Here is a 57,671-nt window from a genome sequence, read left to right on the forward strand (position 1 = left end):
ATTCCAAATGAAATTCCATCGCAACATCTATAGGATGCGGTGCATTTTTTTTATTTCCTTTAATAGCATCAATGGAGGCATTGGTTTTATCTAAAAGTTTATGAATTCTATTGGGTACTTCTTCTGGAGTAACAAATAAATATTTTTCTCCTTTAGAATTGATGATTTCGTTAGCTTGCTCTTTCCATTGTCCAATTTTGTTTTGAAATTCTGGATTTTCTTCATGCATAATGCCAGAATGGATTTCTTTAATCCTTTTTTCGGAAAGTCTTAATTCGCCTTTACCAATTTTTAAGATTTCAGTAATCACTTTATCATGACCCTGCATTTCAAAAATGTCTTTTAAGGGTTTATCATTAACCGTAACATTTCCTACCATCACGCTACGTGTCTCTTCGATGGTAAGTGTATTGCCCTCCATACTATTGGAATTATAATTCCATTCTAGCCTGAATTTATAATTAATTTTCTTTTTTTGTTCAATAGTCAGTTCTCCAAAAGCAGCAACCTGTGATTTTATAGAATCAATTGTAGCTTTTTTGTTTTCGTAGCTCATAATTTCATTTTTTAGCTGGATAAAGAAATTAATTTATTCAAAGCTACTAATCCTTTTCCGGATAATAAACTTTCTTTTGCTAATTCAAATCCTTCCAATGGTGAACATTTTGTTACTGTTGAAATTGCCATTGCAGCATTGGCCAAAACCACATTATTCTGTGCTTCAGTACCTTTTCCTGAAATAATGCTGGTGAATATTTCTGCTGACTCTTCGATGGTTTTTCCGCCTTCGATTTCACTTTGTGATAAAAGGCGCACACCAAAATCATCAGGGTTTAGCATTCCCTCCATGTGATTTGAAATCGTTTTGGTTGGACCCGTTAAAGAAATTTCATCATAACCGTCAAGTGAATGTAAAATTGTAAAATTTACATTGGTACTTTGGTATAAATAAGCATAAATTCTAGCCAGTTCTAAATTAAAAACTCCAACTAGTTGATTTTGTGGAAACGCCGGATTTACCATTGGCCCCAACATATTAAAGAATGTTTTTACAGCCAGTTCTTTACGGATTGGCCCAACGTTTTTCATTGCCGGGTGAAATAACGGTGCGTGTAAAACACAAATTCCCGCCTGATCGATACATTTTTCTAAAAAGGAAGGTTCGTTGCTAAATTTAATTCCCATTTTTTCCATTACGTTGCTTGATCCTGAAATCGATGAAACCCCATAATTCCCATGTTTGGCTACTTTTATTCCGGCTCCTGCAGCGACAAATGAAGCTAAAGTTGAAATGTTGAAAGTGTCTTTTCCGTCACCGCCCGTTCCGCATAAATCGATGGTGTTGTAAGCTGATAAATCAACGCGAATGCATAATTCCAATAAAGCTTCACGAAAGCCGGAAAGCTCATCAATTGTGATGCTACGCATCATGAAGACAGTTAGAAAAGCAGAAATCTGACTTGGGTTATAGTTTCCGCTTGAAATATTAATCAAAACGTCTTTAGCTTCCTGCTTGGTAAGTATTTCGTGATTGATTAATTTATTTAATATAGTTTTCATTTTTTTAAATTCCTTAAAATTCTGTTCAAAATAGAATTTATTTTTATTTTTTGATAAATTTTCCTGAATCAATAATTGAATTTCCATTCATAATTACATACATGTATACACCTTTGTTAAAATGATTTGATACTTTCCACTGATAATCTGATCTAGATTCGTTTAATTGAATTTGATCAATATTTTTACCATTTATATCGAAAAATTTGATAGAATCAAATGTGTGATTTTTATCTGTTTCAAATGATAAATAATCACTTGTTGGATTAGGGAAAACTTTTACGTTTATTAGTTTAGTTTTTGTAAATTCTCCAATAGATAAATTTCCGCCTAATTCTTTTGCACCAATATCTGGGAGTGTACCATTCAATACAATTATCGATGGATCACCAGCATTAACAGCAGGAGAATCGTTTTTTAAAACGCAGAAACTACTATTTGTTGAAACAGTCGATTCAAATTTAGGATCAACAAATATATTGTAATAAGCATCTGCAGGTGTATTATTATTATTTACTGAAATTACAGGACCAACACCTACAGGTAATAAATTACCAATACCAGAGCCATTATTATAAAATAAATTATATGCAACGGAATCTGGTTTGTTTACGCCTTGTGAATGTATCCCGTAGTATAAATTATTTATTATTATATTAGAATTAATAATAGGATTTGTTATCATATAAGTCTCATTAACATATAAACCAATACCATTTTCATTAGACATTATTGTGTTGTTTACAATTGTAGGTTTACTATAAGAAACAAATATTCCATAAAATTTATTATTGAAAACAATATTTCGTTCAGCCTTTATATTCGCTCCAATACCTAATCCAATATAATTACAATTGTAAATAATGTTTTCTTTTACAATTGTTGAATTACCACCCATACCAACGCTTATTCCATAAAATGTATTATTGTATACCTCATTATTATGTATATTTATCGCTCCAGGTGCACTTGTTCCAATTCCATGTAAACAGTTATAAATTTTATTGTTATTAATGTCAGCTTTACCAGAGCCCTGAATTCCTATACCTGTTGCATCAGAGTATCTTATTATACTATTAGATAAATTAAAGTTCCCTCTTATATCTAAAAAGCTTTCACTATTATCATTCTGCATTTTGCCATATTCAATAATGCAGTAATCCATTTTTGAACCTTCATTACTATAAATTAATATTTGATTCCAATCTTTATTTGTTGGGGAAGTTTTATTTGAAGTAAATTTAATATAGTTATTTGGAGATCCATTGGCTAATAATTTACCATTCACAGTCAATGAATAATAACCGTCAAATTTTATTTCAACCCCTTCCTCAATTGTTAAAGTTTGACCTGATGGTACAGTAATATTGCCAGTAACGCGATATGTATTGCCCTTTGTCCATGATCCGCTAACATCACCATTAATCAAGACTAAGTTATTAGATGATAAAGTAACATTATCCAGAATCATTGTTCCGTTTATGAAAACATTTAATAACTCGTAAGTTTGAAAACCATTTTTTTCATATTTAATGTTATAAACTCCATTGGTGGTATTTATTGTAAAATCACCATTTATTTGCGATGTAGTTTGACCAAAAACGGCACTTGGAGATACGGGGGTAAATGTTATAGTGCAGTTTTCAAAATTTGTTGTATTGTCTAAATAGACTTTTCCAGATACATCAGCGGCAAATGTATAAGAGGATATAAGGATAAATAATAATAGTAATTGTTTTTTCATTTTTATGATTTTATATTTTAAAAATTATTTTTTTTAATGTTCATTTCCCTGATAAATCCACATGGGTTCTGTTTTTCCGGCTCTTTCAAATCCGTTTTTCTTATAGAAATCAACTGATCTTCCGTCAGCAGTTAACATCTGCATGTGAAAATGTTTATATTTCTCCTGCATTTTGTCCATAATCAATTTTCCGATTCCTTTTCCCTGATATTCCGGTAACACCAATAAATGCGGATAGTAAACGGTTAAATATCCATCAGAAATCGCATTTCCAAGTCCAACCAATTTTTTTCCTTCCCAGGCTGTAATCAAAGTTTCAGAATTTAGAAGTCCGTTGTACAACTCGTTTGGTTTACTGGCTGAACTCCAATCGTTTTCTGTATATAGAACTAATATGTCTTCAAGGCTGACTTGTTTTGTGTCTAAAATTTCTATGTTCATTTTTTCAAGATGCTAATGTTCTGAGATACTGAGGTTCTAATTTTCAAATCCCGGTCACAGTATGCGGTCTTAGCTGTTGACTGAAAACCGCAACTGAATACTAAAAACTAATCCTTAATCCAGTTCTCCAGAATCTTTTTTCCGTTAGGAGTTAAAACACTTTCCGGGTGAAATTGTACTCCGCGTACATCATAAGTTCTATGACGTAAAGACATTACCTGACCGTGTTCTTCAAACGAAGTAGCTTCTAAAACATCCGGTAGATCAGCATCAACAACCCATGAATGGTATCGGCCTACTTCAAATTCATCTTCAAGACCTTCAAATAAGGATTCGTCTGTAACCGCTTTTTTTACATTGGTGGCAACACCGTGATATACCTTGTCAAGGTTGGAAAGTGTTCCTCCAAAAACTTCTCCAATAGCTTGTTGTCCTAAACAAACGCCTAAAATACTTTTTGTTGGGGCATATTTGCGGATGACATCTTTCAGTAAGCCTGCTTCATCAGGAATTCCGGGTCCGGGTGAAAGTAAGATTTTATCGAATGAAGCGATTTCGTCGATATCGAATTCATCGTTTCTGTATACCGTAACTTCACAATTTAAATCTTCTAAATAGTGCACTAAATTATAAGTAAAACTATCGTAATTGTCTATAACTAATATTTTTTTCATTTTTTTTAATACTAAGTTGCTAAGGTTTTGAGTTGCTAAGTTCTTAATCTGTGACTGAAAACTGCGACTGAAAACTGATTTTTTATTTTTCCCGAACGTATTTTTCAACTATAATGTGATCTACGCCTAATTTTTCTATTCTTTCGATTCCTTTTTGAATGAGTGTATCGTTTTGAATTTTTACCACAAATTCAAATTTATTGTTTTCCCACTGACGGTTATTGAAATATTCCAGATTCTCGGTGTAAACACTGTCTTTCAAAGTATATTTTCCGCCTCCGCCAAAGAATACGGCTGCAGTGCTGTCTTTTCCATTATTCAAATCATGATTGAAAAAAGCAAAATGGGTATTATTTATAATTTTAATCATTTTTGTTTTTGGATTGAAAGTCGAGAAAGTCGAATCTTTTTCTGTCGTTTCAGCTGATATCAGACGCCAGGTTCCGATTAACGGAAGTACTGTTGGTTCTTTCTTAGTTTCACAAGAAGCAAAAAGTAAAATTGCAATAACAAAAGGAATAATATTTTTCATTGGTTTTTTGATTAATTTATTTTTTTCAAGTTTAAAGTTCTGTCACTGAAAACTGAAAACTGTGACTGCGACTGAAAACTATATTTTCTCAGCCATTTCCAAAGCCGTATTCAATGCTCTTAATTTATTGTACACTTCCTGCATTTCACTTTCTTCATCAGAACTGGCGACTATTCCGGCTCCGGCCTGATAATGTAATTGATGGTTTTTGCTTAGGAAAGTTCGAATCATAATCGCGTGATTAAAATTGCCTTCAAAATCCATGAAGCCAATTGCTCCTCCATAAAAGTTACGATTTGTTTTTTCGTAATCCTCAATTAACTGCATGGCTCTGTGTTTTGGAGCACCGCTTAAAGTTCCTGCCGGAAAAGTATCGGCAACAACCTGCATAGTCGTTGCTTTATCGTGTAAATGCCCGGTAACTTTAGAAACCAGGTGAATTACATGAGAGAAAAACTGAACTTCTCTATATTTTTCGACATTTACATCATGCCCGTTTCTGCTTAAATCGTTTCTGGCCAAATCAACAAGCATCACATGTTCGCTGTTTTCTTTTTGATCCTCTGAAAGTTGTTTTGCTAAAACAGCATCACGTTCGTCATTTCCGGTTCTTTTAAAAGTTCCGGCAATTGGGTGAATTTCGGCTTTTCTGTCTTTTACGATAATTTGTGCTTCGGGAGAAGACCCGAATATTTTAAAATCCCCATAATCAAAAAAGAATAAATACGGAGATGGGTTGATGCTGCGTAAAGCACGATATACATTAAACTCGTCGCCTTTGAAACCCTGCGTAAAACGTCGTGATAAAACCAGTTGAAACACATCTCCACGGAAACAATGTTTTTTAGCCAAAGCCACATTATGTTTAAATTCATCATCGGTTAAGTTAGAAAAACCTTCGCCTTCTTTTGTAAATTTGTACGAAGCAATATTTCTGGATTGCAATAATTGTTCGATTTCAGAAATGTTGTTTCTTCCATCTAAACTATGGCAAAAAATATACGCTTCGTTTTTGAAGTGGTTGATTGCAATAATATTTTGATAAACCGCATAAAAAACATCCGGAATTAAGGTTGCAGTATCTTTTTTGGAAATCGAAACTTTTTCGAAATAACGAACGGCATCGTAAGAAATGTAGCCAAACAAACCATTATTGATGAATTTAAAATCATTTTTCTCTGATTTGAACTGACCTGAAAATTCCTGAATTACTTCCGGAATATTGGTTTTTGACTCAATTGCTATTTGCTCTGTTGTGCCGTCAGGGAAAGTTTTCGAGATAATTTCATTTTCGATTTTAATCGTAGCAATCGGATTGCAGCAGATATAGGAGAAACTGTTGTCATTTCCGTGATAGTCACTGCTTTCAAGCAATAAACTGTTCGGAAACTTATCTCTTATTTTAAAATAAATACTTACCGGCGTAATGGTATCTGCCAGAATTTGTTTGTAATGTGTGTTGAGTATAAAAGGTTTCAATGTTTTTTCTTTTTAATTTTAATATTTCAGTTGATTCAATTTTGACCAAAAAAAAAGGCCTGTCGTGATGACAAGCCTTTTATATTTATAGTTTTTTACAATACTACAGGAAGCTTTGTTCACGACGTTTGACGTAAATTCTTCCACCACCAAGTATTGTTCATTGTTGTTTTCATAATTTATTTTGATACGGCAAATATATAAATGTAATTTGAATTACATTACATAAAAATTCAAAAAAAACTTTTCTATATATATAAATTTGTTAAATTTCAAAAAAACTACACGTTTTAGCAATTTATTTACCACTTGCAACGGTGTTATTAAGTTTTATCCTGAAATCGGGATTCCCTTTTATATTTGGCATTTCAAACAATTCGCTGTTCTTTATTTTTGTAAATTCTATTCCGAATTCGGCTTTACTGTACCAATTTTTAATTATACTATCATTGCTTGAAGCTTCACTTAAAATTCCACCATTACAATTGTTCACCATTACGTTTTTCAATGAAATTTTAGACAAGTTAACCTCACCATTACCGATATTTCCTTCCAAAAGCACGAAAGGAGTAAAGCCTGAAACAACACTGTTGGTTAAATTAAAAAAAGTATTTTCTGTTACATGAATTGATTCACGAACCAATCCCTGATTGTTTTCTTCCAAATTTATCAAAGTAATAGTATTGGCGTTTATTTTTGTCATTTTTTTTGTCATATCGGTATTTTCGATTTTATCGTACGAATCAACTTCAAAACATCTTGATCCTGAAATATCAGATGAAAAAGGATGACGTATGGCAATACTGTTGCTGATATTGATTTGGGCACCTTGAGTAAAGTCGAAATCATCATCTGTAGTGCGATAAGAAATTAGGTTGTTCATATTTAAATCCCCACCATAACATTCAAAAGAATCATCATTGGAATAGCTGATCTGAATGTTGCTTAAAATAGTTTTTTTACCAACTCCTGCTAGTGAAAGTCCGTTTAATTCTTTTAAAGCACTCAATTTTCTGCCTGAATATTCGATTCGAACATATTTTATTATTCCTGAGTTATCCTCTGCATCCTGACCACCGTAATGATTCAGCATAGGCTCTAAATTAAAAGGCAAAGTTGCAATACCTCCTAATTTATTAATTGGAGCTTTTCCCAAAATAACAATCCCTCCCCAATCTCCTGGTCTTCTCTCTGTATTTTCTTTATTTGAAGTAAAAACTATTGGATCTGTTTCTAAACCTTCGGCCATAATTTTAGAACCATTTGTAATAACTAATGTTCCACAGGTTTTATCATCTCCTCTAATTACGGTTCCTGGTTCAATTGTCAGGACAGCATTGTTGGTTACATAAACAATTCCAACCAGCTGATAGGTATTGCGTTTATAAAGTTTGGTGTCTTTGTCGATTATTCCGGCGATAATGTTGGTTGCTTCATTATATTCTACTGCGGCTGGTTTAAAATTGGTCCAGTTGGTCATCCAGTTTGAGGTTCCAATAATTCCTTTAGGTTGTTGTTGAGCATGTAGAAAAAAAGTGCTTAGGAAAGTAATAATGGCAATATTAATTTTTGTTTTCATAACTATGATTTTGATTTCTAGTTTTTGATTTTATATTGGATCAAAATTAGAAGCCGAATGTTAATCAAACTCCGGGTATATATTATGAAAGCGTTACTTTAGTATTATGAATGTTATGTTTTTGGAAATAAATAAAGAACAAGAAACCCCAATAGTTTTGAACTATTGGGGTTTTATAATACTTAAAAATTAGTAAGCTTAAAATACTAGAATTTTATAGCTACCGTTAATTCAAAATCATCATTGATAGTTTTGTCTCCTAAGTTTTCGAAGAAGTTACCAGAGTTGTATTTAATATCATATTTTGTTCTGTCAACTTTGAATGCTGTTGTAGCACTGTTTGGATTTACAGTAAGGTCAAAAGTTACCGGTTTAGTGATTCCTTTAATAGTTAAATCAGCCGTTACTGCGTAAACATTAGCAGTTTTAGTAGTACCAATTTTTTTGAAAACTAATTTTGCAGTTGGATATTTGTCAGTTCCAAAGAAATCATCAGCTTTTAGGTGACCGTTTAATTTTTCTTGGTATTCTCCGGTTAAATCAGTTGCAGTTAATGAAGTCATATCAACTGTAAAACTACCGCCAGCTAATTTTTTTCCTTTGAAAATTACAGCTCCGTCTTTAAAGTTTACAGTTCCAGAGTGTTCTCCGGTTACTTTTTTTGCTAACCATTTAATAGAACTTGACTTTACGTCAATAGTTTTAGTTTGTGCGTTTACTGAAACTGACGCTACTGCTACAAATAATGCTATTGCAATTGTTTTTAAATTTTTCATGTTGTAAAATTGATTTTGATTGTTATTAATAATTATAGTGTGATAAATAATTCTTCCTGAGATTTTCTAACCTTAATATAATGTTGTGTATCATCATCGCCATGTCTGTAACCTACAGTGGCAATAACAGCAGCATTCAAACCTAGTTTATCGAAGCCTAAAATTTCATTGAATGCAGCAGCATTAAATCCTTCCATTGGTGTTGCATCAATTTTTAATTCGGCAGCTACATTTAATAAATTTCCTAAAGCTAAATAAGTCTGTTTTGCAGTCCAGGTATTTTTTGCATCATTTGGTAAATTTTCAATCATGCCTTTCATCATATCACTGAATCCAGCCAAAGCATTAACAGGAACGCCTCTTATTGCACTTATATTGCTAATATATTGGTCAACGGAGGTTGTATCAAGATTTAAATCATTTGCAAAAATGAATAAGTGCGAAGCATCAGTAATTTGAGTCTGTCCGTATGCAGCAGCTTTCAATTTCTCTCTTAATTCCGGATTTTCAACTACTACAATTTTGTATGGTTGTAATCCGTATGATGAAGCACTCAGTCTAACGGCCTCTTTAATAGTATTTAAATCTTCAGTAGAGATTTTTTTTGTTGCATCAAATTGTTTTGTTGCATATCTCCAATTTTGATTCTCTAAGAATGTACTCATAAATATTAATTTTGTTGGGTTCGGTATTTTTCTAATAACTGATTTAATAATTCTAATTCTTCGGGGCTTATATTCTGGGCAAATGCACGCTCATGCGCATCTACTTTCGGATCTAATTCTTTTAAAACGTCTAATCCTTTTTGGGTAATTAAAACCTCAATTTTTCGTCGGTTTTCAGGACAAACATTTCGTGTAACGAATTCTTTCAATAACAATTTGTCTACTAATCGTGTCGTATTACTTGTTTTTGCGAGCATACGCTCCTGTATCACACACATATTGGCAGGATTTCCTTTTTGTCCTCTTAATATACGCAGCACATTATATTGTTCTCCGGACAAATCATACGGTTTAATCAACTCGTTGAAATGATCCTGAATCACATTTTGTGTATACATGATGTTCAGAATAACTTTTTTCGCATTATCCATCTTAACTGTACTTTTTATAACCTCTTCAATCGTCATAGTCGTAAGTGTATAATTTGTATATACAAATGTATAGCTTTTAATATTTGTATATACAAGTGTTGTGTTAATTTTTTGTTAATTGAAGTAAACTAACAGTCTACGCTTATAATAATTATAAAAGCACTAATAAAAATACTGCATTTTTAAATGTAAATCATTGTTTTTTAGTGGTTTAATAATGATTTGAAATTGAATTTCTATTTTTTTTTAACTCAAAAAGTAACCTGCAAACCATTTAAAGAAAACATGAAATTTTACATTTGGGTGTGCCACCATTAAAAAAGGCCTAATCAACTTTGTAGTCATTAGGCTTTTTCTTAAATGCTATCGGGCTATTTGCACTGTTTTGGCAGTTTGTTGCAAATGAAATTCATTGAACTCTTATAAAAACAATTATTTACTGAAGTAATCCCTCATGCGGCGGGTAAACGGTTTGATACGTATATATATTAATGAGGCAATTTATCCTTAAAAAGACCATAAACCCAGGTTCCCAGAATAGCACTGATTAAAGTGACCACAATTACTGTAACTCCGGTTCCTATCTGAGCAAATAAAGGCCCGGGACAAGCTCCGGTAATAGCCCATCCAAATCCGAAAAGCAATCCTCCATAAATTTGACCTTTATTAAAAGTTTTTGGCTGAATCTCGATTTTCTCGCCCTGAATGGTTTTGATGTTAAATTTTTTAATTATCTGAATAGAAATTATTCCAACCACAACAGCGCTGCCAATTACGCCATACATAAAAAACGATTGTAACTGAAACATTTCCTGAATACGAAACCAGCTGATAATTTCAGCTTTAACGAATATTATTCCAAAAAAGATTCCAACAACAAGATATTTTAGATGGGACAATGTGGAATCCTTTAATTGACTTCCATTGATACCTTCCGTATCTGTATTTTTATTTTCTGAATTTGAATTTGACATTTTCTAAATTTTAAAGTGAAAGAATATGTGGCAAAATCAAATTCGCCATAATAAAACCGCCAATCATAAAACAGATGGTGGCTACCAATGAAGGCCATTGCAAGTTTGAAATTCCCATAATCGCATGACCGCTCGTACATCCTCCGGCATAACGGGTTCCAAAACCAACTAAAAACCCACCCACCACAATCATGATAAATCCACGGAATGTAAATAAACTTTCCCATGAAAAAAGTTGTGCGGGCAATAATCCTGAATGATCTGTAATGCCATAAGTTGCCAACTGTTCTGAAAGCTGTGGCGTAATTTTAACTGCACTTGGATTTGATAAAAAGTAAGCAGCAATAATACCGCCAAGGAAAATTCCGAAAACGAAGAATAAATTCCAGCTTTCTCTTTTCCAGTCATATTTAAAAAAAGAAATATTGGCAGGAATACAAGACGCACAAATATGACGCAACGATGAACTGATCCCGAAAGATTTATTTCCGATAATCAACAAAATAGGGACGGTTAATCCAATCAACGGACCTGCAACGTACCAGGGCCAAGGTTCTTTTAAAATTTCTAGTATACTCATGTTATTAAAATTTAAAGTGTTTTTCCACCATATAAGTGATGTAAGTAATTATAAAGTTGAAGTTTAATCGCGCTGAACTTATATGAGCTCATATAAGTTATAAGGTAAAAGAATATGTTTTTATATTCAACTTCTACTTTAAATAATTACAAGTCAGAGTTTAAATCGTGCTGAAATTAAATGAACTTATATAATTATAATCTTATATGGTGAAAATTTATGTTCAATGTTTATGCTTTCAAAACCTTACTCTGGCAAACAAAATCTGATTTTGGGATATCCGTTTTTGTAATCGCTCCAAAACCACCGTCAATTTCGGTAAAATTCCTAAAACCACGAGCCTGCAAAATGGAAGCTGCAATCATACTGCGATAACCACCTGCGCAATGCAGATAAAAATGCTCATTCGGATTAATATCCTTTACCCAGTCATTTATATATGCCAACGGTTTGTTGTAGGCGTCGTCTATGTGTTCGGCGCTGTATTCTGTTTCTTTGCGAACATCGATTACTTTATCTTCTTCGGCTTTAAATTCTTGGGCAAATTCTTCTGCCGAAATTCTATTGATAGTATCAATTTCAAAACGAGCTTTTTGCCATGCTTCAAAACCGCCATCCAAATGTCCAATAATCGAATCAAAACCCACCCGGCTTAAACGCGTTACGGTTTCTTCTTCCATCCCATTTTCAGTAACTAATATAATAGGTTGTTTTACATTGGCAACTAAAGTTCCAACCCAGGGTGCAAAATCACCATCGATGCCAATATTGACAGACTGTGGAATAAATCCTTTATAAAATTCTGAATTATTTCTGGTATCTAAAATGAGTGCATTGGTTTCTTCAGCTACAGCCTCAAAATCTTTTACATTAATAGCTTTCATTCCGTTATGTAAAACTGATTCGAAACTTTCGTAACCGCCTTTATTCATTGCTACATTCATACTAAAATAGGCAGGAGGAGGCAATAATCCATCGGTAACTTCGGTAATAAATTCTGCTTCCGTCATATTAGCCCGTAAAGCATAATTGGTTTCTTTTTGATTTCCGATTGTCGAAACCGTTTCTTTGCTCATGTTTTTACCACAGGCACTTCCCGCACCGTGCGCAGGATAAACGATAACATCATCTGCCAAAGTCATGATTTTATCTCTTAAGGAATGAAATAAAATTCCGGCCAATTGATCCTGTGTCATTCCGGCAGCTTTTTGTGCCAAATCCGGACGACCAACATCGCCAATAAAAAGCGTATCACCTGAGAGAACAGCATGCTCTTTTCCGTTTGCATCAATCAATAAATAGGTGGTGCTTTCCATTGTGTGACCAGGAGTATGCAACGCTTTTATGGTAATATTTCCAATTTTAAATTCCTGACCGTCTGTGGCAACAATACATTCAAATTCAGGTTTTGCATTAGGCCCGTACACAATTGGAGCCTGAGTTTCTTTGCTCAAATCGATATGCCCCGAAACAAAATCAGCGTGAAAGTGTGTTTCAAAAATATATTTCAATTTGACATCATCACGTTTCAAACGATCCAGATAAGGCTGGATTTCCCTAAGAGGATCAATAATGGCAGCTTCGCCATTCGAAGTAATATAATAAGCACCTTGGGCTAAACAGCCAGTATAAATTTGTTCTATTTTCATGATAAAAAATCTAAAAGAATGTTTCACAAAGATAATCCTGTTTTTTCGGAAAGTAAGTGACTAATGTTATAGAAACAGGTTTTAAATGAAAAAATGTTGAGGATTTTACCATATAAGTGATGTAAGTTCATTTTAGGTTTGTGCACATTAGAATTAGACTACTATTTACTTACATCACTCTTATATGGTTTAAAAAAATAAAGTCATTTTTAAGGACAGCAATTTGGGTTTTAATAGGTAAATTTGTGGGACTTCATAAACAAATACCGCTCTATGGAAGAAATGCTCTTTTATGACCGAATGCAATTCGCCTTCACCATTACCTTTCACTATCTTTTTCCGCAACTCACAATGGGACTTTCCCTGATCATTGTTTACTTTAAGTGGAAATATCTTCGTACTCAAAACATACAATATAATCATGCTACGCACTTCTGGATGAAGATTTTCGCCCTGAATTTTGCAATGGGAGTTGTAACCGGAATTCCGATGGAGTTCCAGTTTGGAACTAATTGGGCGAAATTCTCTGAACTGACTGGCGGAATTATAGGTCAGACCTTAGCGATGGAAGGCATGTTTTCCTTTTTTCTGGAATCCTCCTTTCTCGGCATCTTTTTATTTGGAGAAAAGATAATCGGACATAAATGGCACTTTGTAACAGGACTATTGATTTGCATTGGTTCCTGGGCCAGCGGATATTTAATCATAGCAACACATTCGTGGATGCAGAATCCGGTGGGTTATGAAATTCTGGAAAATGGAAAATTTGTACTGACGAATTTTAAAGCTTTATTTCTAAATCCGTGGTTGTGGCCATCTTATTTGCACAATCAGGCAGCTTCTTTGGTAACGGCTTCTTTTATTGTAGCCGGAATTGGAGCTTTTTATATTCTGAGTCAGAAGAATGTTTCTTTCGGGAGATTATTTCTGAAAACCGGAGTCATCTTCGGACTGATTTCGAGTATTGTTGTTGCTGTTCCAACGGGAGATTTACTGGCTAAAAATGTAGTGAAATACCAACCGGTAACTTTTGCCGCTATGGAAGGAATTTTTCATACCGAAAAAGAAGGTTCTGAAATTGTTTTGATTGGTCAGCCCGATGTAAAAGATAAAAAACTGGACAATAAAATTGCAGTTCCCAATATCCTGAGTTTCCTGACTTACGGAAGCTGGAACAGGGAAATTAAAGGATTAGATCAGTTTGATGAAGATGTTCATCCTACCAATATTTCCGGATTATATTATTCCTATCATATTATGGCGGGACTCGGAACTGTATTTATTGGTTTGATGGTTTTTGCTGTTTTTCAGCTTTTCAGAAAGAAATTATACGAGACCAAATGGGTGTTGTGGTCGCTTCTTTTTATGATGCCATTTCCGTATATCGCGAACACGGCTGGCTGGTATACTGCCGAATTAGGAAGACAGCCCTGGCTTGTTTATAATTTATTGCGAACTGCCGAAGGTGCATCGCCAACGGTTTCATCCGGAAATACCTTGTTTACTTTGCTTGGATTTATAGGGTTGTATCTTTTACTGGGTATGCTGTTTTTGCTTTTGATTGGAAAAATCATCAATAAAGGGCCTCATAATGATGAAGTCATAACTGAAAATATATAAATATGGAATTTTTTTGGTACGTAGTTTTAATGGGAATTTTAGCCGTTTATATTGTTTTGGACGGTTACGATTTTGGAGCAGGAATTATTCATTTGTTTTTGGCCAAAACCGAAAAAGATAAAAAAGCAATTACAAGCGCAATCGGCCCGTTTTGGGATGCCAACGAGGTTTGGATTATCGCCGCCGGAGGTGTTTTGTTTTTTGCATTTCCAACTTTGTACGCTTCTTCTTTCAGCGGATTTTATTTGCCGTTGATTATGATTTTATGGCTGTTGATTTTCCGTGCCATTGGTTTGGAAATGCGCGGTCAGGTGCATCACCCTATGTGGGAGGCGATTTGGGATAAGGCTTTCGGAATTGCGAGTTTACTTTTGGCTTTATTCTTCGGAATTGCTTTAGGGAATATTGTTCGCGGTGTCAATCTCGGAATGGTAATCAATGGCGTTTCGACTCAGGAAGCACATTATTTCTTTTTGCCTTTATGGAATCCGACTTTTAGTCCACAGGCGAATGAATTGGGGATTATCGATTGGTTTACGCTTTTCCTGGGAATTGTGAGCGTTGTTGCCCTGACGATTCACGGCGCAAACTGGATTATCTTTAAAACCAATTCGACGTTGAATACTAAACTGAAAAATGTCGTTTTTAAACTGAATATTGTCTTGTTGGTTTTGGTTTGTATTTCCTTGCAGATCTGGCATTTTATCGAGCCGCAACCGTTTCATAATTTTGTTAAAAATCCGATTCTTTGGTTTTTTCCTTTAATGGCTTTTGCTGGAATTGTAGGATTGTTTAAAGTACGTTCGTACCAAAAAGACGGCTTGGGGTTTTTGTTTTCAAGTTTGTTTTTAGTGGGAGGTTTTGCCTCAACCGCCGTTTCGATTTTTCCAAATGTTTTGCCTTCAACCAATAAAGTAAATCCGTCCCTGACAATTTATAATACTGCCGCAGGCGAATATGGTCTTTATGCCGGAATGAGTTGGTTTTTTATTGCTTTATTTTTGGTGATTATTTATTTGATTGTTCAGTATCGCGTTTTTAGTGGGAAGATGGATGAGGTTGGGTATGGGGAGCATTAGATTAATTTATTTAAAAGCTAAATGTTATTTTTAGCTTTTTTTATTGATTACAATTTTTATAATAAAGTACATGAAGATTAAAATTGTAATAAGTGTATTAATACTTTTTTTGATTGTATTCTTTAAACATGAATTTCTTGGATTATGAAAGTCCAAAAAAAACATAAAAAAAGAGACAGCGTTACTTTTAATGATTTTTGGGGTTTGGAATTTTTTCAAAATTCATTGTATGGGAATGAACATTTTGCTTATATCAAAAACTTCTGTCAATTATGTGATTTTGATTCTTTTCTGTTTTGTAGGTTCTGTTAAACTGCCCTATAATGTCTCCTTACTACAAGAGGTTCGGACTTTTGTTCTTAATATGTTTTGCTTTCTTGTTGTGAATGTTATTGTGCCAAAGTGAAAATATTTAAGTTAGGATTTTCTTTGCCCGTTTCTAATGATTTTACAAAATTGAATTTTAACAGTAGATTGGTTGAATTCAGATTCTCATAATGTGTAAAGGCGAGTATTTTTTTAAACTTTAAAGTCTGAAACACGTAGTCAATTACAACTTGACTAGCTTCTTTCATTATTCCTTGCCCTTGAAATTTTGTTATAAGTTCATACCCGATTTCACAACTATTTTTTTCGTTTGAAAAGTCAAAAAGACAAATTGTTCCAACAAATGTTTTTGTACTTGTCAAGCTAATTACCCAATAAATAGAGTTATTGTTTTTAATGTTATCATTAACCTTCTTGATAAAATTTATTGCATCATCAATTGTTTTGCTTGGTTCTCTGTCAAGATATTTGTTTATTTCTGTGTCTGAACGCAAAGCAAAAATATTTTGCTTGTCATCAATTGATAATTGTCTAAGAGTTAACCTTCCAGTTGTCAAAATTGGAAAAGGTGTAAAATTTCTGTTTACCATTCTGTCATATTTACTTTGCCTAATAAGTAGTGGTGTTGCTGCCTGACCCGCTAATGTTCCGGTACTACAGTCTTTCCATTAAGCTAATTGCCCAAATCACTAGTAGCAAGTGTGTGCCCTGCATGAGCAGGAAACATTCAGTAAGTTTGATTAAAAATTGAAAATACAAATTTCGGTTTAGAAAACAAATTTACAGGGTGTTATTTTCCCATAGGGTGGAATTCCCGTATAAGCGGATTGAAAACCCCGAATCATTAGTACGTTGAAAGGTGGTCTGTTTTGAGACACGTACTGAAGGAAGCGAACCGTTGTTGGAATTTGGATTTGTACCTACGCATCAAAAAGGGAACAAAAAACAATACCTCCAATAGTTCGTGCATTAGGTAATGCTATCGTGAGTTTCTAACTCGTGACCTCAAGTGAGAATAAAAACAGGTTATAAAAAAAATAGGCAATTTGCCTGTTTTTTTATGATTGATTTTGTTTGTGTTTTACCGTTGCGGGTGCAAAGTCAGGAGACATTTGCCTTTAGGGAAGTGTTGTATAAACTCGGATTGCTTTTTTACGAACAGATGAATGTAATCAAATTCAGTATCTAATTGTATAGAAATGTCAAGTAACGGAAGTTTCATGTTTTTGATTGCTTCTTCGTCAGAATTAAATAAAATTGCTTTACTGTTTTCTTTGACACCCATCTTTTCGGCTACTGTTCTTCATTTTATTTATTTCATTTCTTTGACTAAATTGTTTAAGCTTTGTTAGTTTAAAGTTAGTTGTTTTTGTATCGTTTTTGGTATGTATTAAAGCTATTTTTGATTGAAACACTTTTATCAAAGAAAACAGTAATCTTAAGAAAAAACAAAATTTCTAGTTTACCCGGGTTTGCATCAGTGATAGAAGCGATATCTTTTATTTTTTTTTAAACAAAAAGATATAACGGATAACCCGGCAATAGGTAACGTTCACAGCGTATATTTATTCAATAGACAATGAAAAATAAAAAGCATTCCGTTTTCTTTGAATATTTTTTTCTAATGTATTTAATTACAACTGATAGTTATATTCTATAATTTGAGGGGTAAGAGAAAAAAGAAGTTATTGCTTAATATTGCGTATCTAAGAATTTTTCCCCAAGATTCTTAAATGATGATTTTCTACGCAAACCCTTAACTTAATTTATTGATTATTATGTTTATAACAATTTTTCCCGACAAGATTAAATTTCACTACAAATCTAAAAACTGGCACTATCATTTTGATGAAATTAAAGAGCTTGGACTGCTCAAAAGAAAGAAACAGTATTTTCTGGAAAACGGTGCTTTTATTGCTGTAACCGCCGTCGCTTATTATTGTATGATTTTCTCTAATTTGATGGACTTGTATTATATTATTCCAACCCTTTTATGTTACCCTTTTATTATAATCGCAAGATTTAATGATCCTTCAGAGTTTGTATATTTCGTACATGTTAAAGATATTTATCAAAAAGAGATAAGAATCAAAATTGCATCAAAAGACCGTCTCCTGATTGGTAAACAGATAGATCACTATTTAGATCTTCAGTTTGAAAGAAATATAAAAAAGACTGCATAAATAAAAAAGATTAGATGGTTTTATTCGGAATTTCCCATTATGATTTAGTTTTCATAATGGTGGCTTTGATGTATGGTTATATTATTACCACTAGAAAAAAATGATAAAAAAACTGCTTTACATATTCCTAACAATAAAGCAATTTTTGAATACCCAAAAATAGGTATAGTTATGCTGTTAAAAAGTTTAATGGCGGGCTGTTTAACTATACCACCCCAAATTTTAAAAAAAATATGCCCACAACAATTAAAAACAAAATAAAAAACATTAGAGAGTTGAAAAATTACACTCAGGAATACATGGCAGAAAAATTAGGTGTAACTCAGGCAGGTTATAGTAAAATAGAAAAAGGAAAAACTTCTTTGAGTTATGAAAAATTAGTTGAAATAGGAAGGATTCTTGATGTGACCGTTGAAGACATCATTAGTTTTGACTATGATAAGTATTTTAATAATTTTAACAGGGTCACTGGAAATAACAACGGAAGTATTTTGATTAACACAGAAAATACTTCTATACTAAAAGAACTTTACGAAGACAAAATCCGACTATTAGAAAAACTTTTAAACAAGACAGAAATCGAACTTGGACGATATAAAGAAAAATATGGGGAAATTTGAAATAATTCTAATTTTATGCTTTTATTTAAAAAGTACAAATTTGAATAAAACCTAAAAACAAAATTTATAGTTTACCCAGGTCTGCGTTAGGGATAGAAGCGGTATCCTTTTTGTTTTTCCTTTAAAAACAAAAAGATATAGCGGATAGCCCGGCCGTAGGCAACGCCCTAAGTAAATTTAAAGCATCAAAAAAATCTGTTTTATCTGTGTGAAACTAATATTTTTAAAACAAAATTTCCTTAGTAATAATATAAAATCCCATTACCAAAACAAACCAGCCGAAAACAGGTTTTAGTCTTACGCCGTCTATTTTTTTGGAAAGCTGGCTGCCAATTAACATTCCGATAAGTGCCATTGCAGAAATGCTTAACAAAAAGGGATAATTTATTGGGGTTCCGATGTATAAATCGCCTGCAAAACCTATTGTAGAATTGATGGTGATGATTAATAACGATGTGCCAACAGCTTGTTTCATGGGTAAATTGGCGAAAAAGAGCAGGGCAGGAATGATGAGAAATCCCCCTCCGGCACCCAGAAATCCGGTTACAATTCCAACTACAAAACCTATGAGGCTTAATTGCAGGTAATTGGTTTCGGTAATTTTGAGCTCGGGACTGCTTTTTCGGATCATCGAAATCGCTGCCATAATCATCAATAACGAAAAGACAATCATGATAAGAAAATCTTTTGAAACTTTATAGGAAGCTACTGAAAAGAGTGTTGTGGCAATTTCCGGAAAAATAACTTCGCGGATAATCAATATTGAAATCACAGATGGAATTGCAAAATAGAAGGCCGATTTAAGTTTCAGGTTGCCCATTTTATAATGACTGTAGCTTCCTAACATTGAGGTTAATCCCACTATAAATAAGGAATACGATGTGGCTTGCTCGGGATTAACCCTGAATAAATACACCAAAATAGGGATGGTTAGTATAGAACCGCCACCGCCAATTAAGCCCAGTGAGATTCCGATAATGATGGATGCAAAATAACCTAAATATTCCATTGCCAGTATTTTTATGCAAAGGTGCTTTGTAAATTAGAATTCTACAGTAACATTTATCACAGAAGGTTCTTTTCTTTGTGCATTTAATTTAACTATAGGAGAAACATAGATTTTTTTCTAATTTTTGAAACTAAAATAAAATAACACATTATTTGCACAGAGCATGTGAATTCATGTAAAAAGTGAAATGACTTTTATTCAACACTAAGAGCTATGTTTTGAGATATATTTGCTATCATCTATTTCAAAAGCTCGATTTGGTTTCGGTTTAGCTTGACCATACCGCGTTGTTCCATTTTTTTGAGCAATCTGGAAATCACTTCTCTGGAGGTATTAAGTTCAGTGGCTATTTCCTGATGTGATAGTTTTACTTCAGAGCAACCGCAGGCATCAGAATGGCGTTTTAAATAAAATTCCAAACGCTCGTCCATCGATCTAAACGCGATATTATCAATTACTTCGAGAACTTCTTCAAAACGGCTTCGGTAGGTTTCTATAACAAATTCATACCAGGAGCGGTGTTCCATCATCCATTTGTCCATCATCTTTAGCGGAATCATCATTACCGAAGCATCTTCGACTACTTTAGCCATAATCTGGCTTTTTTCGTTTTTGGCAGTGCAGATCATCGAAATGGCACAGGCTTGCCCGGGCAATAAATAATACATTAAAAATTCGCCTCCGTCTTCGCCTTCACGGTAAATTTTGATTTTACCTTTGGTAATCAAAACGGTGTTTTTGATGTATTGGCCGGTTCGCATTAATATGGTTCCGGCTTTAAAATCCTGTGCGCTTCCGTTTTCTTCAATAGTAGAAATAAGTTCACCGGAGAAATTAGGAAATATGTTTTTTAATGAATTTTGCATTTTTTTTTAAACATTAAATTAATTTTTTTACCATTAAGAGATTAAGAAAAATTAAGTTTTACTATTTAATGAAACTTAAATATTTTAGTGGTAAACGTTTAAAGTGCTGTGATTTTAATTTTATTTTTTTGCCCTGTATTGCCCTAATTTTCACTAATTAATTTATGAAGATTCGTGAAATTAGAGGCTGGCGTTTTTTACCAAATTAAAATTAAAAACAAATAATTTTATACAAAGATAGGAGATTGAAATGGGATTAATTGGAAGGAAACTATTTTTAAAATGCTTATTATTAAAATGAAAAAATCCTATTTTCTATCGGTTTTATAGAGTGATTTTTTGAAAATAGTGAGTAAATTTGTAAAACGCTGACAATTTTATGTTCCCTAAAACGTTTTCTGAGAATAATAATCGAATTCGTATTCTGGAAGTATTTTATTTAGCAAAAATCTTTAATTTTACAAAAAACACAATACTATGAATTTATCACAAGAAGATTGGGTTGCTCAGTATGAAGCTGACGAAAATGCAGTTATACTTGACGTAAGAACTGAAGACGAATTTAACGATGGCTACATTGAAAATGCTGTTAATATTGATATCAATAAAGGCCAGGCTTTTATTTATGAAATAGAAGAACTGGACAAAAATAAAAACTATTACGTGTATTGCCGTTCCGGAGCGAGAAGTGCAAAAGCTTGCCAGATCATGAATGAGTTAGGGATTGAAAATGCCTATAATTTATTGGGTGGAATCCTGGACTGGGAAGGCGAAACTCTAAATCCATAACATCAAAAGAGAGGCGAAAAGCCTCTTTTTTCTTTTAAAACTATTAAATAACCAAACTAAAATTACCAGATTATGAGTTTTATACCCGAAGAATATCAAATTAAAACGCTTATCAATCAGGATACATATCTTGTAAACGGAGAATTAAGACAATGGTCAGGCCAGACGACCCCTGTGTTTTCTACTATCTCTTCTACAGAAAAATATACTCCAACATTATTAGGATCGATTCCGTTCATGGCTGAAAAGGAAGCTGATGAAGTGGTTGAGGCTGCCAATGCGGCTTATAATAAAGGTCAGGGTTTATGGCCAACGATGAAAGTAGTTGACCGTATCAAATGCATGGAAAATTTCGTAAGACAAATGAAGGAAACCCGTGAGGAAGTGGTGAAGCTTTTGATGTGGGAAATTGGAAAAAACCTTGGCGATTCTCAAAAAGAATTTGACAGAACTGTAGAATATATCCAGGATACGATTGACAGTTACAAAGAATTAAACGGACGCAGTTCACGCTTTTCTAAAGTGCAGGGTGTAAACGCTATGATTCGCCGTGGTCCTCTTGGAGTTGTTTTGTGTCTTGGACCTTACAACTATCCTTTAAACGAAACTTTCTCATTACTTATTCCAGCTTTGATTATGGGTAATGCCGTAATTTTTAAACCGGCTAAATACGGGGTTTTATGTATTTCGCCATTGTTGGAAGCGTTTAGAAGCAGTTTTCCAAAAGGTGTTATCAATATCGTATACGGAAGAGGTCGTGAAGTGGCTTCTCCAATCATGAAATCAGGAAAAATTGATGTTCTGGCATTAATTGGAAATAGTAAGTCTGCGATTGCATTGCAGGATCAGCATCCAAACAAAAACAGATTGCGTTTGATTTTAGGTTTAGAAGCTAAAAATCCTGCGATTATTTTACCGGATGCCGATTTGGATTTGGCTATTCAGGAATGTATTACCGGATCGTTATCATTTAACGGTCAGCGTTGTACGGCTTTAAAAGTGCTTTATGTACATGAATCTATTGCTGAAGAATTCAACAGACGTTTTTCTGAAAAAGTGGATGCTTTGGTGTTTGGAAATCCATGGGAAAAAGGAGTTTCATTAACACCGCTTCCGGAAGCTGAAAAGCCTGAATATATTCAGGGATTAATTGATGATGCTAAAAGTAAAGGAGCTGAAATATTAAATGAAAAAGGAGGGAAACATACGGAGAATTATATTTTTCCAGCCGTTTTATATCCTGTAAATAAAGAAATGAGAGTATACCATGAAGAACAATTTGGACCTGTAGTGCCTATTATTTCTTTTAAGGATATCAACGAACCTCTTGAAGATATGGCCGAATCAAATTACGGTCAGCAAGTAAGTTTGTTTGGAAAAGACATTAAGACACTGGCACCACTTATTGATGCTTTGGTCAACTTAGTGTGCAGGGTAAACCTGAATAGTTCGTGCCAGAGAGGGCCTGACGCATTTCCGTTCACTGGACGTAAAGATTCTGCTGTAGGAACATTGAGTATTCCGGATGCTTTGCGTTCATTCTCAATCCGTACATTCGTGGCTTCAAAAGATATTGCTTACAATAATGAAATTTTACAGGAATTGCTGAACAGCAAAGAATCGAATTTTATTAATACCGATTATATTTTATAGTTTTTAAGGTTATATTAATTTCCGAAACCGTCTTTTTCTTTCTGATTAAGACGGTTTTCTTTTGGGTATTTTTCAAATTGATTACAATTTTTATTGATTACAAAAACATAAAATAGTGTATAGTGTTTCCACAAGTGTGTAATAAATACACACTTTAAACAGGTTGAAATATCCTAATTCGTTTATTATCAATTCAAAATTGGAATGGCACAAGCCTTGCTAACCTAGATTTATATTAATTCTCTTATCGGTTTTAATATTTATTCTTTTAAAAAGATAAATAATTAAGGAGGGAATTAGAAATATAAGCCATTTAGATAGAAATCAATAATACGACCCAAAATGAAAAGTGAAACAATTACTTCGAAGCAATTTTATTCTTCAAGCCTTAACGAAACATATAACGAACATTCTATAAATAGTTCTATTTTTAATTTTCACAGTAAATCATCAAAAATACAGAGTGAAAGATCTTCAGGTCCATTAGGTATTGCAGTGCATATAGGTACTTTTATATTAATGATTACAGGTGCTTTTTTTGTCTATGAATTTCAGCCTGACTTTGATCAGTTTCATATTGACAGGATAAATTCTACATGGGGTTTTCCCTTTTTAATTATGACTGTTTTATTATTCTTTTTTCAAACAGGTGTTTTTCTATATAATTTATACCTGTACTTTCGTTACAAGCCTATCGAATCTGTTTCAGATGAGTTGTTACCAACTTGTACTATAATTGTTCCTGCATATAATGAAGGCAAGCTGGTTTGGGATACCTTATTGAGTCTGGCAGACAGCGATTTTCCGGAGCAAAAAATGCAGATACTGGCCATTGACGATGGAAGCAAGGACGATACATGGTATTGGATGCAACAGGCTAAATTAAAATTAGGAGATCGTTTAACTATTTTTCAGCAGCCTGAAAACAAAGGAAAACGTCATGCACTTCATCGCGGATTCGAACTTGGAACAGGTGAGATTTTTGTAACGGTTGATAGTGATTCAATTGTAAAAAAAGATACTCTAAGAAATTTAGTAAGTCCATTTGTTGTTGATGAAAAATGTGGCGCTGTTGCCGGAAATGTTCATGTTTTAAACAATAAAAAAGCGCTGCTTCCAAAAATGTTAAATGTAAGTTTTGTAATGAGTTTTGAATTTGTTCGTTCTGCAGAGAGTATGTTAGGATCTGTATTGTGTACACCAGGAGCAGCAGCAGCTTATCGAAAAACGGCTGTATTTGGTTGTCTTGACGAATGGATTAACCAAACCTTTATGGGCGAACCTTCGGATATTGGTGAAGACAGGGCAATGACCAATATGATACTAAAACAGGGATTTCGTGTTTTGTTTCAAAAAAACGCAGTAGTATTAACGAGCGTGCCGGAAGAGTATACCGGTTTGTATAAAATGTTTATCAGATGGGGCAGAAGCAATGTTCGTGAGAATATCATGATGGCAAAATATGTTTTCAAGGACTTTAGAAAAGAATCTAAATTTGGAGCAAGGCTTTTATTTGTGAATCAGACGCTAAGGATTGTTATGACTTTTCCGTTTCTGCTATTTATGTTGTTTCTTATACTTACACATCCATTACTATTTTTAAGTTCAACACTTTTAGGAATATTGATAATATCCAGTTTCCCAGTTATATTTTATGCAAAAAGATATAGTTTATCTGAGGCTTTCTGGGCTTATTCCTATAGTATTTTGTATACTTTTGGTTTATTCTGGATTGCGCCCTACGCAATTGTTACAGCGAATAAAAGAGGCTGGCTGACCCGTGGATTATCTGAAATTAAATAGGTAATCCTATCAAATAAATAAAAAATTGAAGTAATTTAGAACCGTCTGATCATAATGATTAGACGGTTTTTTTATTGGTCACATGTCTGGTTTACAACTATGTACTTTAGTGCATTTTGCTTTAGTTTAAATTTACAATGATGATAAAATCAATCAATGCATCGGACACCTGGGAAATAAGGCACAAAGTAATGTGGCCGGATCAGCCTTTCGAATTTGTCCAATTGAAAGAGGACGAATTTGGGCTGCATTTTGGTGCTTTTATAGAAGATAAGTTGGTTTCAATAATTTCCTGTTTCATTGTGGATGATGAATTGCAGTTCAGAAAACTGGCAACTTTACAAGATTATCAAGGTCGTGGAATAGCTTCTGAACTTCTATACTATATTTTTGAATTGGCCCGAAAAAAGGATTTAAAAAGAATCTGGTGCAATGCCAGAAGCAACAAAAAATCTTTTTATGAAAAGTTGGGTATGAAAGATACTTTTCAAACCTTCAGTAAATTAAATCAGGAGTTTACCATAATGGAGATTTGGTTTTGACTTTTTCTCTTTTTAAAAATGTGAAAAAAATCCTAATTGAAGATATTTTATAGAACAGGTCAATTAATTATAGTAATTTAACCACAGACAAATTAATAATTTAATTTACTATGGAGAATTCAAAAATTAAAGCTTTTATACCATTTTTATATGTTGTTTGGTCGGATGATCTTTTAAATCAAAAAGAAGTTACGACTTTAAAAGAATTCATCGTTTCGCAGAACTGGCTTACTTCCGAAGAGCAAAAAATCCTTCTTTCAAAAATAGATATTGCAAATCCACCCTCCCGACAAGAATTGACTGGCTGGAAATCCGAAATTGAGAAAACAATCCAAAGTAAAACTTCTATTACTTCAATTTTTGAAATCGCTTTACTGCTTTCAGATAACGATGCAAATATTACAGCACTTGAATTACCGCTCGTAAAACTCGAAAATGATCTTGGAATTTTAGGAGAAGAAGTGATTACTACTTTTAAAACTATAGGAAATTCACTCACGGCTACAACTAAAACTACCGATAATTTTGACATTCAAAAATTAACTGAAATTTTGGATGGGGAACAGGCCGCCATTATTAAAAAAGTAAAATCGGTTATCACAAGACCAGATTTTGCTTATGAAACTTTTACAGATATAAATGTTTATAGGCAAAAAGTGTATGAATGGTGTAAAATCCTGGCTGATGAAGATTTAGGCAACATGGCTTATCCAAAGCAATATGGCGGAGGCGAAAACATTGCCGATTATTTTGCGATTATGGAAACACTGAGTTATCACGATTTGAGCCTGGTAATAAAATTTGGTGTGCAATTTGGGCTTTGGGGAATGAGCGTTCAGTCTTTGGGAACTGAAAAACATTATGAAAAATATTTAAAAGATATTGGATCGTTAAAAATACCAGGCTGTTTTGCCATGACCGAAACACATCATGGTTCTAACGTAAAAGGATTGGAAACAACAGCTACTTACAATCATAAGGATAAGACTTTTACAATTCATACCCCTCATGAGAAAGCGCAAAAAGAATATATTGGAAATGCAGCCGTTCACGGACAAATGGCAACCGTTTTTGCGAAATTAATTATTGATGGTCATGATTATGGTGTTAATGCCTTTATTGTGTCTTTAAGGGATACAAACGGAAATACGCTTAACGGAATCACGATTGGTGACTGTGGGCATAAAATGGGACTGAATGGCGTAGATAACGGCACTATTAGTTTTGATAATGTGGTAATTCCGAAAGAAAATATGCTTGACAGATTTGCATCGGTAAATGAAAACGGAGAATTTGAAAGCCCGATTCCAAGCGATAACAGACGTTTTTTTACGATGTTAGGCACTTTGGTTGGAGGGCGAATCGGAATCCCGCGTTCAGCTTTGGCAGCTGCCAAATCAGGGCTTACGATTGCCATCAGATATAGTGACAAACGCCGACAATTTGGACCTGAAGGAGGCTCTGAAGTCCCAATTTTAAATTACAGGATGCACCAACGCCGATTACTTCCGCATTTGGCAAAAACCTATGCAGTACATTTTGGTCTGCAATATCTTACCAGCCGTTTTTTGAACAGGACCGAAGCAGAAATGCAGGAAATTGAAGCACTGGCAGCCGGAATGAAATCGTATTCAACATGGAGTACAAGGGATATTTTGCAGGAATGCCGTGAAGCTTGCGGAGGAAAAGGGTATTTGTCTGAAAACCGAATTGATGCCTTAAAAAATGATACGGAGATTTATACCACTTTTGAGGGAGATAATACTGTTTTGATGCAACTGGTAGCAAAGAACCGCTTGTCTGAATTCAGAAAAGCATTTGGTGAAATGGGCTCTTTTGGAATTATCAATTATGTATATGAAAATGCAAAACTGGCTATTGCCGAAAAAAATCCAATAGTAACCAGAAAAACGGATGATGAACATTTGCTGGACAGTCAGTTTCATATTCAGGCTTTTCAGCACAGGGAGAGAACAATTTTAGCATCGGCTGCAAAGCGTATCAAAAAATTAGTTGACAGCGGTCTGGAAGCGTATGATGCCTTTAATGTTGTACAACACCAAATGATTGATGTTGCCGAGGCATATCTGGAACGAGTTGTGCTGGAGCAATTTCAAATTACGATTGAAACTATTCAGGATGAACGTACTAAAGAGATATTGGTAAAATTGTATCAATTATATGCGCTTTCTCAAATAGAAAAAAATAAAGCCTGGTATTTGGAAGATGGTTATATGGAAGCTGTAAAAACCAAAGCAATTCGTAAAATGGTCAATCAGCTTTGCTGGGATATCAGACCTGATGCGGTTTCATTGGTAAATGCATTCGATATTCCTGAAAGCTGCCTGGCAGCACCAATTGCTGTTCAGTAATTAAAATTTATAAGGTCACTTTGTCATATTTGTCTGTCTCAATTTATCTTTACCAGCTTGAAAAATTATTTTCTGTTCCTTCTAACTGTTTTGTTTTGCTTTCCTGTTTATTCATTGGATAATACGGATACAATTCTGACAAGGTTAAATGATGCCATTAAAAATAAACAGCATTATGTTCATTTAAAAGAAGAGCGTATTTTAAATTTTAAAAAACTAAAACCGGAAGATTTATCAAAAGAGCAGGAATACAATTACAATAAAACGTTATATGCAGAATATCAAAAGTTTAATTCCGATTCGGCAATTTTATATGTAAAGAAAAACCTTAAAATCGCAGAGGGCCTTCATAAAAAAAATTTGCTCAATTTGGCACAGTTGCAATTAGCGAACCTTTATTCTTCATCAGGAAAGTATCGTGAATCTGAAGCCATTTTAAAAAGTATCAGGAAAAAAGAACTTCATAAATCATTACTGCCTAATTATTATATTGCATATCGCGAATTTTTCGAGCATTATAATGCAAATAGCTATAGTAAACATTATATCGGGCAAATTGGAAAATACCGTGATTCTTTATTAGGTGTTTTAAAACCTAATTCTTTAGATTATAAAATCAATCAAATCCAGAAAAATATTTATCATAAAGAATTTGCTGGTGCAGAAAAGGAACTATTGAGTTTATTGAAAGTTACAAAAGATGATAATCCGCAATACGCGATGATTACTTATCTTTTAGGCAATATTTCAAAAAATACACATCAGACAGATTCAGTCAAAAAATATTATGCCCTTTCAGCTATTTCAGATATTAAACAAGCCATAAAAGATAATGCCTCGCTACAGGAACTGGCATTGGTTTTTTATGAGATGGGAGATGTTGATATGGCATATAAACTCACACAATCAGCCATAGAAGATGCATTGTATTGCAATGTACAATTTCGAACACTTCTCATGTCTCAGGTGTATTCAATTATCAATACGGCTTATCTAGAACGTGAAGCCCAGAGAAAAAGTGAGCTTAAGTTTTATCTTTTGTGCATAAGCCTGCTTTCGGCTTTTTTGATTGTAGCCATAATTTATGTTTACAAACAAATGAAAAAAGTGTCCAGAATTCGTGGAGAACTTTATGAAACCAGTCAAAAATTAGCCGAATTGAACAAAGATATTACCGAAGCAAATAACCAGCTTCAGGAACGTAATGCACAGCTGTCAGAATCCAATCATATCAAAGAAGAATATATTGCACATTTTTTTAGTTTGTGTTCAGCTTACATCAATAAATTAGAGAACTACCGTGTTATCCTAAATAAAAAAGCAACTGCCAAACAGTTCGATGAGATTTTCAGAATGTTGAAATCGACTACTCTGGTTGATAATGAACTGGAAGAATTGTATAAGAATTTCGACATTATATTTTTAAGCTTATATCCCACTTTCGTAAAAGACTTCAATGCTTTGCTCATTAAAGAGGAGCAAATTATATTAAAACAAGGGGAATTACTCAATACAGAACTCCGTATTTTTGCATTAATCAGGCTCGGGATAACGGATAGTGTAAAAATTGCGGCTTTTCTTCGCTACTCATTAAGCACTATTTATAATTATCGCACAAGAGCCCGAAATAAAGCTGTTGTTTCCCGAAATGATTTTGAAGAAATGGTCATGAAAATTGGTTTATTATCCTTGAAAGCTTAACTCTTTTTTTTAAAACCACTACTTTTTTTTAGGATTTAATTTTGTTAAACTATTGTAAATAAACATCTTACTTTTTTATTTTACTACTTTTTTTCGTTCAGAAATCGTAAGCGAACTATAACGTTTTAGTTTTACAATTATTAATTGGTGCTTTTTATTATATCTGCATACGCACCTAATTATAAAATTAAAAGCTTTAATAAATTAATAGTTATGTTTAAAAACTTGAAAACAGTAGTTGTTTTAGTTGTATTGAGTTCATTCGGTTTGAATGCACAAAATAAGGTTCCGGTTTATCTGGATGATAACAAAACAATCAATGAGCGTGTAGAAGATGCACTTTCTAAAATGACAATCGATGAAAAAATTGCCATGATTCATGCGCAGTCTAAATTCAGTTCGCCAGGAGTACCGCGTTTAGGAATTCCCGAAAACTGGATGACAGACGGACCTCACGGAATACGTACCGAAGTTCTATGGGACGAATGGGATCAGGCAGGCTGGACAAATGATTCCTGTATTGCATTTCCGGCTTTGACGGCTTTATCTGCAACATGGAATAAGGAATTAGCTTCATTATATGGAAAATCATTAGGAGAAGAAGCGCGTTACCGTAATAAAAATGTATTATTAGGGCCCGGAGTCAATATTTACAGAACGCCATTAAACGGTCGTAACTTCGAATATATGGGAGAAGATCCTTTTCTTGCGTCAGAACTGGTAGTTCCTTATATCAAAGGTGTTCAGTCAAATGGGGTAGCGGCCTGCGTAAAACATTTCGCCCTAAACAATCAGGAAACCAATCGTAATGCCGTAAACGTAATTGTAGATGATCGTGCTTTATACGAAATCTATTTACCTGCCTTTAAAGCAGCTGTTCAGGAAGGTGATGCTTGGGCAATTATGGGATCTTACAATAAATATAAAGGACAGCATTGCTGCCATAATGAGTTTTTACTGAATGATATTCTTCGTGGTGAGTGGGGTTTTAAAGGAGTTGTAATCTCAGATTGGGGAGGTGTTCATGATACGAAACAAGCTATTCATAATGGATTGGATATGGAATTTGGTTCCTGGACAAACGGACTTTCTTGGGGAACCAGCAATGCTTATGATAACTATTATTTGGCAAAACCATATTCCGCTATGATTGCGAAAGGTGAAATTGGAACTAAAGAATTAGATGAAAAAGTACGTCGTATTTTGCGTTTGTCTTTCTTAACCAATATGGATAAAAATAGACCTTTTGGATCTTTTGGTACAGAAGAACACGCTAAGGCAGGTTTAAAAATTGCTGAAGAAGGAATCGTACTGCTGCAGAACAATAACAATATTCTGCCAATCAACCTTTCTAAAACCAAGAGAATTGCTGTTATTGGAGAGAACGCCATTAAAATGATGACTGTTGGCGGGGGAAGTTCTTCATTAAAAGCAAGATATGAAATTACACCTCTTGAAGGGCTGAAGAAAAGAGTAGGGAATCAGGCTGAAATTATATATGCCCGAGGTTATGTGGGAGATCCCACCAGTAATTATAACGGAGTAGTGGCAAAAGTGAGTTTAGAAGACAAACGTTCTGCTGCTGAATTATCTGCTGAAGCCTTAAAAGTTGCTAAAGATGCTGATGTGGTTCTTTTTATTGGAGGATTAAACAAAAGTGATCATCAGGACGCAGAAGGAAACGACCGTAAAGAATTAGAACTTCCGTACAATCAGGATAAATTAATAGCTGAATTGGTTAAGGTAAATAAAAATGTGGTTTTTATAAATATATCCGGAAATGCTGTGGCGATGCCATGGGTAAAAGAGGTTCCAGGAATTGTACAGGGATGGTTTTTAGGAACAGAAGCCGGAACTGCTTTGGCGAATGTTTTGGTTGGGGATGTTAATCCGTCAGGAAAACTGACTTTTACTTTCCCGGTAAAATTAAATGATAATGGAGCACATGCTTTAGGAGAATTTCCTGGCGGAGATGAGGTTACCTATAAAGAAAGCATTTTTGTTGGATACCGTTGGGCAGACAAACAAAAAGCAAAACCATTATTCTCTTTTGGTCACGGTTTAAGTTATACGACTTTTGAATACGGAAAAGTGACTGCTGATAAAAAACAAATGTCAGTAGGAGATCAGATTACGTTTTCTGTAAAAGTAAAAAATACTGGAAGCCGTGAGGGATCAGAGATAATTCAGCTTTATGTTAGTGATTTGAAATCTTCATTGCCACGTCCGATAAAAGAATTAAAAGGGTTTGAGAAAATTTCGCTTAAAGCAGGAGAAGAAAAAATTGTAACATTTACAATTGATAAAACGGCACTAAGCTTTTTTGATGATAAAAAGCACGAATGGGTTGCTGAGCCGGGAGCTTTTGAAGCCACAATTGGAGCATCTTCTACAGATATAAAGTCTAAAGTGAGTTTTTCGCTTAAATAAATTTTGTTAGTTAAATTGGTTGTGAGTTAAGCTGCAATGATGAAAAGTTGCAGCTTTGTTTTTAAAAGAATAAGTAATATGAAAAAAATTGCACTTAGTATTATAGTTTTATTTTTAGTGAAAAACCTTTCAGCACAAAGCCTGAATAAAATGCAATGGTTTAATGAACCTGAAAAATGGGAAATTAAAAACAATGCCTTAATTATGAATGTTACAGCAAATAGTGATTATTGGCGTATTTCGCATTACGGATTTACCGTCGATGATGCGCCTTTTTATTATGCGACTTATGGCGGAGAATTTGAAGCCAAAGTAAAGTTGACAGGAAATTATATTGCACGTTTTGATCAAATGGGCTTGATGATTCGCGTTGATGAAAAAAACTACATAAAAACCGGAGTTGAATTTGTGGACGGGAAATTTAATATCAGTACTGTTGTAACACATGATAAAAGCGATTGGAGTGTCACAACTCTTGAAAAAGCACCACCATTTGTCTGGATGAAAGTAGTAAGACGATTAGATGTAATTGAAGTTTTTTACTCCTTTGATGATAAAAATTATATTCTAGCCCGAAATGCACCTTTGCAGGATAATGTGCCAGTTATGGTTGGCCTGATGGCTGCATCTCCGGACGGGAAAGGATTTGAAGCCAAATTCGAGAATTTCAAAGTAACGCATTTGCCGGATCAGCGCAGATTGGAATGGCTTAAGAATCATCAGGAATAATTTAATTAGATAATTGTTTAGCTTTGCTTAAAGCTTTGCGAACTTTTCAAAAATTTTCATTGCAATCTTTGCGTAAACCTTGCAATCTTTGCGGTTAAATAATTTCAACCAAAAAACTAACCATTTTTATGAGTTCAACTTCTATTGAAATTCAACCAAAAAAACATTACGAAATTTTAGACGGTTTGCGTGGAGTTGCGGCGATATTAGTCGTTGCTTTTCATGTTTTTGAAGCTTTTTCAGGAGGGAATCGGTTTGTACAGATCATCAATCACGGTTATCTGGCCGTAGATTTCTTTTTCCTTTTATCCGGATTTGTAGTGGCTTATGCATATGATGATCGCTGGGTTAAAATGTCGCAATGGGAATTTTACAAACGACGTTTGATCCGTTTGCAACCTATGGTAATTATGGGAATGATTATCGGAGCCATTTTCTATTACTTCCAGGCTTCGGGTATTTTGTTTCCGATGATTGCCGGAATGGAAGTGTGGAAAGTAATTCTAACCATGATTATTGGTTTCACGTTGCTCCCAATTCCGCCCTCAATGGAAATTAGGGGATGGGGCGAAATGCATCCGCTTAACGGCCCGGCATGGTCTCTTTTCTTCGAATATATCGCTAATATTCTCTACGCGTTATTTTTTAGAAAATTCTCAAATAAACTCCTTGGATTCTTTGTTTTGATATTTGCCATAATGTTGATCAATTACACCGTTTTTGGACCAAAAGGCGATGTTATTGGAGGCTGGTCATTAAACCTTGAGCAGATGAATGTTGGTTTTACGCGTTTGTTATATCCTTTTTTTGCCGGAATTTTGCTTTCTCGTTTAGGAAAACTAATTCATGTAAAAGGTGCTTTCTGGATTTGTAGTTTAATGATTTCGGCAGTACTGATTATACCAAGAATTGGAGACGAAAATAGTATTTGGATGAACGGTTTATATGAATCATTTTGTATTATTCTGATGTTTCCTTTAATAGTGTCAATCGGTGCAGGAGGAGAAATAATGAATTCATTTTCACTAAAAATATGTAAATTTTTAGGTAACATTTCTTATCCGCTTTATATCACACATTATCCCCTGATTTATTGGTACACCGCCTGGGTTGTAGATAACAAAGTTTCTCTGGCAGATGGATATGGAGTTGGAATCGGAGTTTTAATTGTCAGTATTGTAATGGCTTATTTGTGTTTGAAATTGTACGATGAACCGGTTAGAAACTGGCTTCAGAATAAATTTCAAAAGAGAAAAACGATTGTTACGGAATAAACAATGTCGAATTTCTAATTTTGTTAGTTGTAGTTATTCAAATAGAAGGATGAAACGATTGTGTTTCATCCTTTTTCTCTTTAATAATTATTAAGTAGAGACGCACAGCAGCGCATCTGGACCCAGTATATTGACAAAAATGCAAACGTTTAAGAAAATATAAAATAGAAGTAATTTAATTCATACATTATCATTAAATATTTTAAATTTATGAACTATAAAAATGATAAATAATGTCAGAAATAGACAGAACCCATAATATGCCAATATATCAAAAGGCGGAACAAATTTTTAGGTTAACAGAAGGATTGATTTATATAATTCCTGTCGAAAATGAATTTTTGCAAGAAACTACCGTTCGTTTTATGTTAGAAAACGCAATGATTATTCCTGTAAAAATTGCTGGAGCAGAAGGTACAGATTTATATGATCTTCGAATGGAAAATGCGGCTATAATTCGAAAAGCTGCCAGAGAATTATATGTTCAGGCTGGGAGTTTACGTTATGAAGAAGGCATTACAGATAAAGATTATATTGAATTATTGCGCAATACAATTGAGGAATTTCGCTTATTATTTATTGATTGGGTAGCAAGTTTTGACGTGTGGAATTATATTAAAGACAGTTGGGGATTATTTAATCCACCGGGTGTAAATGCACATGATAAAGATCCTGATGAAGATATTCCTTTTGATCCAAACGATTTTTTTGAATCAGATGAAGATGATGATTAAATAAAAAAGGGATGAAAATGTTTTTATATGTTTTCATCCCTTTTTGTCTATTTTCTTTATTAATATCCATTGTGTAGATGCACTGCTGTGCGTCTCTACAATTAGGCATGTCTACAATTTTATCCGATTTCGATTTTTATTCTAAAACCAATTCTGCCAAAGCTTCTTTACTGAAACCTTTTAATTGATCTGTTTTACCAGCCTTGATTTTTGCCACCCAGTTCGGATCAGATAAAAGAGGTCTTCCAACCGCTACCAAATCAAAATCACCTCTGTCGAAACGTCTGTTCAGCTCTTCTAAAGAAGTGGGTTGAGAACTTTCTCCGGCAAAAGCGCCAAAGAAATCTCCGGAAAGCCCAACTGAACCAACTGTAATAGTTGGAGCTCCTGTCACTTTTTTAGCCCATCCTGCAAAATTCAAATCAGAATCTTCAAATTCAGGTTCCCAGAAACGACGTTGTGAACAATGTAAAATATCAACTCCGGCATCGACAATAGGAGTAAGCCATGCTTCTAATTCCTGTGGGTTTTTTGCCAGCTTATAATTGTAATCAGAAGGTTTAAATTGAGAGAATCTCATGATAACAGCGAAATCTTCACCTACTTGTTTTCTGATTTCTTTTACTACCTCAATAGCAAAGCGATTACGTTCCGGTAATGTTTTTCCACCATAAATATCAGTACGTAAATTAGTTTCAGCTCTAAAGAACTGATCAATTAAATAGCCGTGTGCGCCGTGAATTTCAATCGTGTCAAAACCTAATCTTTTAGCATCAGCAGCAGCTTGACCAAAAGCAATAATAGTGTCTTCGATATCTTTTTCAGACATTGCAACCCCATTTCTGAAATCAGGTCTGTTTAATCCCGATGGTCCTTCAAAAGGAACTGGAGGAATCCATCCTGAATGGTGGTTGTCCATAATTCCCATATGCCAGATTTGTGGCCCCATAGAACCTCCTGCAACGTGAACTTTATCGATCACTTTTTTCCATCCTTTTAGAGATTCACTTCCATAAAAGTGAGGTACATTGGCATCATTTGATGATGAGGGTCTGTCGATAACAGTTCCTTCGGATAATAGTAATCCAACTTCACCTTCAGCTCTTTTTTGGTAGTAATGGGCTACTTCATCAGTTGGAATTCCGTTTGGAGAAAATGAGCGCGTCATTGGCGCCATTACGATTCGGTTTTTTAGATTTAACGTTTTTAAGTTAAATGGCGAAAACAGGTTGTTTGTACTCATAGTAATTTACAAATTAGATTGAATTAATTTACTGAGTGCTTCAAAGGCACTTTCGTTGCGTTTGTAGTATGTCCATTGTCCCACACGTTTGGCTTCAATAAATCCCGCACGCTGTAAAATAGACAGGTATTCTGAAACTGTAGATTGTGTTAAGCCAGCCTTTGCCTGAATTTGCCCCACACATACTCCGTGTTCAAATCCTGCATGTTGGAGTTGTTCTGGAAAGTTGAGTTCGGGTTCTTTCAGCCATTCCAGCATTTGTAATCTGGATTTATTGGAGAGTGCCTTAAAAAGTTCTATATGTTCCATATTGCAAATATATCGACTTTTCCCGATATGCCAATCTGTCTTCAAAAAATATATAATAATATTTAGATAATATTGATTTATGGTCAATAAGTGTAGTGTTTAAATAATTGTTTATAACATTAATTACATTCATAATTTTTCGACATGAATTTGTTAGAATTTTTTATATTGATAAAACTATTATTATAGTTTTTATATGTTTGCTATTCAGTTCTTTATTGTAAGCTTTAATTACTGAGTATTTAACAGGGATATTATCTTTTGTGTAATTTTATACAAGTATTTTTACAATATGCTTTAATTTAATCAGTTAAAATATTTTTTTAAATAATTTATTTGGAATATAAAGATTTAAATCTATATTTGTGCAATCGATTACATTTTTGAATTTTACGTTTAATTTTAGTTCATGTGATTATTCAGTTAAAAGTAAACTTTAAATTTACCAGCTTTTAAAAGCTATCTTCGTTCTAAAATTATTAAACGGTTTTACAAGCCAAACAAACTATCTACTATGAATCAAACCAAAAAATCTACTGGAAATTATCGTTGGAGTATATGTGCACTACTTTTTTTTGCAACTACTATTAATTATTTAGACAGACAAGTACTTTCTTTAACATGGAGCGATTTTATTGCCCCTGAATTCCATTGGACTAATAATGATTATGGAAATATTACAGCATTATTTTCTATTTTTTATGCAGTTTCATTATTGTTTGCAGGAAGATTTGTAGATTGGTTAGATACTAAAAAAGGATTTCTCTGGGCTATAGGGATATGGTCGATAGGTGCATGTTTACATGCGTTTTGTGGTATTGCGACTTCAGGAATAATAACTGGAGAATGGTTTGTTGGTTTTGAGGGAGCTAAAGAAGCAATTCGTACTGTAAATGATACAGGTATGGTAATTAACGTTAGTGTTACCTTGTTTATATTTGCTCGTTTTGTTTTGGCAGTTGGTGAGGCCGGAAATTTTCCTGCCGCTATTAAAACCACAGCAGAATATTTTCCTAAAAAAGACAGGGCTTTCTCTACAAGTATATTTAATGCAGGTGCTACTGTTGGTGCATTGGCTGCCCCAATATCAATTCCTTTTATCGCTAAATCTTTTGGTTGGGAAATGGCATTTATTATTATTGGTGCATTAGGTTTTGTCTGGATGGGATTTTGGGTGTTTATGTATGATAAGCCTGAAAAACACCCAAAAGTTAGTGCTGCTGAATTAGAATACATTCAACAAGATGATATTGCAGATAGTAAATTAGTAGGATATGTACCTGAAACGACTACAAAAGTTTCTCTTTTAGATTGTTTTAAATATAAGCAAACCTGGGCTTTTGCCTTTGGTAAATTTATGACGGACGGTGTTTGGTGGTTCTTCTTATTCTGGACTCCAGCTTATTTAAGTTCGGTTTACGGAATGGATTCTACTGAAGCAGCTTTGCCGTTATTTGTATTGTATATGATTACGCTTCTTTCTATTATAGGCGGATGGCTGCCAACTTATTTTGTTGAAAAGAAAGGAATGAACCCATATGAAGGACGAATGAGAGCTATGTTAATTTTTGCATTTTTCCCGTTATTGGCATTAATTGCACAGCCTTTGGGATATATTAGCTATTGGCTGCCTGTAATTATAATTGGTATTTCAGGTGCGGCACATCAATCCTGGTCAGCCAATATCTTTACTACAGTTGGAGATATGTTTCCCAAAAAAGCAATTGCAACTATTACAGGTATAGGAGGCTTGGCCGGAGGTATTGGTTCTACTTTGATAAATAAAGGTTCGGGTTTATTATTTGATTATAGTAAAGATACCAATATGTCCTTTATGGGTTTTCAGGGAATTGAAGCCGGATATTTTATTATTTTTTCAATTTGTGCTGTATGTTATTTAACTGGCTGGATCGTTATGAAATCTCTGGTTCCTAAATATGCCCCAATTACTGATCTTTAGCATTAAAAATTATTGAGTTATACGCTTAAGTAATTTTATATTTTGTTAATAATCAATAATTTATGCTTTTAAGGATTATAATTAGAGCTAATCTCTAAAAAAGTTTTGCTTTTTAAATTCATAATTTAAACATAAGTGTTTGATTACCAAATAATAACTAAGTGTATAACTCAAAAAAAATTAAATAAAAAAGTGTAAGTGTGAAAAGAACACAAATAATTTTTAATTTCGCCTATGAAAAGTAAATATAAAAATATAATTTTGTGCAATCGATTACATTAAAATAAAAATTATGACAAAATATAGTTCCAGATACGCATCGAGCCCAGAAGCTGTGAAAAAATATGATACTCAGGAATTGAGAAATGAGTTTCTGATTGATGATTTGATGCAGGAAGATGAAGTAGTACTGGTTTATTCTCATTATGACAGATACATTACCGGTTCTGCAGTTCCTGTAAAAAGTGACTTGACATTAGAAACAATTGATCCGCTTAAAGCACCTTACTTTTTAGAGCGAAGAGAATTAGGTGTTATTAATGTTGGTGGTAGCGGTTCTGTGGTTGTTGAAGGAACAGTATATGAATTAGGATTTAAAGATGCTTTGTATATCGGAAGTGGTAATAAAGAAGTTGTTTTTAAAAGCAATGATAAAAATAATCCTGCGAAATTTTACTTAAATTCTGCTCCTGCACACACTACATACCCAACTGTAAAAGTAGGTCTGGCAGAAGCAAATAAATTAGAATTAGGAACTATGGAAACGGCAAATCACCGTACCGTAAATCAAATGATTATTGGAAGCGTGGTTACTACTTGTCAGTTACAAATGGGTATGACAGAGTTAAGACCGGGAAGCGTTTGGAACACAATGCCTGCGCATGTTCACGATCGCAGAATGGAAGTTTATTTTTACTTGGATATTCCGGAAAATCAGGCAGTTTGTCATTTTATGGGACAACCACAGGAAACAAGGCATATCTGGATGAACAATCACCAGGCAGTTATTTCTCCGCCTTGGTCTATTCACTCTGGTTCAGGAACCAGTAATTATACTTTTATCTGGGGAATGGCTGGTGAAAATTTGGATTACGGTGATATGGATGTTTGTAAAATCACTGAATTAAGATAAGAATTATGACAAACTTATTTGATATAAAAGGAAAAATTGCCCTAATCACAGGAAGTACCCACGGATTGGGAATGGCAATGGCAAAAGGTTTAGGACAAGCAGGAGCGACAATTGTTATAAACGGAAATTCTTCTCAGCAAAAAATTGATGATGCTGTTAATGAACTTCAAAGTGAAGGCATTAAAGCAGTTGGTTATAAATTTAATGTAACTAATGAACAAGAAGTTATCGATGCAGTCAAAAAAATTGAAAGTGAGGTTGGATCAATTGATGTTCTGATTAACAATGCCGGAATCATCAAAAGAATTCCATTAATAGAAATGGAAGTTGCCGATTTCAAAGAAGTTATTGATATCGATTTGGTAAGTCCTTTTATTGTTTCCAAGCATGTTGCTAAAGGAATGATTGAAAGAAGACAAGGGAAAATAATCAATATTTGTTCAATGATGAGCGAATTAGGCCGCAGTACAGTAGGTGCTTATGCTGCTGCTAAAGGTGGCTTGAAAATGCTGACCAAAAACATGGCTACGGAATGGGCTAAATACAATGTTCAGATCAACGGAATTGGCCCTGGTTATTTTGCAACAGAACAAACAAAACCTATCAGGGTTGACGGACATCCGTTTAACGATTTTATCATAAGCAGAACTCCTGCTGCTAAATGGGGAGATCCAGGTGACCTGGCCGGTGCAGCAATATTTTTATCTTCCAAAGCAAGTGATTTTGTCAACGGTCATATTTTGTATGTTGACGGAGGAATTCTTGCAACAATTGGTAAACCATCAAACGAATAATTTTCTATTATATTTAAATCATGAGCTCTAATAAAACATTCATAAACGATAATTTTTTACTTGAAAATAAATTCGCGGAAGAATTATATCACAATTACTCTAAAAACCAACCTATAATTGATTATCATAATCACTTAAATCCTCAGTTTATTACCGAAGATAAAATTTTCGACAATATTACACAGGTTTGGATAAACGGTGATCATTACAAATGGCGCGCCATGCGTACATTGGGGGTTAATGAACAATTTATTACAGGAAATGGTTCAGATAAGGATAAATTCTTAAACTGGGCAAAAACGGTTCCGTATACAATGCGTAATCCTTTATACCACTGGACACACTTAGAATTGGCACGCTATTTTGATATTCATGAATTATTGAATGAAAAAACGGCTGAGAAAATATATATCGAGACTTCTGAAAAAATAAATTCAGAGGCTTATAGTACCCGAAATTTGCTTAAAAAAGTAAATGCTGAATTGGTTTGTACTACTGAGGATCCAATTGATACTTTGGAGTTTCATCAAAAATTGTCAAAAAATCCTTTTGAAACTAAGATGAGCACTGCCTTCAGACCTGATAAAGCAATCTTAATTTCAAATGATGGGTATAATGATTACATTAATACATTAGGAAATGTTGCCGGAACAGCAATTAATACCTATGCTGATTTATGTGATGCATTGAAAAAAAGGATTCAGTTTTTTAATGAAAATGGCTGTAAATTAAGTGATCATGGTTTGGATCAGATTTATTTTGAAAATTTTACAGAATCTGAAGTAAATTCAATTTTCAAAAAGAAAAGAGAAAATCAAACTATTACTTCTGAAGAAGCATTAAAATTTCAAAGTGCAATTTTATTGTTTCTTTGTGAATCTTATCATGAGTTGGGCTGGGTACAACAATTTCACTTAGGAGCTTTGCGTAACAATAATGCCCGTATGCATAGAATTTTAGGGCCTGATACAGGTTGGGATTCTATTGGGGATTATCCACAGGCTCAAAAATTATCTTCTTTCTTAAATGCATTGGACAGTAAAGATAAATTGACAAAAACAATCATTTATAACTTAAATCCGGCTGATAACGAAGTGATGGCTACGATGATTGGAAACTTTAATGACGGAAGCGTTAGAGGAAAAGTACAATTTGGTTCCGGTTGGTGGTTTTTAGACCAGAAAGATGGAATGACCAAACAACTGAATGCACTTTCAAACATGGGATTAATTAGTTGTTTCGTAGGAATGTTAACTGATTCAAGAAGTTTCCTTTCGTTTCCAAGGCACGAGTATTTCCGTAGAATCCTTTGTAATCTTTTAGGAGATGAAATTCAAAGAGGTGAACTTCCTGCTGACATGGAATGGATCGGTAAAATGGTATCTGATATCAGTTATAATAATGCCAAAGAGTATTTCAAATTTTAATTAAATATTGATAATGAGTAAAGTAGTTGCATTCGGCGAAATAATGTTGCGTTTTTCGACAGAAAGACATTTGCGATTTTCTCAGGCTAAAGCATTTACAGCGTCTTACGGCGGAGGTGAATTTAATGTTTGTGCTTCTTTGGCTAATTATGGTATTGATGCCGAATTTGTAACCAGATTACCTGAGAATGAAATTGGTGCTTGCGCAGTACAGGAAATGCGTAAAATGAATGTTGAAGCTAAAAATATTGTTTACGGCGGAGAACGTTTAGGAACTTATTATTTAGAAACAGGAGCAGGAACCAGAGGGAGCAACGTTGTATATGATCGGGCACATAGTTCGATGGCAACGATTCAAAAAGGAGATATTGATTGGAAAAAAATATTAGAAGGAGCTACTTGGTTTCACTTTAGTGGAATTACAGCAGCAATTTCTCAAAGTGCAGCAGAAGCTTGTCTGGAAGCAGTTCAGGTTGCATACGAATTAGGACTGACTATTTCATGTGATTTAAATTACAGATCAAAATTATGGCAATATGGTAAAACTCCAAGTGAGGTGATGCCGGAATTATTAAAATATAGTCATGTTATTTTAGGAGATATTGACACAGCCTATTTTATGTTGGGAATCCCTAAAGTAAATCCTGATTATCAGGATGAAAAATCATTACCGGCATTATATTCTAAATTGTATGAGTTTTGCCCGGATTTAAAAACGGTAGCGACAACATTACGTTATTCAGTAAGTGCTTCTCACCAAAGGATAGGTGGTATTTTGTTTGACGGAAAATCTGTTTACAATGCGGCGGTACAAGAAGTAACTCCTGTAATTGACAGAGTAGGAAGCGGAGATGCCTTTATGGGTGGACTAATTTATGGTTTGCTTGAATATTCAGGTAATAACCAAAAGGCATTAGATTTTGCAGTTGCAGCATGTTGTTTAAAGCACACAATTGCCGGAGATTATAATTTAGTTACATTACAAGAAGTTGAAAATATGGCAGGAGGAAATTCTGCCGGATTAGTATCAAGATAAATATAAGTATGGCAAAGTATTCAAGAATTGAAGTAGTTCAGACGATGAAAGATAATGGAATGGTTCCGTTGTTTTTTCATTCAGATATTGAAATCAGTAAAAAAGTATTAAAAGCCTGCTACGATGGTGGATCCAGATTAATGGAATTCACTAGTAGAGGAGATTTTGCTTTTGAGGTTTTTGGAGCATTAAATAAATATGCACTGGCTGAATTGCCGGGAATGATGTTGGGTGTAGGTTCAATAACAGATGCTGCAGCAGCTTCATTGTATATGCAGCTTGGTGCTAATTTTATTGTAACACCTGTTTTTAGGGAAGATATTGCGATTGCTTGTAATCGTCGTAAAGTTTTATGGTCACCTGGTTGCGGTACACTTACAGAAATAGCCAGAGCAGAAGAATTAGGCTGCGAAATCGTAAAATTATTTCCAGCTGATATTTATGGACCAGAGTTTATCAAAGCAATAAAAGGACCTTGTCCCTGGACAAATATTATGCCTACTGGCGGTGTTTATCCAACAGTAGAAAGCTTGTCTTCCTGGTTGAATGCAGGTGCCGCCTGTGTTGGTCTTGGTTCACAATTAATTTCGAAAGAATTATTAGATAATCAGGATTTTGAAGGTTTGAAAAATAAAATAAGTGATGTTTTAAACATCATAAAAGAGATTAGAAATAAATAAGGAATAATCAATTTTTAATTCCTTATTTCAAGGCAGTTTTTTTAGATTTTAAAGGTTGTAATTGAACATTACACTTCAAAATAAATCTTGTCACTCCTCACAGCAAGCTTTATTTTACTCTTAAGTGTAATGTTTCTTTTACAATAATGAAGATCCATTTTAATAAAAACGGATAAGGTATTGAAGTGGGTTATTTATAACACATTAAGAAAATATAATGAAAAAATTAAATAGAGTAAATACAGGATTAGAAAAATTACAACCAATTAAAGTAATTCAGTTTGGTGAAGGTAATTTTTTAAGGGCTTTTATAGATCATGCTTTTCAGGAACTGAACGATACAGTAGATTTCAATGCAGGAATTGCAGTTGTGCAACCAATTGAAAACGGAATGGTAAACATGTTGAACGATCAGGACGGATTGTACACTTTGTTTATGAAAGGATTGTCTAAAGGGCAGGAAGTTCAGGAAAAGAAATTGATTACTAATCTTGTATCAGGAATCAATCCTTATACTAACTTCAGTGATTATTTGGCTTTAGCTAAAGAATCAGCATTAGAATTCATCATTTCAAATACAACAGAGTCCGGTATTGCTTATGTAAGCACGGATACACCTGATATGCAGCCACCAAGTTCTTATCCTGCAAAATTAACTGTTCTTTTACATGAAAGATTCAAGCATTTCAACGGAGATAAATCTAAGGGTTTGGCGATCATTCCATGTGAATTGATTAATTATAATGCTGATACTTTAAAAGAAATTATCCTTAAATACAGTAACGACTGGAATTTAGGGGCTGATTTTGTAACCTGGATTAACGAAAGCAATACTTTCCATAATACGTTAGTGGATAGAATTGTACCTGGATACCCAAGAGCTGAAATTGACGAATACAACAAACAATTAGATTATTCAGATAATTTAATTGTTTCTGCTGAAACTTTCTTCCTTTGGGTAATTGAAGGCGGAGAAGATTTGAAAGCAAAATTACCATTCCACAAAACAAATTTGGATGTGAAAATCGTTGCTGATATGCAGCCTTACAGAACCAGAAAAGTAAGAATCCTGAATGGTGCCCATACTGCAATGGTTCCTTTTTCATTAATGTTCGGAAACGAGACTGTAAAAGAAACAGTAGATGGGGATTTTACAGGTTCATTTATCAACAAAGCTATTTTTGACGAGATTAATGAAACTATTGATATGGATAAAAAAGAACTGGATCTTTTTGCTGAAGATGTTCTGGATCGTTTTAGAAATCCATTTATCAAACATAATCTTTCCAGTATTGCTTTGAATTCTATTTCAAAATTTAAAGTAAGAGTATTACCAAGTATTTTAGTTTATATCGAAAAATTTGACAAAGTACCTACTAACTTAACTTTTGCATTTGCTGCTTTAATTCGTTTCTACAAAGGAACCTGGAACGGAGCCACTTTGCCAGTTGATGACAGCAAAGATATTACCGATGCTTTTGAGGCTATATGGTCAAACGATACTGTAACTGTAGTAAAACAAACACTAGGAAACACTGAATTCTGGGGTGAAGATTTAACAAAAATTAAAGGTTTATCAGAGGCTTTAGTAGTAGCTTTGAACGAAATTGAAGAAAGCGGTATTGAAAAAGGTTTCGCAAATTTCGGTAAACAATATTAATTAGAATACATACTTCTAAAATTATTATCATGCAAAAAAAATTAATAAAAGTAAACCCTTCAGACAATGTTGCAGTAGCATTAGTTAATCTAACTGCTGGTGAGGTTATTAGCTTTGAAGGTGATGATATCACTATCGAAACTGATGTGAAAATGAAGCATAAAATTGCAATGTATCCTTTTGAAGCAGGAGAACGCATTATTATGTATGGAGTTTTAGTTGGTAAAGCAAGTGCTCCAATTGCAAAAGGAGGTTTGCTTTCTACTGAAAATGTGAAACACGAAAGTGCAAAGGTAACAGCCAAAACCGAATCTATAGGTTGGACAGTTCCTAATGTTGATAAATGGAAAGACAGAACTTTTAATGGATATCAAAGAACAGACGGGCAAGTAGGTACTGAAAATGTATGGTTGTTCTTTCCATTAGTATTTTGTGAAAACAGAAACATCGAAATCCTAAAAGGTATTTTTGAGAAGGAATTAATGAAGCCTAAAGAAAATGATTATCAACTTTTGCTTCGTTCTTTGGTAAATTCTGAAAAAGGTGCTGAGGATGCAGTTGCAAAATCTAATGAAGTTGATTTATTCAAAAATATTGAAGTAAAATTCATTACTCACCAGGGTGGTTGTGGTGGAATTCGTCAGGATTCACATAGTTTGGCTAAACTTTTGGCCGGATATGTAAATAATCCAAACGTGGCAGGTGCTACTGTATTGAGTTTAGGTTGTCAAAACTTGCAAATCTCTATTTTTCAGGATGCAATGAAGGCTATCAATCCAAACAGCGACAAACCTGTTTTGATTTACGACCAACAGCAAATTGGAACTATCGAGGATATGTTGAATACTGTAGTAAAAGACTCTTTCGCTGCTATAAAAGAAGCTAATAAAATTGAAAGAACTCCAACTCCATTATCAAAATTAAAAATTGGTTTGGAATGTGGTGGTTCTGATGGATTTTCAGGTATTTCTGCTAACCCCACATTAGGTGTGTTATCTGATAAACTGGTTGCTTTAGGAGGAACTACAATTCTTTCTGAATTTCCGGAATTATGTGGTGTAGAACAGGAATTGGTAAACCGATGTGTGGATGATAAAGACGGAAAACGTTTCTTGGAATTAATGCAATGGTATGAAAAAACAGTTGTAGATGCAGGTTCAGGATTTGATATGAATCCATCTCCGGGAAACATCAAAGACGGTTTGATTACAGATGCAATGAAATCTGCAGGTGCTGCCAAAAAAGGAGGGACTTCACCAATCGTCGGAGTTTTCGATTATGGAGAATATATTAATGAACCAGGCTTTACATTGTTGTGTACTCCTGGAAATGACGTAGAATGTACAACTGCAATGGTAGGATCCGGAGCAAATATGGTATTGTTTACAACAGGTTTAGGAACTCCAACAGGAAACCCAATTGCACCGGTTGTAAAAGTATCTTCTAACACTCAATTGGCACAAAAAATGTCTGATATTATCGATATTGACACTGGTGGAATTATTACCGGCGAAAAATCAATTAATGAAATGGCAGATGAAATGTTAGAATTTATTATAGATGTTGCAAGTGGTACTATTAAAACCAAAGCAGCAATTTTAAATCAAAACGATTTTATTCCTTGGAAAAGAGGAGTTTCTCTATAAAATATTTTTAAGAAACCTATTAAAAGGTAGTTCTTGATGTAGATTTACGAATGTGTAATTCTGGCGCCAGGACTACCTTTTTTTCAATTTTAATAGTGTCTGTTTTTTTTACTTGTTCTAAGAAAACCCGAGCTGCCATTCTTCCCATTTCAAGAGGGGATTGGTCTACTGAAGTTATGGAGAGTTCCATAAATTTGGTAAAAGGTTCGTTACTGAATCCAGCTACACAAAATTCGTCAGGAATGCTTATGTTTCTTTCTTTTAATTCCTGAATGGCTCCCAATGCGGCAAAATCACTTGACGAAAAGATGGCATCTGGCGGAGTTTCGAGTTGTAATAGAATGTCTATTGCCTCTTTTCCTGATTCCAGGCTACTCTTAATAGGAATAACATATTCCTCTTTAAAAATCATACCGCTATCCAGTAAAGCTTGCTTATAACCTAAAAACCTGTTTTTGAATATATCAAGGGATTGATCTCTGGATAGATGAGCGATATGTTTGCAACCTTCGTGAATTAAGTGTTTTGTGGTAAGATATCCACCTTTAAAGTCATTAATGGTAACGGAACTAACTCCATCAATATGCCTGCTTCTGTCAAAGAAGATTAAGGGAACTTTTTTTTGTAATACATTTTGAAATGCATCATTGTTTTCATCGCTAACATCCGTAACAGACATTAGAATGCCATCTACCTGTGCATCTATTAAAGCATAAAGATTTTCATTTTCTCTTTTTGGATCATCATGGGTTTGGGAAATAATAACATGATAACCATGAGGATAGAGTTCTTCTTCAATACCTCTAATTACTGAACCGAAAAAATTATTATCAACACGAGGAACTATAATACCTATATTATTGCTTCTCCCGCTTTTTAACGCCAAAGCTAATTTATTTTGTTTATAACCCATTGAATCAGCCGTTTCAAGAACCAACTCACGAGTGCTTTTTTTTATTTTCGGATTATTATTTAAAGCTCTGGAAACTGTAGCAGCAGTAATATTGAGTCTTTTAGCAATATCATAAATAGTTGTTTTTTCGCTCATCCAAAAAATTTATTTTGATTATTTTAGCACAAAAATACCTTTTTTTTGTATAATTCAATATAAATTGTTATCGATTACGAAAATACTTTTTTTTAGGATAAATGTGAATTATACCCATTGAAGAAATTAGTAGAAAATACGGGATTAGAAAATCACCAAAAAATAAAATAATTCAGTTTGAAGGAGGAAATTTAAACGTTTGTTATAGATTATGCTTTTCACAAACTTAATAATGATAGTGTAGATTTTGTAAAGCTAAATTTATTATGAGGTTCTGGCTAATGTAGTAAGTAAAAATGATTTTATTTTCTGTAAATCAATGATTTAACTATGTGATAAGGGTGTAATTTCATTTTAATTGTTTCATGTTTTAAATGCAATTTATATCACTTATATCGTTAAAGAAATTAAAAGATGGTTCTTGATGAAGATTTACGAATGTGTAATTCGGGTGCCAGGATTACCTTTTTTTCGATTTTAATGGTGTCTGTTTTATCTACTTGTTCTAAGAAAACACGTGCAGACATTCTTCCCATTTCAAGAGGGGATTGGTCTACTGAAGTTATGGAGAGTTCCATAAATTTGGTAAAAGGTTCATTACTAAAACCGGCTATACAAAATTTGTCAGGAATACTTATGTTTCTTTCTTTTAATTCCTGAATGGCTCCTAATGCAGCAAAATCGCTGGAAGAAAATATAGCATCCGGAGGATTTTCAAGCGCTAATAAAATATCTATCGCTTCTTTTCCGGCTTCTACGCTACTTTTAGATCGGATAACATATTGTTCGTCGAATGTAATCCCGCTGTCCAATAAAGCTTGTTTGTATCCTAAAAATCTGTTCTTGAAAATTTCGAGTGACTGATCTCCTGACAAATGAGCTATTTGCTTGCACCCTTGATCTATTAGCTGTTTTGTGGCGATGTATCCACCTTTAAAGTCGTTAATTGTAACAGAACTTACACCATCTATATGCTTGCTTCTGTCAAAAAATATCAAAGGGACATTTTTTTCTAATACATTATGAAAAGCACTATCATTTTCGTTTGTCACATCTGTAACAGACATAAGAATACCATCAACCTGCGCATCTATTAAAGTATAAAGATTTTCATTTTCTCTTTTGGGGTTCTCATGAGTCTGGCAAATAATAACCTGATAACCATGAGGGTATAACTCTTCTTCAATTCCCCTGATGACTGATGCAAAAAAATTACTGTCTATACGAGGAACAATAACCCCTATGTTGTTACTACGTCCACTTTTTAATGCTAAAGCAAGTTTATTTTGTTTATAGTTCATCAAAGCAGCTGTTTCAACAACTAGTTCCCTGGTACTTTCTTTTATTTTGGGGTTGTTATTTAAAGCTCTGGAGACAGTAGCAGCCGTAATGTTAAGCTTTTTAGCAATATCATAAATGGTTGTTTTTTCGCTCATTAAGTAGATAGGGTTTAGGTTAATTTAACACAAAAATACATTTTTTTTGGATTATGACAATATAATTGTTATCGATTACCATAATTCTTTTTATTGATAATTAAAATTATGCAATAATAATAATTTCTATGTTTTTTTAAACAAAATGTAATTAAAATTCACAATAAAAATAAAATGTATAAATAAACTCTAAAATAATTTGGAGTGTTAGAAGTAATTTTCTATTTTCGTGTAATCGATTACATAAAATATACTTTTTAAAGACTGAATTCAAAATAAAACATAAATGATTGTAAATAAGGTATTAAACTGTAAATTATTAGCTTTTGTGGGCGTTTGCGTGATATTGTTTTTGTCATGTAAAAGCAGTGTAGTGAATACCTCGGTTGAAAATCCCTGGGATCGAAAAGAATTAATTGAAAAAAATATTATCCGTACTCACTTTTTAGATAAAAATTATAATATAAGAGATTTTGGCGCTGTAAGTGATGGTAAAACATCAAATACGTTGGTTTTTGAAAAAGTAATAAAAACATGTGCTGCAAATGGAGGCGGGAGAGTTGTTGTTCCTGAGGGAAAATACTTAACCGGGCCAATACATTTAGAAAGTAATGTGAATCTTCATTTAGAGGAGGGAGCTGAAATTCTTTTTAGTACAAATCCTAAAGAATATCCTTTGGTACATACTTCATTTGAAGGAACGGAATTAATGAACTATTCACCACTTATATATGCAAAAAATAAAACGAATGTAGCTATATCGGGTAAAGGAGTGCTTAATGGTCAGGCTAATAATGATAATTGGTGGTTTTGGTCAGGCGGTAAAAGTTATGGCTGGAAGGAAGGACTCCCATCTCAAAATGATCCGGAAAACCGTGAAGTATTAGTTGATATGGCAGAAAAAAAGGTTCCTGTTGCTGAAAGGATTTTCGGTGAGGGTCGTTATTTACGACCAAATTTTATTGAGTTTTTTGAGTGTAATACTGTTTTGATACAAGATGTTAAGATAATTAATGCCCCTTTCTGGATTTTACATCCTATAAAATCTAATGACATAATTATTGATGGTGTTACTGTTGAAAGTCATGGGCCTAATAATGACGGTTGCGATCCGGAATACTCTCAAAATATATTAATAAAAAATTGTGTTTTTAATACAGGAGATGATTGCATTGCGATAAAAGCAGGAAGGGATGCTGATGGGAGAAGAGTTGCAATACCAAGTAAAAATATAATCGTACAAAATTGCAAAATGATTGATGGTCATGGTGGTGTTGTAATTGGAAGTGAAATATCTGCGGGAGTCAATAATGTTTTTGTTGAGAATTGTGTGATGGACAGCCCAAATCTTGACAGGGCTATCCGTATTAAAACTAATTCAAAACGAGGAGGCATTATTGAACATGTGTATGTTAGAAATCTGGAAGTGGGTACTGTTAAAGAATGTGTTTTAAAGTTAAATATGTTTTATAATGTATATGGATCCCAAACTGGAAATTTTATACCAGTAATAAGAAATATAAGTCTTGAAAATGTAAGGGTGAAAAATGGAGGCAAATATGGTATTTGGGCGGAAGGATACAAAGAGTCCCCGATCGAGAACATCACACTTAAAAATGTTATTATCGAAAAAACCGACTCAATTTATTTATTGAAAAACAGTAAGAATTTTAATTTTATATATACCTACATCAATAATAAAAAGATAGAATCGATTAAAAACTAGAAAACTATCAATAACTATTAAAACCAAACTATGAAAATTAAATTATTAAAGAAAAGAATAAAATACAATCTTGTGTTTTTATTTTTTATGAATTTCTTCCTGATCAATAGCATGAGTGCTCAGTCGAGTGTTGTGGAAGGAAAGATAACAGATGCGTCCGGACTCTCATTACCAGGTGTTAACGTTTTGGAAAAAGGAACTCAAAACGGGACTTCTACCGATTTTGAAGGAAGCTTTAAACTAAATGTTTCAAATACTAAGGCAATTTTGGTAATATCTTATTTAGGATTTCAAACTCAGGAAGTTAGTATTGTTGGGAAATCAAAGGTAAATGTTAGTCTTAGTGAAGCTTCGAACGCACTTAATGAAGTTGTAGTAGTAGGTTATGGTACCGTAAAGAAAAGTGATCTTACAGGTTCTGTTAGTACGATTAGTTCTGCAACGATAACCGAGAGAAACGTATTAAGTCCTGTAGAGGCAATTCAAGGAAGTACTCCTGGGGTTCAAATTACATCGGCCTCAGGACGTGCAAGTGATGGATTTAATGTAGTGATTAGAGGTAATAATTCATTATTAGGAGGCTCTCCATTATATGTAGTAGATGGTGTACCAACTGACGGAATTGATTTTTTGAATCCGCAAGATATTGCCAGAATGGACGTTTTAAAAGATGCTTCTTCGGCAGCAATTTATGGTTCTAGAGGTGCAAGTGGGGTTATTATTATTACAACTAAAAGTGGTACTTCGGCAAAATCCGGTATTAGTGTGTCATTAGAAACGTCCTACGGTACAAGAACAGCTGCCAGATTGCCAGAAATGATGTCAGGTGCGGAATGGTGGAAATTTCATCAAGTTGCTTATATGAGTGCCACACCTTTAACACAGACCCCAACACAACTGGCTGCATTGGCAGGAAATCAAAGTCCATTATTAGTTTCTAGAGCTAACAGCGGGTATAATTTTGATTGGTATGATGCTGTATTAAAACCAGGGATGACGCAAAATAATTATGTAAATATTTCTGGTCGTTCGGATTCTGGCTTAAGTTATAATTTGGCTTTTGGTATGCAAGGCGATGAAGGACTTATTGACAATGATTCAACAGATAAATATTCGTTTAAATTAGGTCTAAATCATAAAATAAACGACAAGTTCACAACTGGTGCTAATATTACTATAGCACGTATTAATACAGAGTTAGGGAGTGATTTGGCAATGCAGGAGGCTTTTAGATTAAGTCCACTTATGTCTCCGTGGTCTATTGATGCTGCTGGAAATGAATTGATAGGTCAAGAGTTTTTCTTGCCAGGGAAATTAACGTATCCTGATGGTTCCTGGGCAATTAATAAAACAAGTAGTGTGAATCCATTAGTAGAAATTGCTAATTCATCTCAAACCGAAAGAACTTGGCAAACAGTAGGAAATGCATTTTTTCAATACCAGCCTTTAAAATGGCTATCATTTAAAACAACATTTGCTGCCGGTATCATAAATAAAGTTAATGGTACTGCTTATGGAGCACAATCTAATGCAGGAGTTACTTTAAATAACAAAAACTCTTCATCTCTTGAAAATTATGATAACTTCAATTATACTTGGGATAATCAAATTGATTTGAAACATTCCTTTGATGGTGGGCATGATTTAAGTGCTTTATTGTTACAAAGTTTGTATTCTAATGTTAGTGAGTCATCTTATCTTTATTCAAATACGCAGCCTTTTGACACTGGTGAAAATAATATTGGTTCAGGCGTTCAAACAAGTTTTAATGTAAAATCATTGTATGAAAAAAACAGTCTAAGTTCTTATGCTGTACGTTTAAACTATACTTATAAAGACAAATATTTATTAACAGCGTCAAACAGATGGGATGGAGCTTCTGTATTGGCAGAAGGTGTTAAGTGGGAAAATTTCCCTTCTTTGGCTTTAGGATGGAAAATCAGTAAGGAGGCATTTTTAGAAAGTAATTCAACAGTTTCAGATTTAAAATTAAGAGCAAGTATTGGTTATACTGGTAATAACAATGTTCAGCCTTATACTTCACAAGAGCTTTTAGATAGTCAAACATTTTATGCAAATGGTTCTGCAGTAGTGGCAGGTTGGAGATCTGGGACTCTCGCCAATCAAATGTTGACTTGGGAAAAAACAAGAGAATTTAACATTGGTATAGATTATGGTTTCATAAATAATAGAATTACAGGTAGTGTTGATGTGTATGACAGACTATCTGATAAATTGATTTACGAACAACAATTAGCTATAGAGACAGGTAGGGATAGAACAGTTTCAAACGTTGGCTCGGTAAGTAATAAAGGAGTTGAGGTTTTGTTAACTACTAAAAATATTAAATCAAATAATGTTACTTGGGAAACTACTTTTACGTTTACCAAAAACGTGAATAAATTAGAGTCAATTTACAATCAGGACAAAGTAAGTGATATTGGAAATACCTTGATTTTGGGATCAGAATTAAATCCTAATTATAATTATGTCTTTGATGGTATCTGGCAAGAAAGTCAAGCTACTGAAGCAGCATCTTATGGGCAGGCTCCGGGACAAGCAAAACCAAAAGATTTGAATGGTGATGGTAAATTTAACCAGGATGACAGAACCGTAATTGGTAATGCAAATCCTGATTGGCAAGGAAGTATGTACTCTAAATTAACGGTTGGTCAATTTGATTTTAATTTTTCAGTACTTACAAGCCAGGAACAAACAGTTTTGAGTTCATTCCATGATAATTTTGCTGACGTAACCGATAGAGGTCGTCAAAAAATAGCAATGGACTACTTTATTCCAACAAATGGTACGGGTATCGAGGCTAATGCTTCAAACACTAACCCACGTCCAGGGCCAGCAGCTACAGGTGCAGGTACGTTTTGGGCTTCTAATTTTGCTTTTTACAAAGATGTCTCGTATGTAAAAATTAAAAACATATCATTAGGGTATACACTTAATTCTGAGTTGATTAAAAAGTTAAAAATGAGTAACTTTAGGATATATGTAAATGTTTTAGACCCGTTTGTATTTACAGATTTCGATGGATATGATCCAGAATGGGCTGGTTCAAATTTTGGTGTAAACCGTCCGGCATCTGTTACGACCCAATTGGGATTAAGTGTTAAATTTTAATAAAGATATCAAATGAAAAAAATAATATTAATTTTAGGAATAATTGTTACTGCTTTTACTTCATGCAGTGATTTTATTGAAGAAGATAGCCGTACTAGTGTTCCTGCAGATGCATCGTATAAAACAGCATCAGGATTTCAGTTATTAGTAAATACAAATTACGCATGGCTAAAAGGAATTTATGGTGGTGCACCTTTCATCTTTGAATCAGGTACTGATATGTATGCAGAAGGCCGAACACCAGAACCTGCGGGTTTAAGTCAATACAGTCAATTAGTTCCTTCTTCAACAGAGATTGTTCCATTATATAAATCTTGTTATGAGTTAATTCAGTCTGTAAACAAAACAGTTTATTATTCAACAATTACTGAGCAAACACCAAATGTAAGTATACTTGTAGGTGAAGCAAGATTTTTGAGAGCTAACGCTTATTTTTTATTAGTACAAACTTATGGAGGTGTTCCAATTGTTAACGAGCATATTACAAGTCCGGTTCTGTCTTTTACAAGAAACTCAGCAGAGGAAGTTTATACTCAAATTATTAATGATTTAGAATTTGCTTTGACAAATGTTGGTACAAATACTTATGCAGTAAGTGGGAAAGTGAACAAAAGAGCCGTAAATGATTTATTAGCAAAAGTCTATTTAACAAGAGGTTATGAAACATTTGGAACTATTGCAGATTTTACTAAAGCGGCTTCTTATGCAGATACTGCTATTGCAGGACAAGCATTAAATATAGCTTATGACCAATTATTCAAACCAGAAAATGATTTGAATGCTGAGACTATTTTTTCTGTTCAATATGATAAAAACTCAGTTAGTACTTCTCCTACAACATTAGGAAATAACCAGTTTTATTATTTCAGTTCTTATTTAGGAGGTAGTGAAACTAAAGGAGGTTCACCTTTAAGAAGTTATAATTTATTGCCAACAGGATATACTTTAGGATTGTATGAAAAAGGGGATAAAAGATGGGAAGCCACTTTTATGCATGAAATTTATGAAAACTATTATGATTTCTTTAGAGTTGCAGATAAAACCAACTTAAAAATAAAAGATTTTTATGAGCCTAAATGGTTTACTGCTGATGATAAAGTAGCTTATCTGGCTTCAAAAGCCGGTAAACTAACCGCTGATTTTGAGTATCATCCATGGGGAGAATATTCCGCAGAACATACTTTAATTAAAAATCTTGATTACGCAACTATTCCAGTTAAAAAATTCGATGATCCAGATCCATCAACACCAGCAAGTACTGGAAACGTGAGTACAAGAGATATTATTTTAGCAAGACTTGGAGAAACCTATTTAGTAGCAGCTGAAGCTTACTTAAAAGCAGGTAACCCAACAACAGGTTTGGCTCGTTTAAATGAAGTAAGAAGAAGAGCGGGAGTTGGAAATGCAACTGAAGCACAGTTTAATATTGATTATATCTTAGACGAAAGAGGTAGAGAGCTAGTTGGAGAGTATAAACGTTGGTTTGATTTGAAACGTACAGGTACTCTTGTAGCAAGAGCTTCTGCACATAATTATAAAATTGAGGCTAGTAATTTTGTCGGAGTGGGTGGAGCCCTTAAAATTTTAAGACCTATTCCACAAACAGCTTTGGATTTAAATAGAAATAAAGATTTTCCACAAAATCCTGGATATTAGTATAAAGAGATTAATTTATATTTTGTTTTTTGAATTAGTTAAAAAGGAGTTCGATTGTATGTCGAACTCCTTTCTTAACTAAGTTTAAATTTTATTAGGAATGAAAAATATATTTTTATTAATACTGTTTTTTTTATCAAATGCTATTTCTGCACAAAGCACTTATAGCATAGATAGCTCCTATACTATAAAAGCAACATATAATAAATTAATAAAAAAGCATCCTTTTATAAAAATTGTTGAAGAAGCAAAAAACAACAATGTTTCACAAATTATTGAAGTTGTTTATAGTCAGGATAAAAACAGAGCATTGCATCTGGATGCTTTTTTTAATACAACAAAAAAAAGAAATCCTGCCGTAATCATGATACATGGCGGAGGCTGGAGATCAGGTAATAAGAATCAAATGAAAATAATGGCACAGGAAATAGCTTCAAAAGGCTATTCTTGTTTTGCAATAGAATACAGACTGTCGCCAGAAGCTAAATATCCGGAAGCCATTTATGATGTTAAAAATGCAATTAAGTTTATAAAAGATAATGCCAAAAAATTCAATGTAGATCCAGGCAAAATTGCTGTTTTAGGATGCTCTTCAGGAGGTCAAATGGCTGCTTTGATTGGTACAACAAATGAAAATTCAGCTTTTGATGATGTTCAGAATAAAAGTAAATCTTCATCAAAAGTAAATGCAATTATTAATATTGACGGCGTTTTAGCTTTTAAACATCCTGAATCTTCTGAGGGAGATATGGCTGCTTTTTGGCTAAAAGGGACTTCTGCTGAGAATCCGGAAAATTGGAAAAATGCTTCGGCTTTAACACACACTGACAAAAACACACCGCCAACATTGTTTATTAATAGCAGTATTCCTAGGTTTCATGCTGGCAGAGATGATATGATTACGGTTTTAAACCAAAATAATATTTATAATGAGGTACATACAATTAAGGACTCTCCTCATTCATTTTGGTTTTTTGACCCCTGGTTTGACGAAATGATTCGTTATACTACTCAATTTTTGGATAAAACTTTTAAATAAAGTATCATAAGTAATAAAATAATAAGACTTTCAGGTTATAACTCGCAAAGTAATTAAGAGATGAAAAAGCTAAAATTAGAGTTATTAAACAAAAAGCTAAAAATGTAAATTTGATGACTAAGAAGATCCCTGTAAAAACTAATTTCTATAAAATTGCAATTATTTTGCTTCTTTTTTTTTCTGGCAAAACAATTGCTCAGGATATTGAAAGTCAAAAAAGGATATCGGATAATTTAAAATGGTCGGAAAGAATGGCTTTGTCGATAATTAAAAGACATCCTGAAGCCTGGAAAATAGATGATCACGAAGCGCCAAAATGGGACTATAAAATTGGTATGATTTTGACTGCTTACCAGAAATTGTACAATAAAACCAATGACTCAAAATATTATGATTATGTAAAAGGGTATGCAGATGTATTCATTGATGAAACTGGGGCAATTAAAAAGTTTGATCCCGAAAATCATAGTCTTGATAATATAAATGCAGGAAAAATACTTTTTGATTTGTATGATAAAACAAAAGAAGAAAAATATCTGACAGCCTTAAAAATAGTAAGAAATAATTTTGATGATTATCCAAGAACCCAATCTGGGGGCTTTTGGCATAAAAAAATCTATCCTAATCAAATGTGGTTAGACGGTTTGTATATGGGAGAACCTTTTTATGCAAGATATACTGCTGAATTTGAGGGGGGAGAAAAATGGAATGATGTTGCCCACCAATTCGAACTTCTTCACAAACATACATTTGATCAAAAAACCGACTTGTATTTTCACGCTTGGGATGAAAGCAAACAAATGCCATGGGCTAATAAGGAAACGGGAACAGCTCCCCATATTTGGTTGAGAGCCCTTGGATGGTATGGTATGGCATTGGTAGATGCATTGGATTATTTTCCAAAAGAGCATCCAAAACAAAATGAATTGATT

Annotated in this window: 49 protein-coding genes (2 of these 49 cut by a window edge); 27 read left to right on the forward strand and 22 right to left on the reverse strand. The window is 33.7% G+C overall.

Features of this window, described 5'->3' with window-relative positions:
• The 14 genes from J2W48_RS11610 to J2W48_RS11675 all read right to left on the reverse strand — a co-directional run.
• Nucleotides 1-556 carry the 5' end (the start) of a Fic family protein gene (locus tag J2W48_RS11610; protein ID WP_310281455.1) on the reverse strand. The gene continues 833 nt to the left of window position 1, outside the view, so the window shows 556 of its 1,389 coding nt (coding positions 1-556); the start codon lies at nucleotides 554-556; its stop codon lies off the left edge, out of view.
• Between the two features lie 11 nt (nucleotides 557-567).
• Nucleotides 568-1,560: an anthranilate phosphoribosyltransferase gene (gene trpD / locus J2W48_RS11615; RefSeq protein WP_310281457.1), complete on the reverse strand. Its 993-nt coding sequence runs from the start codon at nucleotides 1,558-1,560 to the stop codon at nucleotides 568-570.
• Nucleotides 1,561-1,603: 43 nt separating this feature from the next.
• Nucleotides 1,604-3,304 carry a right-handed parallel beta-helix repeat-containing protein gene (locus tag J2W48_RS11620; RefSeq protein ID WP_310281459.1) on the reverse strand — a complete coding sequence of 567 codons (1,701 nt, stop codon included), beginning with the start codon at nucleotides 3,302-3,304 and terminating at the stop codon, nucleotides 1,604-1,606.
• Nucleotides 3,305-3,337: 33 nt separating this feature from the next.
• The gene (locus J2W48_RS11625) at nucleotides 3,338-3,745 is read right to left on the reverse strand and encodes a GNAT family N-acetyltransferase (RefSeq protein WP_310281463.1); all 408 of its coding nucleotides are present in this window, start codon (nucleotides 3,743-3,745) and stop codon (nucleotides 3,338-3,340) included.
• Between the two features lie 107 nt (nucleotides 3,746-3,852).
• Nucleotides 3,853-4,419: an anthranilate synthase component II gene (locus J2W48_RS11630; RefSeq protein WP_310281465.1), complete on the reverse strand. Its 567-nt coding sequence runs from the start codon at nucleotides 4,417-4,419 to the stop codon at nucleotides 3,853-3,855.
• A gap of 82 nt (nucleotides 4,420-4,501) precedes the next feature.
• Nucleotides 4,502-4,951 carry a hypothetical protein gene (locus J2W48_RS11635; protein ID WP_310281467.1) on the reverse strand — a complete coding sequence of 150 codons (450 nt, stop codon included), beginning with the start codon at nucleotides 4,949-4,951 and terminating at the stop codon, nucleotides 4,502-4,504.
• A gap of 78 nt (nucleotides 4,952-5,029) precedes the next feature.
• Nucleotides 5,030-6,430 carry an anthranilate synthase component I family protein gene (locus tag J2W48_RS11640; RefSeq protein WP_310281469.1) on the reverse strand — a complete coding sequence of 467 codons (1,401 nt, stop codon included), beginning with the start codon at nucleotides 6,428-6,430 and terminating at the stop codon, nucleotides 5,030-5,032.
• A 298-nt stretch (nucleotides 6,431-6,728) separates the two neighbouring features.
• Entirely contained in the window at nucleotides 6,729-8,009 is a 1,281-nt protein-coding gene (locus J2W48_RS11645; protein ID WP_310281471.1) for a hypothetical protein, read from the reverse strand.
• A gap of 206 nt (nucleotides 8,010-8,215) precedes the next feature.
• A complete protein-coding gene (locus tag J2W48_RS11650) occupies nucleotides 8,216-8,785 on the reverse strand; it encodes a YceI family protein (RefSeq protein WP_310281473.1) in 570 nt (189 codons plus the stop codon).
• A 32-nt stretch (nucleotides 8,786-8,817) separates the two neighbouring features.
• Entirely contained in the window at nucleotides 8,818-9,450 is a 633-nt protein-coding gene (locus J2W48_RS11655; protein WP_310281474.1) for an NAD(P)H-dependent oxidoreductase, read from the reverse strand.
• 5 nt (nucleotides 9,451-9,455) lie between these two features.
• Nucleotides 9,456-9,917, reverse strand: coding sequence for a MarR family winged helix-turn-helix transcriptional regulator (locus J2W48_RS11660; protein ID WP_310281476.1), 462 nt, complete (start codon nucleotides 9,915-9,917; stop codon nucleotides 9,456-9,458).
• Nucleotides 9,918-10,369: 452 nt separating this feature from the next.
• On the reverse strand, nucleotides 10,370-10,855 hold the full coding sequence (locus tag J2W48_RS11665) for a DUF6691 family protein (protein WP_310281478.1): 486 nt from the start codon (nucleotides 10,853-10,855) through the stop codon (nucleotides 10,370-10,372).
• Nucleotides 10,856-10,865: 10 nt separating this feature from the next.
• Nucleotides 10,866-11,429, reverse strand: coding sequence for a YeeE/YedE family protein (locus J2W48_RS11670; RefSeq protein ID WP_310281819.1), 564 nt, complete (start codon nucleotides 11,427-11,429; stop codon nucleotides 10,866-10,868).
• A gap of 236 nt (nucleotides 11,430-11,665) precedes the next feature.
• The gene (locus tag J2W48_RS11675; RefSeq protein WP_310281480.1) at nucleotides 11,666-13,084 is read right to left on the reverse strand and encodes an MBL fold metallo-hydrolase; all 1,419 of its coding nucleotides are present in this window, start codon (nucleotides 13,082-13,084) and stop codon (nucleotides 11,666-11,668) included.
• 273 nt (nucleotides 13,085-13,357) lie between these two features.
• Between J2W48_RS11675 and J2W48_RS11680 the strand changes: the two genes are divergently transcribed.
• Nucleotides 13,358-14,704 carry a cytochrome ubiquinol oxidase subunit I gene (locus tag J2W48_RS11680; protein ID WP_310281481.1) on the forward strand — a complete coding sequence of 449 codons (1,347 nt, stop codon included), beginning with the start codon at nucleotides 13,358-13,360 and terminating at the stop codon, nucleotides 14,702-14,704.
• 2 nt (nucleotides 14,705-14,706) lie between these two features.
• A complete protein-coding gene (cydB, locus tag J2W48_RS11685) occupies nucleotides 14,707-15,783 on the forward strand; it encodes a cytochrome d ubiquinol oxidase subunit II (RefSeq protein WP_310281483.1) in 1,077 nt (358 codons plus the stop codon).
• A gap of 389 nt (nucleotides 15,784-16,172) precedes the next feature.
• Here the strand turns inward: cydB and J2W48_RS11690 are convergent, their stop codons facing one another.
• A complete protein-coding gene (locus tag J2W48_RS11690) occupies nucleotides 16,173-16,700 on the reverse strand; it encodes a GNAT family N-acetyltransferase (RefSeq protein ID WP_310281485.1) in 528 nt (175 codons plus the stop codon).
• 491 nt (nucleotides 16,701-17,191) lie between these two features.
• Complete coding sequence (locus J2W48_RS11695) at nucleotides 17,192-17,395, reverse strand: hypothetical protein (RefSeq protein ID WP_310281487.1); 204 nt, start codon at nucleotides 17,393-17,395, stop codon at nucleotides 17,192-17,194.
• Nucleotides 17,396-17,888: 493 nt separating this feature from the next.
• Between J2W48_RS11695 and J2W48_RS11700 the strand changes: the two genes are divergently transcribed.
• Complete coding sequence (locus J2W48_RS11700) at nucleotides 17,889-18,293, forward strand: hypothetical protein (RefSeq protein ID WP_310281489.1); 405 nt, start codon at nucleotides 17,889-17,891, stop codon at nucleotides 18,291-18,293.
• Between the two features lie 233 nt (nucleotides 18,294-18,526).
• Nucleotides 18,527-18,913: a helix-turn-helix transcriptional regulator gene (locus J2W48_RS11705; protein WP_310281491.1), complete on the forward strand. Its 387-nt coding sequence runs from the start codon at nucleotides 18,527-18,529 to the stop codon at nucleotides 18,911-18,913.
• A 223-nt stretch (nucleotides 18,914-19,136) separates the two neighbouring features.
• Here the strand turns inward: J2W48_RS11705 and J2W48_RS11710 are convergent, their stop codons facing one another.
• Together J2W48_RS11710 and J2W48_RS11715 are read right to left on the reverse strand one after the other, a co-directional pair.
• Entirely contained in the window at nucleotides 19,137-19,922 is a 786-nt protein-coding gene (locus tag J2W48_RS11710; protein WP_310281493.1) for a sulfite exporter TauE/SafE family protein, read from the reverse strand.
• Between the two features lie 239 nt (nucleotides 19,923-20,161).
• Nucleotides 20,162-20,788, reverse strand: a complete 627-nt coding sequence (locus J2W48_RS11715; protein ID WP_310281495.1) for a Crp/Fnr family transcriptional regulator — start codon at nucleotides 20,786-20,788, stop codon at nucleotides 20,162-20,164.
• 477 nt (nucleotides 20,789-21,265) lie between these two features.
• Here J2W48_RS11715 and J2W48_RS11720 point away from each other — a divergent pair, with 477 nt between their 5' ends.
• The 10 genes from J2W48_RS11720 (at nucleotide 21,266) to J2W48_RS11765 (ending at nucleotide 34,815) form a co-directional block, all read left to right on the forward strand.
• On the forward strand, nucleotides 21,266-21,577 hold the full coding sequence (locus J2W48_RS11720) for a rhodanese-like domain-containing protein (protein ID WP_310281497.1): 312 nt from the start codon (nucleotides 21,266-21,268) through the stop codon (nucleotides 21,575-21,577).
• 72 nt (nucleotides 21,578-21,649) lie between these two features.
• On the forward strand, nucleotides 21,650-23,230 hold the full coding sequence (locus J2W48_RS11725; RefSeq protein ID WP_310281499.1) for an NADP-dependent glyceraldehyde-3-phosphate dehydrogenase: 1,581 nt from the start codon (nucleotides 21,650-21,652) through the stop codon (nucleotides 23,228-23,230).
• Nucleotides 23,231-23,572: 342 nt separating this feature from the next.
• Nucleotides 23,573-25,033, forward strand: coding sequence for a glycosyltransferase family 2 protein (locus J2W48_RS11730; protein WP_310281501.1), 1,461 nt, complete (start codon nucleotides 23,573-23,575; stop codon nucleotides 25,031-25,033).
• Between the two features lie 140 nt (nucleotides 25,034-25,173).
• Complete coding sequence (locus J2W48_RS11735; protein WP_310281503.1) at nucleotides 25,174-25,575, forward strand: GNAT family N-acetyltransferase; 402 nt, start codon at nucleotides 25,174-25,176, stop codon at nucleotides 25,573-25,575.
• Between the two features lie 110 nt (nucleotides 25,576-25,685).
• Nucleotides 25,686-27,947 (forward strand): acyl-CoA dehydrogenase family protein, encoded by a 2,262-nt coding sequence (locus J2W48_RS11740; protein ID WP_310281505.1) that lies wholly within the window; start codon nucleotides 25,686-25,688, stop codon nucleotides 27,945-27,947.
• Nucleotides 27,948-28,004: 57 nt separating this feature from the next.
• Nucleotides 28,005-29,648: a DUF6377 domain-containing protein gene (locus J2W48_RS11745; RefSeq protein WP_310281507.1), complete on the forward strand. Its 1,644-nt coding sequence runs from the start codon at nucleotides 28,005-28,007 to the stop codon at nucleotides 29,646-29,648.
• A 213-nt stretch (nucleotides 29,649-29,861) separates the two neighbouring features.
• Nucleotides 29,862-32,078, forward strand: coding sequence for a glycoside hydrolase family 3 C-terminal domain-containing protein (locus J2W48_RS11750; RefSeq protein ID WP_310281509.1), 2,217 nt, complete (start codon nucleotides 29,862-29,864; stop codon nucleotides 32,076-32,078).
• 78 nt (nucleotides 32,079-32,156) lie between these two features.
• The gene (locus J2W48_RS11755) at nucleotides 32,157-32,807 is read left to right on the forward strand and encodes a DUF1349 domain-containing protein (RefSeq protein WP_310281512.1); all 651 of its coding nucleotides are present in this window, start codon (nucleotides 32,157-32,159) and stop codon (nucleotides 32,805-32,807) included.
• 128 nt (nucleotides 32,808-32,935) lie between these two features.
• A complete protein-coding gene (locus tag J2W48_RS11760) occupies nucleotides 32,936-34,081 on the forward strand; it encodes an acyltransferase family protein (protein WP_310281513.1) in 1,146 nt (381 codons plus the stop codon).
• Nucleotides 34,082-34,314: 233 nt separating this feature from the next.
• Nucleotides 34,315-34,815, forward strand: a complete 501-nt coding sequence (locus tag J2W48_RS11765; RefSeq protein WP_310281515.1) for a hypothetical protein — start codon at nucleotides 34,315-34,317, stop codon at nucleotides 34,813-34,815.
• A 136-nt stretch (nucleotides 34,816-34,951) separates the two neighbouring features.
• On the opposite strand, the gene J2W48_RS11770 is transcribed toward J2W48_RS11765, so the two are convergent.
• Entirely contained in the window at nucleotides 34,952-36,058 is a 1,107-nt protein-coding gene (locus J2W48_RS11770; RefSeq protein WP_310281516.1) for an NADH:flavin oxidoreductase, read from the reverse strand.
• 6 nt (nucleotides 36,059-36,064) lie between these two features.
• Nucleotides 36,065-36,367, reverse strand: coding sequence for an ArsR/SmtB family transcription factor (locus J2W48_RS11775; protein WP_310281518.1), 303 nt, complete (start codon nucleotides 36,365-36,367; stop codon nucleotides 36,065-36,067).
• Nucleotides 36,368-36,881: 514 nt separating this feature from the next.
• Between J2W48_RS11775 and J2W48_RS11780 the strand changes: the two genes are divergently transcribed.
• The 8 genes from J2W48_RS11780 to J2W48_RS11815 all read left to right on the forward strand — a co-directional run bounded on the left by J2W48_RS11780 (nucleotide 36,882) and on the right by J2W48_RS11815 (nucleotide 46,702).
• Nucleotides 36,882-38,327: an MFS transporter gene (locus tag J2W48_RS11780; protein ID WP_310281520.1), complete on the forward strand. Its 1,446-nt coding sequence runs from the start codon at nucleotides 36,882-36,884 to the stop codon at nucleotides 38,325-38,327.
• Between the two features lie 292 nt (nucleotides 38,328-38,619).
• Nucleotides 38,620-39,459 (forward strand): 5-dehydro-4-deoxy-D-glucuronate isomerase, encoded by an 840-nt coding sequence (kduI, locus tag J2W48_RS11785; protein WP_310281522.1) that lies wholly within the window; start codon nucleotides 38,620-38,622, stop codon nucleotides 39,457-39,459.
• 5 nt (nucleotides 39,460-39,464) lie between these two features.
• Nucleotides 39,465-40,253: a gluconate 5-dehydrogenase gene (locus tag J2W48_RS11790; RefSeq protein WP_310281524.1), complete on the forward strand. Its 789-nt coding sequence runs from the start codon at nucleotides 39,465-39,467 to the stop codon at nucleotides 40,251-40,253.
• A gap of 20 nt (nucleotides 40,254-40,273) precedes the next feature.
• Entirely contained in the window at nucleotides 40,274-41,680 is a 1,407-nt protein-coding gene (uxaC, locus tag J2W48_RS11795; protein WP_310281525.1) for a glucuronate isomerase, read from the forward strand.
• A 13-nt stretch (nucleotides 41,681-41,693) separates the two neighbouring features.
• Nucleotides 41,694-42,716, forward strand: a complete 1,023-nt coding sequence (locus J2W48_RS11800) for a sugar kinase (RefSeq protein ID WP_310281527.1) — start codon at nucleotides 41,694-41,696, stop codon at nucleotides 42,714-42,716.
• Between the two features lie 8 nt (nucleotides 42,717-42,724).
• Complete coding sequence (locus J2W48_RS11805; RefSeq protein WP_310281529.1) at nucleotides 42,725-43,396, forward strand: bifunctional 4-hydroxy-2-oxoglutarate aldolase/2-dehydro-3-deoxy-phosphogluconate aldolase; 672 nt, start codon at nucleotides 42,725-42,727, stop codon at nucleotides 43,394-43,396.
• 217 nt (nucleotides 43,397-43,613) lie between these two features.
• Nucleotides 43,614-45,056 (forward strand): tagaturonate reductase, encoded by a 1,443-nt coding sequence (locus J2W48_RS11810; RefSeq protein WP_310281531.1) that lies wholly within the window; start codon nucleotides 43,614-43,616, stop codon nucleotides 45,054-45,056.
• Nucleotides 45,057-45,085: 29 nt separating this feature from the next.
• Nucleotides 45,086-46,702, forward strand: coding sequence for a UxaA family hydrolase (locus tag J2W48_RS11815; protein WP_310281532.1), 1,617 nt, complete (start codon nucleotides 45,086-45,088; stop codon nucleotides 46,700-46,702).
• Between the two features lie 19 nt (nucleotides 46,703-46,721).
• Here the strand turns inward: J2W48_RS11815 and J2W48_RS11820 are convergent, their stop codons facing one another.
• Together J2W48_RS11820 and J2W48_RS11825 are read right to left on the reverse strand one after the other, a co-directional pair.
• Entirely contained in the window at nucleotides 46,722-47,750 is a 1,029-nt protein-coding gene (locus J2W48_RS11820) for a LacI family DNA-binding transcriptional regulator (protein WP_310281534.1), read from the reverse strand.
• Between the two features lie 407 nt (nucleotides 47,751-48,157).
• Nucleotides 48,158-49,186, reverse strand: coding sequence for a LacI family DNA-binding transcriptional regulator (locus J2W48_RS11825; RefSeq protein WP_310281536.1), 1,029 nt, complete (start codon nucleotides 49,184-49,186; stop codon nucleotides 48,158-48,160).
• 286 nt (nucleotides 49,187-49,472) lie between these two features.
• On the opposite strand from J2W48_RS11825, the gene J2W48_RS11830 reads away from it, so the two are divergent.
• From J2W48_RS11830 to J2W48_RS11850, 5 genes are all read left to right on the forward strand, one after another.
• Nucleotides 49,473-50,912, forward strand: a complete 1,440-nt coding sequence (locus J2W48_RS11830; protein WP_310281538.1) for a glycoside hydrolase family 28 protein — start codon at nucleotides 49,473-49,475, stop codon at nucleotides 50,910-50,912.
• A gap of 30 nt (nucleotides 50,913-50,942) precedes the next feature.
• Nucleotides 50,943-54,044, forward strand: coding sequence for a SusC/RagA family TonB-linked outer membrane protein (locus tag J2W48_RS11835; protein WP_310281540.1), 3,102 nt, complete (start codon nucleotides 50,943-50,945; stop codon nucleotides 54,042-54,044).
• A 12-nt stretch (nucleotides 54,045-54,056) separates the two neighbouring features.
• Entirely contained in the window at nucleotides 54,057-55,700 is a 1,644-nt protein-coding gene (locus tag J2W48_RS11840) for a RagB/SusD family nutrient uptake outer membrane protein (RefSeq protein WP_310281541.1), read from the forward strand.
• A gap of 100 nt (nucleotides 55,701-55,800) precedes the next feature.
• Nucleotides 55,801-56,739 (forward strand): alpha/beta hydrolase fold domain-containing protein, encoded by a 939-nt coding sequence (locus J2W48_RS11845; RefSeq protein WP_310281543.1) that lies wholly within the window; start codon nucleotides 55,801-55,803, stop codon nucleotides 56,737-56,739.
• 113 nt (nucleotides 56,740-56,852) lie between these two features.
• Nucleotides 56,853-57,671, forward strand: the 5' portion of a protein-coding gene (locus J2W48_RS11850; protein ID WP_310281544.1) for a glycoside hydrolase family 88/105 protein. 399 nt of this gene lie beyond the right edge of the window; only the first 819 of its 1,218 coding nucleotides appear in the window; the start codon lies at nucleotides 56,853-56,855; its stop codon lies off the right edge, out of view.

This window comes from Flavobacterium piscis (assembly GCF_031457575.1).
In the GTDB taxonomy this organism is placed as follows: domain Bacteria; phylum Bacteroidota; class Bacteroidia; order Flavobacteriales; family Flavobacteriaceae; genus Flavobacterium; species Flavobacterium piscis_A.

Coding starts and splice junctions, on each gene's coding strand:
- J2W48_RS11630 (WP_310281465.1), bottom strand. CDS start 4,419: ATGAAAAAAATATTAGTTATAGACAATTACGATAGTTTTACTTATAAT.
- J2W48_RS11770 (WP_310281516.1), bottom strand. CDS start 36,058: ATGAGTACAAACAACCTGTTTTCGCCATTTAACTTAAAAACGTTAAAT.
- uxaC (WP_310281525.1), top strand. CDS start 40,274: ATGAGCTCTAATAAAACATTCATAAACGATAATTTTTTACTTGAAAAT.
- J2W48_RS11710 (WP_310281493.1), bottom strand. CDS start 19,922: ATGGAATATTTAGGTTATTTTGCATCCATCATTATCGGAATCTCACTG.
- J2W48_RS11690 (WP_310281485.1), bottom strand. CDS start 16,700: ATGGTAAACAGAAATTTTACACCTTTTCCAATTTTGACAACTGGAAGG.
- J2W48_RS11740 (WP_310281505.1), top strand. CDS start 25,686: ATGGAGAATTCAAAAATTAAAGCTTTTATACCATTTTTATATGTTGTT.
- J2W48_RS11625 (WP_310281463.1), bottom strand. CDS start 3,745: ATGAACATAGAAATTTTAGACACAAAACAAGTCAGCCTTGAAGACATA.
- J2W48_RS11830 (WP_310281538.1), top strand. CDS start 49,473: ATGATTGTAAATAAGGTATTAAACTGTAAATTATTAGCTTTTGTGGGC.
- J2W48_RS11845 (WP_310281543.1), top strand. CDS start 55,801: ATGAAAAATATATTTTTATTAATACTGTTTTTTTTATCAAATGCTATT.
- J2W48_RS11635 (WP_310281467.1), bottom strand. CDS start 4,951: ATGAAAAATATTATTCCTTTTGTTATTGCAATTTTACTTTTTGCTTCT.
- J2W48_RS11810 (WP_310281531.1), top strand. CDS start 43,614: ATGAAAAAATTAAATAGAGTAAATACAGGATTAGAAAAATTACAACCA.
- J2W48_RS11720 (WP_310281497.1), top strand. CDS start 21,266: ATGAATTTATCACAAGAAGATTGGGTTGCTCAGTATGAAGCTGACGAA.
- J2W48_RS11645 (WP_310281471.1), bottom strand. CDS start 8,009: ATGAAAACAAAAATTAATATTGCCATTATTACTTTCCTAAGCACTTTT.
- J2W48_RS11665 (WP_310281478.1), bottom strand. CDS start 10,855: ATGTCAAATTCAAATTCAGAAAATAAAAATACAGATACGGAAGGTATC.
- J2W48_RS11650 (WP_310281473.1), bottom strand. CDS start 8,785: ATGAAAAATTTAAAAACAATTGCAATAGCATTATTTGTAGCAGTAGCG.
- J2W48_RS11840 (WP_310281541.1), top strand. CDS start 54,057: ATGAAAAAAATAATATTAATTTTAGGAATAATTGTTACTGCTTTTACT.
- J2W48_RS11775 (WP_310281518.1), bottom strand. CDS start 36,367: ATGGAACATATAGAACTTTTTAAGGCACTCTCCAATAAATCCAGATTA.
- J2W48_RS11790 (WP_310281524.1), top strand. CDS start 39,465: ATGACAAACTTATTTGATATAAAAGGAAAAATTGCCCTAATCACAGGA.
- J2W48_RS11750 (WP_310281509.1), top strand. CDS start 29,862: ATGTTTAAAAACTTGAAAACAGTAGTTGTTTTAGTTGTATTGAGTTCA.
- J2W48_RS11680 (WP_310281481.1), top strand. CDS start 13,358: ATGGAAGAAATGCTCTTTTATGACCGAATGCAATTCGCCTTCACCATT.
- J2W48_RS11705 (WP_310281491.1), top strand. CDS start 18,527: ATGCCCACAACAATTAAAAACAAAATAAAAAACATTAGAGAGTTGAAA.
- J2W48_RS11725 (WP_310281499.1), top strand. CDS start 21,650: ATGAGTTTTATACCCGAAGAATATCAAATTAAAACGCTTATCAATCAG.
- J2W48_RS11760 (WP_310281513.1), top strand. CDS start 32,936: ATGAGTTCAACTTCTATTGAAATTCAACCAAAAAAACATTACGAAATT.
- trpD (WP_310281457.1), bottom strand. CDS start 1,560: ATGAAAACTATATTAAATAAATTAATCAATCACGAAATACTTACCAAG.
- J2W48_RS11835 (WP_310281540.1), top strand. CDS start 50,943: ATGAAAATTAAATTATTAAAGAAAAGAATAAAATACAATCTTGTGTTT.
- J2W48_RS11655 (WP_310281474.1), bottom strand. CDS start 9,450: ATGAGTACATTCTTAGAGAATCAAAATTGGAGATATGCAACAAAACAA.
- J2W48_RS11825 (WP_310281536.1), bottom strand. CDS start 49,186: ATGAGCGAAAAAACAACCATTTATGATATTGCTAAAAAGCTTAACATT.
- J2W48_RS11730 (WP_310281501.1), top strand. CDS start 23,573: ATGAAAAGTGAAACAATTACTTCGAAGCAATTTTATTCTTCAAGCCTT.
- cydB (WP_310281483.1), top strand. CDS start 14,707: ATGGAATTTTTTTGGTACGTAGTTTTAATGGGAATTTTAGCCGTTTAT.
- J2W48_RS11820 (WP_310281534.1), bottom strand. CDS start 47,750: ATGAGCGAAAAAACAACTATTTATGATATTGCTAAAAGACTCAATATT.
- J2W48_RS11755 (WP_310281512.1), top strand. CDS start 32,157: ATGAAAAAAATTGCACTTAGTATTATAGTTTTATTTTTAGTGAAAAAC.
- J2W48_RS11675 (WP_310281480.1), bottom strand. CDS start 13,084: ATGAAAATAGAACAAATTTATACTGGCTGTTTAGCCCAAGGTGCTTAT.
- J2W48_RS11700 (WP_310281489.1), top strand. CDS start 17,889: ATGTTTATAACAATTTTTCCCGACAAGATTAAATTTCACTACAAATCT.
- J2W48_RS11620 (WP_310281459.1), bottom strand. CDS start 3,304: ATGAAAAAACAATTACTATTATTATTTATCCTTATATCCTCTTATACA.
- J2W48_RS11780 (WP_310281520.1), top strand. CDS start 36,882: ATGAATCAAACCAAAAAATCTACTGGAAATTATCGTTGGAGTATATGT.
- J2W48_RS11715 (WP_310281495.1), bottom strand. CDS start 20,788: ATGCAAAATTCATTAAAAAACATATTTCCTAATTTCTCCGGTGAACTT.
- kduI (WP_310281522.1), top strand. CDS start 38,620: ATGACAAAATATAGTTCCAGATACGCATCGAGCCCAGAAGCTGTGAAA.
- J2W48_RS11805 (WP_310281529.1), top strand. CDS start 42,725: ATGGCAAAGTATTCAAGAATTGAAGTAGTTCAGACGATGAAAGATAAT.
- J2W48_RS11800 (WP_310281527.1), top strand. CDS start 41,694: ATGAGTAAAGTAGTTGCATTCGGCGAAATAATGTTGCGTTTTTCGACA.
- J2W48_RS11765 (WP_310281515.1), top strand. CDS start 34,315: ATGTCAGAAATAGACAGAACCCATAATATGCCAATATATCAAAAGGCG.
- J2W48_RS11815 (WP_310281532.1), top strand. CDS start 45,086: ATGCAAAAAAAATTAATAAAAGTAAACCCTTCAGACAATGTTGCAGTA.
- J2W48_RS11695 (WP_310281487.1), bottom strand. CDS start 17,395: ATGGGTGTCAAAGAAAACAGTAAAGCAATTTTATTTAATTCTGACGAA.
- J2W48_RS11660 (WP_310281476.1), bottom strand. CDS start 9,917: ATGACGATTGAAGAGGTTATAAAAAGTACAGTTAAGATGGATAATGCG.
- J2W48_RS11735 (WP_310281503.1), top strand. CDS start 25,174: ATGATAAAATCAATCAATGCATCGGACACCTGGGAAATAAGGCACAAA.